The organism is Gordonia namibiensis NBRC 108229, assembly GCF_000298235.1.
In the GTDB taxonomy this organism is placed as follows: Bacteria; Actinomycetota; Actinomycetes; order Mycobacteriales; family Mycobacteriaceae; genus Gordonia; species Gordonia namibiensis.
In genome coordinates this window covers 1-57,671 of the sequence record NZ_BAHE01000052.1, presented here as the reverse complement: position 1 = coordinate 57,671, position 57,671 = coordinate 1, and the positions used below count along the sequence as shown (strand labels likewise).

At 67.4% G+C, this 57,671-nt stretch carries 35 protein-coding genes (1 of these 35 running past the window's edge); 19 read left to right on the top strand and 16 right to left on the bottom strand.

Translation table 11 applies throughout. The annotated features are described in order from the left end of the window. On the top strand, positions 1–1,300 hold the 3' portion of the coding sequence (locus GONAM_RS19285; RefSeq protein WP_006868434.1) for a glycosyltransferase family 2 protein. The gene continues 593 nt to the left of window position 1, outside the view; the window shows 1,300 of its 1,893 coding nt (coding positions 594–1,893); the start codon falls outside the window, past its left edge; it ends in the stop codon at positions 1,298–1,300. A 135-nt stretch (positions 1,301–1,435) separates the two neighbouring features. Here GONAM_RS19285 and GONAM_RS19280 read toward each other — a convergent pair whose 3' ends face one another. Genes GONAM_RS19280 through GONAM_RS19270 form a run of 3 tightly spaced genes read right to left on the bottom strand, consistent with a single transcriptional unit; the run spans position 1,436 to position 4,106 of the window. Continuing rightward, the gene (locus GONAM_RS19280) at positions 1,436–2,290 is read right to left on the bottom strand and encodes an ABC transporter permease (RefSeq protein WP_006868433.1); all 855 of its coding nucleotides are present in this window, start codon (positions 2,288–2,290) and stop codon (positions 1,436–1,438) included. Beyond that, a complete protein-coding gene (locus tag GONAM_RS19275; RefSeq protein WP_006868432.1) occupies positions 2,287–3,141 on the bottom strand; it encodes an ABC transporter permease in 855 nt (284 codons plus the stop codon). Before GONAM_RS19275 ends, GONAM_RS19280 begins: the two co-directional genes overlap by 4 nt. After that, positions 3,138–4,106 carry a daunorubicin resistance protein DrrA family ABC transporter ATP-binding protein gene (locus GONAM_RS19270; protein WP_006868431.1) on the bottom strand — a complete coding sequence of 323 codons (969 nt, stop codon included), beginning with the start codon at positions 4,104–4,106 and terminating at the stop codon, positions 3,138–3,140. Before GONAM_RS19270 ends, GONAM_RS19275 begins: the two co-directional genes overlap by 4 nt. Positions 4,107–4,409: 303 nt before the next feature. On the opposite strand from GONAM_RS19270, the gene GONAM_RS19265 reads away from it, so the two are divergent. The 3 genes from GONAM_RS19265 to GONAM_RS19255 are packed head-to-tail and all read left to right on the top strand — an operon-like array spanning position 4,410 to position 23,516. Continuing rightward, the gene (locus tag GONAM_RS19265) at positions 4,410–21,854 is read left to right on the top strand and encodes a non-ribosomal peptide synthetase (RefSeq protein WP_040536984.1); all 17,445 of its coding nucleotides are present in this window, start codon (positions 4,410–4,412) and stop codon (positions 21,852–21,854) included. Next, complete coding sequence (locus tag GONAM_RS19260) at positions 21,854–22,717, top strand: glycosyltransferase family 2 protein (protein WP_006868428.1); 864 nt, start codon at positions 21,854–21,856, stop codon at positions 22,715–22,717. Before GONAM_RS19265 ends, GONAM_RS19260 begins: the two co-directional genes overlap by 1 nt. 58 nt (positions 22,718–22,775) lie before the next feature. Then, positions 22,776–23,516: a FadR/GntR family transcriptional regulator gene (locus GONAM_RS19255; RefSeq protein ID WP_006868427.1), complete on the top strand. Its 741-nt coding sequence runs from the start codon at positions 22,776–22,778 to the stop codon at positions 23,514–23,516. On the opposite strand, the gene GONAM_RS19250 is transcribed toward GONAM_RS19255, so the two are convergent. The 3 genes from GONAM_RS19250 to GONAM_RS19240 form a co-directional block, all read right to left on the bottom strand. Further along, positions 23,500–24,714: an amidase gene (locus GONAM_RS19250; protein ID WP_006868426.1), complete on the bottom strand. Its 1,215-nt coding sequence runs from the start codon at positions 24,712–24,714 to the stop codon at positions 23,500–23,502. The genes GONAM_RS19255 and GONAM_RS19250 overlap by 17 nt on opposite strands. Before the next feature lie 89 nt (positions 24,715–24,803). After that, a complete protein-coding gene (locus GONAM_RS19245; RefSeq protein ID WP_006868425.1) occupies positions 24,804–26,624 on the bottom strand; it encodes a hydantoinase B/oxoprolinase family protein in 1,821 nt (606 codons plus the stop codon). A 1-nt stretch (position 26,625) separates the two neighbouring features. Beyond that, positions 26,626–28,704 (bottom strand): hydantoinase/oxoprolinase family protein, encoded by a 2,079-nt coding sequence (locus GONAM_RS19240; protein ID WP_006868424.1) that lies wholly within the window; start codon positions 28,702–28,704, stop codon positions 26,626–26,628. Positions 28,705–28,959: 255 nt separating this feature from the next. On the opposite strand from GONAM_RS19240, the gene GONAM_RS19235 reads away from it, so the two are divergent. The 6 genes from GONAM_RS19235 (at position 28,960) to GONAM_RS19210 (ending at position 35,882) form a co-directional block, all read left to right on the top strand. Continuing rightward, positions 28,960–29,523, top strand: coding sequence for a MaoC family dehydratase (locus GONAM_RS19235; RefSeq protein WP_006868423.1), 564 nt, complete (start codon positions 28,960–28,962; stop codon positions 29,521–29,523). Beyond that, positions 29,520–30,731, top strand: a complete 1,212-nt coding sequence (locus tag GONAM_RS19230; protein ID WP_006868422.1) for a CaiB/BaiF CoA transferase family protein — start codon at positions 29,520–29,522, stop codon at positions 30,729–30,731. The genes GONAM_RS19235 and GONAM_RS19230 overlap by 4 nt, the downstream gene beginning before the upstream one ends. Next, entirely contained in the window at positions 30,728–32,107 is a 1,380-nt protein-coding gene (locus GONAM_RS19225) for an MmgE/PrpD family protein (RefSeq protein ID WP_006868421.1), read from the top strand. Before GONAM_RS19230 ends, GONAM_RS19225 begins: the two co-directional genes overlap by 4 nt. Positions 32,108–32,195: 88 nt before the next feature. Beyond that, entirely contained in the window at positions 32,196–33,359 is a 1,164-nt protein-coding gene (locus GONAM_RS19220; RefSeq protein ID WP_006868420.1) for an acyl-CoA dehydrogenase family protein, read from the top strand. Next, the gene (locus tag GONAM_RS19215; protein ID WP_006868419.1) at positions 33,356–34,207 is read left to right on the top strand and encodes an HpcH/HpaI aldolase/citrate lyase family protein; all 852 of its coding nucleotides are present in this window, start codon (positions 33,356–33,358) and stop codon (positions 34,205–34,207) included. The genes GONAM_RS19220 and GONAM_RS19215 overlap by 4 nt, the downstream gene beginning before the upstream one ends. A gap of 106 nt (positions 34,208–34,313) precedes the next feature. Beyond that, positions 34,314–35,882, top strand: a complete 1,569-nt coding sequence (locus GONAM_RS19210) for a hypothetical protein (protein WP_006868418.1) — start codon at positions 34,314–34,316, stop codon at positions 35,880–35,882. A 34-nt stretch (positions 35,883–35,916) separates the two neighbouring features. On the opposite strand, the gene GONAM_RS19205 is transcribed toward GONAM_RS19210, so the two are convergent. Beyond that, complete coding sequence (locus GONAM_RS19205; protein WP_006868417.1) at positions 35,917–37,092, bottom strand: polysaccharide deacetylase family protein; 1,176 nt, start codon at positions 37,090–37,092, stop codon at positions 35,917–35,919. 206 nt (positions 37,093–37,298) lie between these two features. Between GONAM_RS19205 and GONAM_RS19200 the strand changes: the two genes are divergently transcribed. Then, a complete protein-coding gene (locus tag GONAM_RS19200) occupies positions 37,299–38,186 on the top strand; it encodes an alpha/beta hydrolase family protein (protein WP_006868416.1) in 888 nt (295 codons plus the stop codon). A 139-nt stretch (positions 38,187–38,325) separates the two neighbouring features. Further along, positions 38,326–39,126, top strand: coding sequence for an SDR family oxidoreductase (locus GONAM_RS19195; RefSeq protein ID WP_006868415.1), 801 nt, complete (start codon positions 38,326–38,328; stop codon positions 39,124–39,126). A gap of 6 nt (positions 39,127–39,132) precedes the next feature. Here GONAM_RS19195 and GONAM_RS19190 read toward each other — a convergent pair whose 3' ends face one another. After that, complete coding sequence (locus tag GONAM_RS19190) at positions 39,133–40,092, bottom strand: phosphotriesterase family protein (protein WP_006868414.1); 960 nt, start codon at positions 40,090–40,092, stop codon at positions 39,133–39,135. A 175-nt stretch (positions 40,093–40,267) separates the two neighbouring features. Here GONAM_RS19190 and GONAM_RS19185 point away from each other — a divergent pair, with 175 nt between their 5' ends. Continuing rightward, positions 40,268–40,810, top strand: a complete 543-nt coding sequence (locus GONAM_RS19185) for a dihydrofolate reductase family protein (protein ID WP_006868413.1) — start codon at positions 40,268–40,270, stop codon at positions 40,808–40,810. A gap of 3 nt (positions 40,811–40,813) precedes the next feature. Here the strand turns inward: GONAM_RS19185 and GONAM_RS19180 are convergent, their stop codons facing one another. From GONAM_RS19180 to GONAM_RS19160, 5 genes are all read right to left on the bottom strand, one after another. Further along, the gene (locus GONAM_RS19180) at positions 40,814–42,091 is read right to left on the bottom strand and encodes a TY-Chap domain-containing protein (protein ID WP_006868412.1); all 1,278 of its coding nucleotides are present in this window, start codon (positions 42,089–42,091) and stop codon (positions 40,814–40,816) included. Positions 42,092–42,186: 95 nt separating this feature from the next. Continuing rightward, entirely contained in the window at positions 42,187–42,981 is a 795-nt protein-coding gene (locus GONAM_RS19175; RefSeq protein WP_006868411.1) for a hypothetical protein, read from the bottom strand. A gap of 154 nt (positions 42,982–43,135) precedes the next feature. Further along, positions 43,136–44,311, bottom strand: a complete 1,176-nt coding sequence (locus GONAM_RS19170; RefSeq protein WP_006868410.1) for a TY-Chap domain-containing protein — start codon at positions 44,309–44,311, stop codon at positions 43,136–43,138. 302 nt (positions 44,312–44,613) lie between these two features. Continuing rightward, positions 44,614–46,281 carry a DUF6777 domain-containing protein gene (locus tag GONAM_RS19165; RefSeq protein ID WP_006868409.1) on the bottom strand — a complete coding sequence of 556 codons (1,668 nt, stop codon included), beginning with the start codon at positions 46,279–46,281 and terminating at the stop codon, positions 44,614–44,616. 247 nt (positions 46,282–46,528) lie between these two features. Continuing rightward, entirely contained in the window at positions 46,529–48,163 is a 1,635-nt protein-coding gene (locus GONAM_RS19160) for an AMP-binding protein (protein WP_006868408.1), read from the bottom strand. Between the two features lie 330 nt (positions 48,164–48,493). Here GONAM_RS19160 and GONAM_RS19155 point away from each other — a divergent pair, with 330 nt between their 5' ends. The 5 genes from GONAM_RS19155 to GONAM_RS19135 all read left to right on the top strand — a co-directional run bounded on the left by GONAM_RS19155 (position 48,494) and on the right by GONAM_RS19135 (position 53,161). Further along, the gene (locus GONAM_RS19155; RefSeq protein ID WP_040536983.1) at positions 48,494–49,231 is read left to right on the top strand and encodes an SDR family NAD(P)-dependent oxidoreductase; all 738 of its coding nucleotides are present in this window, start codon (positions 48,494–48,496) and stop codon (positions 49,229–49,231) included. Between the two features lie 28 nt (positions 49,232–49,259). After that, on the top strand, positions 49,260–50,441 hold the full coding sequence (locus GONAM_RS19150) for an acyl-CoA dehydrogenase family protein (RefSeq protein ID WP_006868406.1): 1,182 nt from the start codon (positions 49,260–49,262) through the stop codon (positions 50,439–50,441). Between the two features lie 223 nt (positions 50,442–50,664). Further along, positions 50,665–51,246, top strand: a complete 582-nt coding sequence (locus GONAM_RS19145; RefSeq protein ID WP_006868405.1) for a TetR/AcrR family transcriptional regulator — start codon at positions 50,665–50,667, stop codon at positions 51,244–51,246. Positions 51,247–51,878: 632 nt separating this feature from the next. Beyond that, on the top strand, positions 51,879–52,286 hold the full coding sequence (locus tag GONAM_RS19140; RefSeq protein WP_006868404.1) for a hypothetical protein: 408 nt from the start codon (positions 51,879–51,881) through the stop codon (positions 52,284–52,286). Positions 52,287–52,291: 5 nt separating this feature from the next. Then, the gene (locus GONAM_RS19135; protein WP_006868403.1) at positions 52,292–53,161 is read left to right on the top strand and encodes an alpha/beta fold hydrolase; all 870 of its coding nucleotides are present in this window, start codon (positions 52,292–52,294) and stop codon (positions 53,159–53,161) included. Positions 53,162–53,685: 524 nt separating this feature from the next. On the opposite strand, the gene GONAM_RS19125 is transcribed toward GONAM_RS19135, so the two are convergent. The 3 genes from GONAM_RS19125 to GONAM_RS19115 all read right to left on the bottom strand — a co-directional run bounded on the left by GONAM_RS19125 (position 53,686) and on the right by GONAM_RS19115 (position 56,868). After that, positions 53,686–55,215 (bottom strand): flavin-containing monooxygenase, encoded by a 1,530-nt coding sequence (locus GONAM_RS19125; RefSeq protein WP_006868402.1) that lies wholly within the window; start codon positions 55,213–55,215, stop codon positions 53,686–53,688. A 266-nt stretch (positions 55,216–55,481) separates the two neighbouring features. Beyond that, positions 55,482–56,141 (bottom strand): fasciclin domain-containing protein, encoded by a 660-nt coding sequence (locus tag GONAM_RS19120; protein ID WP_006868401.1) that lies wholly within the window; start codon positions 56,139–56,141, stop codon positions 55,482–55,484. Positions 56,142–56,295: 154 nt separating this feature from the next. Then, the gene (locus GONAM_RS19115; protein WP_006868400.1) at positions 56,296–56,868 is read right to left on the bottom strand and encodes a DinB family protein; all 573 of its coding nucleotides are present in this window, start codon (positions 56,866–56,868) and stop codon (positions 56,296–56,298) included. 154 nt (positions 56,869–57,022) lie between these two features. On the opposite strand from GONAM_RS19115, the gene GONAM_RS19110 reads away from it, so the two are divergent. Then, positions 57,023–57,640, top strand: a complete 618-nt coding sequence (locus GONAM_RS19110; protein WP_040536979.1) for a pyridoxamine 5'-phosphate oxidase family protein — start codon at positions 57,023–57,025, stop codon at positions 57,638–57,640. The last annotated feature ends 31 nt before the right edge of the window (positions 57,641–57,671 follow it).

Genomic DNA, 57,671 nt, shown 5'->3' with positions numbered 1-57,671 from the left:
GATTCGTCACCGGCTGGGACGCGCCGCGACGTGGGTCCCGCCCCGTCCGCTGCGCTGGTTGCTGCGCGGGAGGGGAACGGGTGTGTCGATCGAGTTCACCGAGGATGCGCCGTTCCGGCATTACTACATCGCGCGCAACCGGTCTGTCCTCTACCGCCGCTATGCGCGGACCGAACCCCTCTGGTGCGCAGTGTCGGTCGCGAAGGACGTCATCGCCAGGGGGCGCGCGATGCTCATCGGCACCGACCGGCCCGCTCGTGTCTACCTGACCTGTGCGGGTCTCCGCGCAGCGGCGGCCGGCGAGACCGGCCGCATTCCCGACCGGACGTTGGGCCGCGCTCGCGGTCTCACGGGGGACAACCGAAAGAATGAAGTGGCGAAACCGCAGGTGACCGAACGGTGTGAGGATGTCGAACGTCCTCTTCCCGAGTTGGTGTCGATCGTGATCTCGGCATTGAACTGTGTCGATGTCATCGACATCCAGCTCGAGGCCCTGGCAGCGCAGACCTACGAACGCCCCTTCGAGGTCATCATTGCGGACAACGGATCCACCGACGGATTGCGGGAACATGTCGAACAGCACCCACTGCGGGAACGCCTCCGGATGCGCTGGGTCGACGCCTCGGCGGTGGGCGGGATCTCGTACGCACGGAATGTCGGCGTCGCTGCCGCCGACGGAGAGTTCCTCGCCTTCTGCGACGGTGACGATCGCGTCTACCCGGACTGGCTCGCCGAGCTGACCGCGGTCGCGACGCGTCATTCGGCGGTGGGCGGAGGACTGGAGACCCATTCGCTCAACTCACCCGAGGTCCAGTCCTGGCGAACGATGTTGCCCGCCGACGAGCCGTACTACTTGCGGGGATTCCTCCAGGTACACCCGACCTGCAATGTCGGGGTCTGGCGGGAAGCGTACGAGCGCGTCGGCGGCTTCGACGTCGAGTACGTGAACGCTGCGGAGGATTCAGACCTGCTGATCCGTATCCAGTTGTCGGGCGGCACGATCGGTCTGGCTCCCAAGGCCCTCGTCGCCTACCGGCTCCGGGACACGCTGTCGGGGATGTGGCAGCAGTCGGTGACGTGCGGGGTGGGCACCGCGCAGTTGTACTCCGACTATCGGCACTACGGCATGCCGCGTTGGCCCTGGTACGTGACGCTTGACATGTTCCTCTACATACTGATCCGGAATCCGTTGCTGCCGACCGTGATCACCCGTGTGCCGACCGGCAGGTGGCTGTTCACGGCAGGCAACTTCCTCGGCCGGATCAAAGGCAGCATCAAGTACCGCTGCTACTACGGCTGACCGGGACCCGGAAGGGAACTGCGCACCAGCGGCGAAAGCCGAGGGCGAATGAGGTCGCAGGCGATGTCTGTCATTGCGGCGGCACGACTTCGATCGAGTTCGCATGAACCCACTGCTGTCGCGGGCGACCTCGGTCTAGCGCCCTGCTGCCCGCCGATACCCCGCGAGCGTCGGTCGCGTGAAGATCAGCAGCAACGCGGCCGACCAGGCGATGGTGAGGAGCAGTGGCTCGGCGATCGGACCGCCGGCCGCGAAACCGCGGATGGCGTTCACCGCGCAGCTGAGCGGTTGAAACTCGACGATCGGCTGCAACCAGCCCGGATACGACTGGGCGGGAACGAAACCGGTGTTGAAGAACATCGCGAGGTTGGTGCCGATGGCCACCCATTCGACGATGTGCGACTCCCGGCTGAGCAGGGCGAGGGCGGTCACCATGATCGAGAAGGAGAGCCCGAACACGAGGGTGATCCCGATGATCGCGAGATAACCGAGAACTCCTGACTCGATCCGGAAGCCGATGATGGTGCCGACCGCGAGGACGGCGCTGACCGTGACAACGACGCGGACCGCTTCGGCCAGCAAGCGTCCGACCATCGCCGACGCGCGGTGGACGGGCAGGACCCACATCTTGGTCAGCAGCCCGGAGGTGCGTTCCCGGCGGAGCCCGAGACCGCTGATCGACGCACCGGACATCGCACCGACCAGCGCCACCATCGGGACCATGCCGAAGACGCTCGACGACCCGGAGTGGGCGCTGACCGATCGGTCCAGGACCAGCCAGAACATCAGGACCATGATCGCCGGGAACAGCAGCGACTGCAGAAGCGTCACCGGATCGGTCGCCCACTTCACCAGGATTCGTTCGGCCTGGATCAACGAGCCGCGGATCAACGCGCGCGAGGTGGACTCGGCGGTCCACTTCTGGCGCGGCGGGAACCCCAGGACGTCCGGAGAATCGGTGGCGGATCGGCTCACGGGTACTCGGGTCATGGGTACAGCCGGCGGTGTGTCTGGGTGTGATGGGCGAGCGCGACGAAGACCACGGCCAGCGCGCCGAGCCAGAGCAGGGCGGGCAGGGCGGTCGACATCGTCGGGTTGCCGTCGGCGAGTTCTCGCATGGTCGCGGCGAAGTGGGAGATCGGTTGGTTCCGGGCGAAGGGCTGGGCCCACTCGGGGAATCCCGACTCCGGTACGAAACCGGTCGACAGCAGGCCGAGTACCAGTTGCGGAAGCAGGAGCAACTGTGAGGTGGCCTCCGGATTCCGGGCGATCAGACCCAGCGAATCCGCGCCGATCGCCAGCACCACCGCAACCGCGAGCGCGAAACCGACGAAGGCCAGGGTGTCGAGCAACCCGCCGGCGAACGAGAAGCCCAGCAGCGCACCGAAGACCAGTGCTGCCGTGATCGACACCACCGAACGGATCAGTGAGACGGTCATCCTCGCGGAAAGCGGTACCAGGGCCCGTACCGGCATCGACGCGAGTCGACGGTTCATCCCGCGGAGTTTGTCGAGGGTTGCGCGCTGGGCGGCGGCCATCGCGGTGAAGGCGACGGCCTGCAGCACGATGATCGGCATCAGGAACTGTGCGTAGTCGATGCCCCGGTCGGCCATCACCAGGCGGAGCGGTAGGTAGAAACCGAGCGCGAAGACCAGCGGCATCACCACCGCGACCGCGAACTCGCCCTCGGCCCACGCCGATCGGACACCGCGGTCGGTCATCGTCGTCCACTGCCGGAGAAACGGCCATCTCCGCGAGACGACGGTCGGGTTGTGGTCGTCGGGCCAGTCGATCCGGGAGAAGGTGTGTGTCTCCCGGTCCGCGGGGTGCGTGGTCGTCACCGCGTCGAGTCCTCGGTGGTGCCGCTCGGCGAGCCGGTGAGGGTGAGGAACACGTCGTCGAGAGAGGGGTTGCGCAGGCCGACGTCGGTGAGCCGGATCCCGGCGTCCTTGGCGATGGCGATGACCGCACCCATCGTCTCGACCCCGTCGGTGGTGGAGAGGGTGATCGTCGTGTCGTCGCCGACCGTCGGCCTCGGGTCGACGGCGAGTCGGGTACGCAGCAGCCCGCACATCTCGTCGGACCGCGACGGATCGTCGAGGACCACCTCGCAGTAGGCGCCCCCGACCTTCTGCTTGAGCTGCTCGGCGGTGCCCTCGGCGACCACTCGGCCCTTGTCGAGCACGATGATGTTGTCGCTGAGGCGATCGGCTTCCTCGAGATACTGCGTCGTGAGCAGCGTCGTGATGCCGTCGGCCTTGAGCGCTTCGACCAGCGCCCATACCGCCTGGCGGCTGCGCGGGTCGAGTCCAGTGGTGGGTTCGTCGAGAAACACGACCTCGGGTCGGATCACCAGTCCGCAGGCGATATCGAGGCGTCGTCGCATGCCGCCGGAGTACGAGAACACCGGTCGCTTGCCGAACTCGGCGAGATCGAACTGCTCGAGCAGGTGGTCGGCACGCTCGCGCGCGGCACCCCGTCGAAGGCCCTGCATCCGGCCGAAGAAGATGAGGTTGTCCCGACCGCCCAGCGTCTCGTCGAGCGCTGCGTACTGGCCGGTCATCGAGATGGCCTCGCGGACCCCGCCGGGATGCCGGGCGACGTCGTGGCCGGCGACCGTGGCCGAGCCCGAGTCGGGGGTGATCAGGGTGCAGAGGATGTCGACGAGTGTGGTCTTACCTGCACCGTTGGGTCCGAGGATGCCCAGGACGCTTCCGCGCGGCACCTCGAAGGAGATTCCGCGAACCGCGTGGACATCACCGAAGGATTTGGTGATGGCGTCCACCCGCACGGCAGGTTCGGTCATCACAACTCCTGATCGTCGGGCGTCGTCCCTCGGCGGCGCCGGCGAATCTCGTCGGCAGCATGAGGCCGTGTTAAGGTTAGCCTGTGCTAAATCCCGACGGGCAACCCGCCTACTCTCGTGGGCCGCATGCCGTGAACTCGGGAGGTTCACCACCGGCGGTCCTCATGTGACGCCGACGAACCACGGCCGTCGAGCCGTCCCACCCAGGCGATTCTAAACGCCTGACCACCCCAATCCAGCCCGGTCACCTCGCGGTACCGGGTCTTCTTCGGCATGCCCTGACCCACCCGGAAGCGACGAGAAGTGACCACCAACGATGTCCACGAGCGGCACGACGCCGCATCGACGAGCATGTCGGCCGTCGGTGAACGCCTGGTCCCGTTGTCGGCTGCGCAGCGCAGCATGTGGTTCGCCCAGCAGCTCGTCCCGCAGACCCCGTTCTCGATCGCGCAGTACATCGAGGTGCTCGGCGATCTCGACACCGAACTGCTGACCGACGTCGGCCGGCAGGTGGCCCGCGAGTTCGGCACCGCGATGGTCCGGCTCGTCCCCGCCGACGACCCGACCGAGGCCCCGCTGCAGTACCTCGACGAGGAACTGCGCGATGAGATGTTGCACCTGGACTTCCGGGACCACGACGATCCCGAGGCCGCCGCCCGGGTGTGGATGGACGAGGAGTTCCGCCGCCCGCTCGACCTCTTCGCCGACCGCCTCATGGAATCGGCGACGCTGCGCATCGATGACCGCCGGTACTACTGGTACAACCGCGTGCACCACATGCTGCTCGACGGCTACGGCGCCTCGGCCTTCGCCGAACGTGCGGCCGCCGTGTACACCGCACGCGCACAGGGTCTTCCCGTCCCACCCCCGAAGTCCGGCTCTCTCGAGGACTTCCTTGCCGACGACGAGGCCTACCGGTCGTCGACCCGTTTCGGACGCGATCGCGACCACTGGGCGCAGCGCCTGCACGACCTGCCCGATCCGGTCCGCCTAGCCGATCCCGTCATCGGCGGGGGAGCTGACTCCCGCACGGTGGGAGGCGAACTCGACCCCTGCCTGATCGCGAACGTGGAGCGCTACTGCGCCGACAACTCGGTCACCGTGGCAGCACTGGCGAGCGCGGCGCTCGCTGTGTACGTCGCACGGATGGCCGGTACCGACGACGTCGTACTCAGCCTGCCGGTGTCGGCCCGGACCAATGCGATGCTCCGGCGTTCGGGCGGCATGGTGTCCAACGTCGTGCCCATCCGCAGCGGCATCACCCCCGACATGGGGATCGGTGACCTCATCGCCGGCATCACCACCGAACTGAGCGGGGCCCTGCGCCATCAGCGGTATCGCTTCGAGGACATGCGTCGCGACCTGGCCGCGCGGTCGGCCGCCGGTTCCTCGGTGGGTCGCGGCTTCTTCGGTCCGGCCGTCAACGTGATGATGTTCCGCAGCGAGATGATCCTCGGCGATTGCATCGGCTACAGCCACATCCTCAGCACGGGCCCCACCGAGGATCTCGCCGTCACCGTCTACACCGGCACCGGATCCGGCGACCTCCGCATCGACCTCGAGGCCAACGCCGCCGCGTATCCCGAACCCGAACTCGTCGCCCATCGCCGCCGCTATCTTCGCGTCCTCGCGGACATGGTCGCGACCGGACCAGACACCCGGGTAGCCGACCTCGACATCCTCGACGAGGACGAACGGGCACTTCTGGTGCCGGCGCGCGGGCCCGTCGCGTCGGAGCCCATGCTCTTCGCCGACCTCGTGACCCGCACGGCTGCAACATATCCGCACGCCGACGCGGTCGTCGACGGGGCACGTACGTTGCGCTACGACGAGCTCGTCCTCCGGGCGCACCGGCTCGCGCGGATCCTCATCGACCGCGGCGTGGGACCGGGCGTCACGGTAGCGCTGCTGCTGCCGCGTGGAAGATACTCCGTCACAACGCAACTCGCGGTTCTTCTCGCAGGTGGCGCCTACGTGCCGATCGACCCGGCGCTCCCCGACGACCGGTTGAGCTACCTCCTCGACGACAGCGCCGTCGATCTCGGCATCGTGGGCCCCGGTGGTCGCGCCCGGCTCGACGGCCTGAACAGTCGGTGCGAGTGGATCGGCTTCGACGACGACCTGGTCGTCGCCGCCTACCGGGACGCCTCTGCGCAGCCGATCATCGATGCGGACCGTCTCCGCCCGTTGCACGTCGACGACCCGGCCTACGTCATCTACACCTCCGGCTCGACCGGCGTCCCGAAGGGCGTCGTCGTCAGCCATCGCGGATTGGCCTCCCTCGCGGACGAGCAGATTCGCCGCTACGGCGTCGAATCGGGTTCGCGCACCATTCAGTTCGCATCACCGAGCTTCGACGCCGCGGTGCTGGAAACCCTGCTGGCCCTCGCGTCGGGTGCCACCATGGTGATCGTCCCGCGGCACATCTACGGCGGCGGGGAACTGGCCGCGCTACTTCGCGAACAGCGCGTCACCCATGCCTTCCTCACTCCCGCCGCGCTGGCCACCCTGCCCGCCGACGCGCACGGTCCCGGCGGACTCGAGGATCTGCGCACCGTCATCGTCGGTGGCGAGGCCTGCCCGCCCGATCTCGTGGCGCGCTGGGGGACCGGTCGGCGCATGTTCAACGCGTACGGGCCCACCGAGGCCACGGTCATGGCGACCCTCGCCGGCCCTCTCGATCCCACCGAGCCGGTCACGATCGGCGGGCCCATCACCGGGACGACCGCGGTCGTCCTCGACCACCGTTTGCAGCCGGTACCAGCCGGCGCGACGGGCGAGCTCTACATCGGCGGTGCGGGCGTCGCGCTCGGCTACCACCGGCGACAAGCCCTCACCGCGTCCCGGTTCGTGGCCGATCCGTGGGGTCCCGCGGGTGCACGGATGTACCGGACCGGCGACCTGGTCCGCTGGCGCCTGGCCGGCGAAGGCGAAGATGCCGCATACCGGCTCGACTATCTCGGTCGCGCCGACCGACAGGTGAAGATCCGCGGATTCCGCATCGAACTCGGCGAGATCGATGCCGCGATCGGAGCCGTTCCCGGCGTCGACCTCGCGGTCACCGAACCGCAGACGATGCAGGCCCCCGACGGAAGCCACGCCGACGGAAGCCACGCTGTCGGAAGCCACGCTGCCGGAAACACTTACCTCGTCGGTTACTACACGGGAACCGCCGACACCGGGGCCATTCGCGAGCAGTTACGGGCGGTCCTCCCCGGACACATGGTGCCGACCGCGTTCCTGCGTCTCGACCGGATACCCACCACCACTTCGGGAAAGCTCGACCGTGCGGCCCTGCCGGTACCCACGATCCAGGCGGCGCCCTACGCCGAGCCGCGTACCGACACCGAACGTGCCGTCGCCGACGCGTTCGCCGAGTGCACCGGCGCCGCGCAGGTGGGCCGGGCCGACGACTTCTTCGCCCTCGGCGGCGACTCCCTGTCCGCCACCCGGATGGTGTCCACGCTGTCGGGTCAACTCGACGCCGACATACCGGTTCGTTGGGTCTTCGAGTCACCGACGGTCGCCGACCTCGCCGCGCGGCTCGCGGACCCGGCAACCCGTCGAATCCCCGAACTCCGCGCCGGACGCAGTGTCTCGGGCGGCGCGGTGCCACTGTCGCCCGCCCAGCGCCGCATGTGGGCCATCAACCAGCTCGACACGGCCTCACCGGTTTTCAACATCCCGCTGGCTCTCCGCCTGCGCGGGGCCCTCGATCGGCAGGCACTACACGACGCAATCCTCGACGTCGTCGAGCGCCACGAAACCCTGCGCACCGTCTACCCCAACGGTCCACGCGGTCCGGTCCAGCAGGTCGAGCCCGCCGCCGCAGTCGACCTGCGCACCCTGACCGAGCCGGAGGTCACCGACGATCTCGAAGCCAGGCTGGCCGAGCTGGCGACCACCGGTTTCGATGTCGCACAGCAAGTGCCGGTGATGATCCGGCTGCTCGCCGTCGGCACGGACGACCACGTCCTCGTGGCCGTCGTGCACCACATCGCCGCCGACGGCTCGTCGACCGCACCGCTGGCCCGGGACCTCGTCGTCGCCTATCAGGCGCGCCGGGGCGGGACCGCACCCGAGTGGATGCCGCTGCCGGTGACCTATCGGGACTACACGCTGTGGCATCTCGACGTGATGGGCGAGGAGGCCGACCCGTCGTCGGTCGCCGCCGTCCAACTCGACTACTGGCAACGGCATCTGAGCGGTCTACCCGATCTCCTCGCGCTGCCGACGGACCGCCCGCGACCGGCGCACCCCCGGATGCGCGGCGGTGAACTACACGCCGAGATCGACGCCGAGCTGGTCGACCGGATGCGCACGGTCGCACGGAACACCGGGACGACGCCGTTCATGGTCGCCCACAGCGTCCTCGCGATCCTGCTGTCGCGGCTCAGCGGAACCGACGACATCGCCGTCGGCACCCCGGTCGCCGGCCGCCACCACCGGGATCTGGCCGACCTGGTCGGCATGTTCGTCGGCACCGTCGTGCTGCGGACCCACTTGGACGCGAATTCGACCTTCGCCGAACTGCTCTCGCAGGTGCGGACGGTCGACCTCGACGCCTTCGAGCACGCCGACGTGCCGTTCGACCGCCTCGTCGACGCGGTCCGGCCACGACGTTCCGCGGCCCATCACCCGCTCTTCCAGGTCGGATTCTCCTATCAGAACATCGCGCCGGCACAGCTCACTCTCGACGGGGTCGACGCCGAGATCCTCGAAATGTCGCTGGGAGTGGCGAAGTCCGATCTGCACCTGACCGTCGTGGAGCAGGGCGGATCGGGTCACGGCGGCGAAGCGCAACGCCGGGCGACGATGCGCGTGCAGTGGGACTACGACCGGGACCTGTTCGACCACAACACCGTCGAACGTTGGCACCGGCTGTGGGTCGAGCTCCTGTCCGCTGCCCTCGATGCCGCGGACACCCCGGTCGGCGACCTCGCCGCAGACTCGGTCTCCGACATGCTGACCGGGCCGGTGAGCGGGCGCGACGACGCCACCCTGACCGGGCTCCTGGCCGGCGGTGCCGCGCGAAACCCGCAGGCCGTCGCCCTCCACGACGACGCCACCGGGTCGTCGCAGACCTATGCGGAACTGTCGGCGCGCGTGAACTCACTGGCCCGCACCCTGATCGACGCCGGGGTCGGTCCCGAGGTACGGGTGGCGGTCGCGATCTCACGGTCGGCGACCCTCGTCGAATCCGTCCTGGCAGTCCTGGCCGCGGGCGGCGCCTACGTCCCCGTCGACCCGGACGCGCCGGCTCGTCGGACCCGCTTGGTTGTCGACTCCTGCAGGCCGGCGGTGGTGCTGACCGCAGGGCCGCCGACAGTCCCGATCCCGGAGTACGCCGACGTCATCGACGTGACGGCTGTTCCGCCGGCCGCCCCTTCGCCGGTCACCGGCGGTGAACGGGTCGCGCCGCTGCGACCGGTGAACACGGCCTACGTCATCTACACCTCCGGCTCGACGGGCACGCCCAAGGGCGTCGCGGTCTCGCACCGGGCGATCGCGGCCCAATTGCGATGGAAATCCGCGGAATTCCCCCTCGGCCCCGACGACATCACCGTCCTCAAGACGGCCCTGACCTTCGACCTGTCGGTGTGGGAACTGTTCTGGCCTCTCGTCAACGGTGCCCGTCTGGTCATCGCGACCGCGCACGGTCACCGCGATCCCCGCTACATCGCCGACCTCTTCGCCCGCACCGAGGTCACCGCGGCGCACTTCGTGCCATCCCTGCTCGACGCGCACCTCGACGCGGTCGCCGACATGGCCGGAACCCCGCATCCCGTGGGCCGGCTGCTGTGCATCGGCGAGGCATTGGCACCGTCGACGGCCGAGCGTGCCGCCGATGTGCTCGGCGCGCGTGTTTTCAATCTCTACGGACCCACCGAGGCAGCGGTCGGCATCACCCACCACGAGTGGACGCCCACGCCCGTGTCTTCCTCGACCACACCGTCGCCGACGGTGGCCATCGGTGTGCCAGTAGATGATTCAGGCGCGGTCGTCCTCGACACCCGCCTGCATCAGGTGCCCCTGGGCGTCGTCGGCGAGCTGTACCTGCGCGGTGTCCAGTTGGCGACTGCCTACGAGCGACGTCCCGACCTGACCGCGGACCGCTTCGTCGCCGACCCGGCAGGTACCGGCGAGCGGATGTACCGGACCGGTGACCTCGCGCGCATCCGTCCCGACGGCGTGCTCGAGTTCCACGGCCGCAACGACTTCCAGGTCAAGATCCGCGGCCTGCGCATCGAACTGGGCGAGATCGAGTCGGCGCTCGCCGCCGATCCACGGATCGCCGCCGCCGCGGTGGCCGCCCATCACGGCGACACCCTCACCGCCTACCTCGTTCCCGCACCGGGCAACCCGGACGTGCTCGATCCGGCCGCGGTTCTCGCCGACCTGCGCAACCGGCTCCCCGCCTACATGGCCCCGGTCTCCGCGATCGTCCTCGACAAACTGCCGCGCGGAATCCACGGCAAGGTCGACCGCAATGCGCTGCCCGAACCGCCGCGCGCCGAGCGCGAGCACGTCGCGCCGCGGACCGCCACCGAGCGAATCCTCGTCGGCATCCTCGACGACCTGCTCCCCGCCGACGCGAACCGGGTGATCGGTGTGACCGACGATTACTTCGACCTCGGTGGCAATTCGCTGATGGCGGCGAGACTCTCGGGTCGAATCGCCGCCGTCCTCGGCGTCGACCTCCCAGTTCGTGCCGTCTTCGAGTCACCCGTGATCGCCGACCTTGCGCAGGCCGTCGACGCGACCGCAACTTCCGACCGACCCCGGCTCATCGCTCGGCCGCGTCCCACGATCCTGCCGGTGTCGCGGGCCCAGCGTCGGATGTGGCTGCTCGACCAGATCACGCCCGGGACCGCGCTCTACAACCTGCCGTTCGCCGTTCAGGTCGACGGACCACTCGACGCCCACGCGCTCCGGACCGCCGTGACCGGAGTGCTCGACCGGCATGAGGTCCTCCGCACGATCTACCCCGCCGACGCCGGGATACCCCGTCAGCACGTGCTGCCCACCGAGGAGGCCCTCCAGACCGCGGAGATCGACCTCAGCGGGGTGAACGCCGAGGTGATCAGTCGCGTCGAGGATCACATCGCCGAGGTCGCCAACCGCGGCTTCGACCTGGCCGGCCGAATCCCGTTCCGGGTCGCGGTGTTCCACACCGCACCCGCGTCGTACGTCATCGTGATCGTCGTCCACCACATCGCCGCCGACGGATGGTCGATGGGTCCGCTCGTCGCCGACCTGCTCGACAACTATCTCGCCGCGGCCGCCGGGACCACGCCGACCCGCGAACCGTTGCAGGCTCAGTACGCGGACTACACGATGTGGCAGTCGACGCTTCTCGGCGACACCGGGGAGCGGGGCGCCCATCCGAGCATCACCCGCCAGCGTGACCACTGGCGGCGGGCGCTCACGGATCTGCCCGGACCTCTTCCGCTGCCTGGCGACCGCAATCGGCCCGCGCAACCGACTCATCACGGCAGCACCGTCGAGTTCGGCATCGACCCTGCTCTGGTCGGGGAACTCGCGGCGATCGCACAGACCCGGCGCGCCACGGTGTTCCATCTCGTCCACGCTGCGCTCGCGGTCCTCCTCGCGCGGTTGTCCGGTACGTCCGACATCGTTGTGGGTACGCCCGTGTCGGGACGCGGTAGCGAAGTGCTCGACGACCTGGTCGGCATGTTCGTCGAGACCGTGGTGCTCCGCACCCGGATCGACGAGGACCGCCCCGTCGAGGACCTGATCGACGCGGTTCGGGCGGGTGACGTTGCTGCACTGACCAACTCGGAGATACCGTTCGACGAGCTCGCGGACGAGTACGAGCCCGACCGCGGCGGTGCGCACCACCCGGTCTTCCAGGTGATGCTCGCCTTCGGCGACCCGGTCCCGGGGCCGATCGTCGGCGGCGAACTCACCGCGACCCCGCTGTCGATCGACGTGCCGGTGGCCCGCTTCGACCTCCACCTGACCGTTGACATGCCGCAGGTCATCGACGGTCTGGACGAGCCGGTGCGAGCCCGCTGGACCTATGCCACCGACCTGTTCGACCGCGACACCGTCGCCGGGTTCGCCGACAACCTGCTACGCATCCTGGAACAGCTCGTCGGGCAACCACACTCGCGCGTGCACGAGCTGACGCTCCTCGACGCTCCGCAGCTGGACCGGACGGTCCGGCAGTGGGGAAGTGGCGGGCCGTCGCCCGTCGTACCCGCTGTACGCACGCTTCCCGATGCACTGGCCGGTGACGCCGCCGGACAGGTCGTCGACGCCGAGCAGAGGATCTCGGCCGCCGACTTCGCGCGACGCGTGGCTCGCTCCGCTCGCGCGCTGATCGACGCCGGGGTGGGGCCGGAGCGGACGGTCGCGGTCGCCGTACCGCGGTCGGTCGACATGCTGGTCGCGATCCATGCCGTTGTTGCCGCCGGCGGAGCCTACGTACCGATCGATCTCGCGGCTCCCGCCCCGCGTATCGCCGCGATGCTCGAGACCGCCGATCCTGTCCGGATCTTCTCCGCTCCGGACGACGCGCTCCGAATCCCGGCTGCCTTCGCCGATCGTCTCCTCGATCCGACCGACCTGCAGCTCGACCGCTGTGACACCCCGATCACCGACGCGGACCGGGTCAGCCCGCTCCGACCCGGACATCCCGCCTACGTCCTGTTCACCTCTGGCTCGACGGGCGTGCCGAAAGCGGTCAGCGTCACCCACGAGGCCATCGTCAACCGACTCGCGTGGATGCAGCGGCAGTACCCGATCGACGGCCGTGACGTCGTCCTGCAGAAGACGCCGATCACCTTCGACGTCTCGGTGTGGGAACTGTTCTGGCCCTTGGTCACCGGCGCCGACCTCGTCCTCGCCGAACCCGACGCCCACCGTGACCCCGCAGCACTGGCCGAGGTGATCGGCGAGCACCGGGTGACGGTGATCCACTTCGTGCCGACGATGCTCGACGCCTTCCTGGCCACCATTCCTGCTGATGCCGATCTCACCTCGCTCCGTATGATCTTCACCAGCGGTGAGGCGCTGACGGTTCCGACGGCGCAAGCAGGCCGCGCGCGGACGGCCGCCGCGTTGCACAATCTGTACGGGCCGACCGAGGCTGCCGTTGACGTGACGGCCGTAGAGGTCTCCGCCACCATCGACGGCACCCCGATCTCGATCGGCCGCCCGATGGCCGGGAACACCGTTCACGTGCTCGATCACCGGCTGCGCCCCGTTCCCGGCGGCGTGACCGGCGAGCTGTACCTGGGTGGTGTGCAACTGGCCCGGGGTTACCACGCCCGACCGGACCTCACCGCAACCCGATTCGTCGCCTCGCCGTGGGGGAACGGTGAACGCCTGTACCGCACCGGCGATCTGGTGCGCTGGCGTCGTACGGCCGACGACTCCGCACCCGTCCTGGATTACCTCGGACGGAGCGACTTCCAGGTCAAGGTCCGTGGCCAGCGCGTCGAACTCGGTGAGATCGAGGCCGTCGCGTCGTCGCATCCGGAGGTGCGGTCCGCCGTCGTCGTGATCCACGACGACCCGCGCGTCGGCACTCAGCTCGTCGCGCACGTCGTGCTGGGTAGCAGTGCTTCGATCACCGCTGCCGAGCTTCGCGCCCACCTCACCGCGCACCTGCCCGACCACATGGTGCCGACCCACATCCTGCTCTCCGACGCCCTGCCGACGACGACGAGCGGCAAGGTCGACCGCCGCGCCCTGCCGGCACCCGAGACACCGGTCGCCACCGTCGGTGGTGACACCGAAGCCCGGACACCGACCGAAGGTGTTGTGCTGACGCTCATCCGGGACGTCCTCGGCGATCACGTCGGCGTCGACGACGACTTCTTCGCCGCCGGTGGCAACTCCCTGGTCGCGACTCGGCTGGTCGCCGGTATCGCCGAGAAGCTCGGCGTCCGGGTTCCGGTACGTGCGGTGTTCGACGGCCGAACCGCGGCCGCCCTCGCCGCCACCGCCGACGCCACCCGGAGCAGCGAGGCGCCGGTCACCGAGATCGCGCGTCCCGAGGTGCTTCCGCTGGCACCTGCACAGCTGCAGATGTGGCTGCACAATCGGATCGATCCGGCGTCGTCGGAGTACCTCATCGTCGCGCCGATCCGGCTCCCGCTGAGACTTGATCGTGAGGCGTTGCGGGCTGCGGTCGGCGACGTGATCGAACGCCACGAGATCCTGCGGACCGTCTACCCCGAGGGCGCCACCGGCCCGCGCCAGGTCATCCTCGCGCCCGGCGAGTACGACCTCGATCCGGTGGTCGTCGTTCTCGAATCGCTCGTGGTCGAAGGACCCTCGTCGGAAGAGGACGCGGTCCGTGCGGCCCTGTCGGCGACCATCGACCTCTCCGAGGATCTGCCCCTGAAGATCGTCGTCCGGGAACTGGAACACGAGACGGTCGTCGTGCTCGCCGTCCACCACGTCGCGGCCGACGGCTGGTCGCTACGCGTCCTCGCCCGTGACCTCGAACAGGCCTTCACCGCGCGCCTGGCCGGTGGCGCCCCCGCGTGGAGCCCGCTGCCCATCCAATACGCCGACCATGTCGTCCGCCGGGCCGCGCGGCTCGGCATCGTTGAGGACCCGTCCTCGGAGCTGGCCGCCCATCTCTCCTACTGGAAATCGGCGCTCGAGGGGGCCCCGTCGCTGTCGGCGCCCGAGGCCGACGCCGACGGCGGCGCACCCGAGGTCCACCACGTGACGCTCGGACCCGGCGCGGCCGATCGAATCCGCACCCTCGCGGATCGCACCGGCAGCACCGTCTTCGGCGTCCTGCACGCAGCACTCGCCCTCACTTTGAGCCGATCCGGGCAGGGGCGGGACATCGTCATCGGAACCCCGACCTCCGGACGGTCCGAGGCGGCCGTCGCAGATCTGGTCGGCATGTTCGTCACGATGGTGCCGCTACGACTGGACGTCGATCCGCACGCCGGCTTCGACGCGCTGGTCACACGTTCGCGTGACGTCGTGGTCGACGCAATCGATCACGGCGAACTCGATGTCGAGGAGATCATCGACCATCTGGGTCTGTCGCGCAGCGGATCCCGCCATCCGCTGATCCAGGCGACCCTGACCGTCGACGGCGACCATCCTGCTGCCGCGCGCGACGGCGGCGCCACCGGGGCCCGGGCGGTACGCCTCGACATCCCGGTTGCCCGCTTCGACCTGGAGTTCACCGCGACACCGACCGCCGACGGGGGCCTCGACCTCGCGCTGATCCATCGGCCCGACGTCTACCGGAACTCGACCGCCGCAGGCATCCTCGCCCGACTCGGCCGAGCGATCGGTGCCGCCACAGCGACCCCGGCGACACCCCTGCGTGCCCTGGACCTGCTCGACGATCACGAGCGGGCCACGCTGGCCGCCGGGTCGGGGTCCGACGCCCCCACGCCGGCATTCTTCGCCGACGCGATCAGCCACCCGGATCACCGCCTGGTCGGATACGACGACTGCCGTGAGTGGCGGGCATTCGACGCCGACGAGGTCGGAAGACGTGTCCACCGATTGGCGCGTGCCCTCATCGCTCGTGGCGCCGGTCCGGAAACAGTTGTGGCCCTCGCCCTCCCGCGATCCGTCTGGTCGGTCGTCGCGACACGCGCCGTCGCCGCCGCTGGAGCCGCCTTCGTTCCCGTCGACCCGTCCTATCCCGCCGATCGGATCGCATTCATGCTCCGCGATTCCGGCGCGTCGATCATCGTCACCACCACCGGATTCGGCGAACAGGTGGTCGGGCAGGACGTCGACCTCCTGGTTATCGACGACGCGGACACCGACGCCGAACTCACAGCTCTCCCGTCCGGTCCGATCGCCGACGACGAACTGCGTGCACCGCGCCACCTCGACCAGCTGGCCTACCTGATCTTCACGTCGGGCTCCACTGGACGACCCAAGGCCGTCGCGATCACGCACCGCGGCGTCGCGTCGTTCGTCACCGAACAGCGCCGCTACGGCGTGGACCGCGACAGCCGCGTCCTGCACTTCGCGTCACCGAGCTTCGACGCCGCCGTGCTCGAACTGCTGATGGCGACCGACGTGGGCGCCACGACCATCGTCGCGCCCACCGACATCTACGGATCCGACGACCTCGCCGACCTGCTCCGCCGCGAACGCATCACCCACGCCTTCCTCACCCCAGGCGTACTCGACACCATCGAACCCGAGGATCTCCCGCACCTGCGGACGGTCATCGTCGGCGGTGACGCCTGCTCGCCGACGATCGCGCAGCGCTGGATCGCCTCCGGTGTGCGGTTCTTCAACGCCTACGGTCCCACCGAGTCGACCATCATGGGAACGCTCGCCGGGCCGATGACCGAGTCCGACACCGAACCGATGTCCATCGGGCGCGGCATCATCGGCACACGCGTCGCGGTCCTCGACACCGCGCTGGCGCCCTGCACACCCGGTGTGAGCGGCGAACTCTACCTGGCCGGAACGGGATTGGCTCGCGGGTATCACGGTCGTGCGGCCCTGACCGCGGCGACTTTCGTCGCCGACCCCGACGGCCCGCCCGGATCGCGTCGTTACCGCACCGGCGACCTGGTGCAGGTCCGCGCCGACGCCGAATCCGGCGGTCCCGCACTGGTTCACCGTGGACGTATCGACCACCAGCTCAAGATCCGCGGTCATCGCATCGAGACCGGCGAGATCGAGGCGCTGCTGCGCACACATCCACAGGTCCGGGCGGCGGTCGTCACCGCACAGGCCGGCCCGGACGGAAATGCCGCCCTCGTCGCCCACGTCGTCCCGGCAATCGACGCCGTCGATCCGCACGTCCTGCTCGACCACCTACGAGAAACTCTGCCCGGCCACGCGATCCCGGCCGCGATCGTCGAGATCGACGCCATCCCGCTGACACCGGCGGGCAAGGTAGACCTGCGCGCGCTGCCGGCGGCGACATTCGCCGTCCTCACCGCCCACGTCGCCCCCGCCACCGCCCACGAGGTGCTGGTGACCGAGGTGTTCGCCGAGCTCCTCGGACGCGAGCGGGTGGGCGCCACCGACAACTTCTTCGATGCCGGTGGCAACTCGCTCATCGGCGCGCAGGTCGTTGCGCGCATCCGTGCTCGTTCGGGGCGGGAAGTGTCGGTCCGCGATCTGTTCGACGCACCGACCGCCCAGGCGCTCGCCACTCGACTCGATTCGTCGACGCTGCGCGTCGGTCCGGTCCTCGGGGAAATAGCACGGCCCGGACAGATCCCGCTGTCGCCCGCGCAGCAGCGCATGTGGTTTCTCAACCGGTTCGATCCCGGCGCACTCACCGAGAACATCCCGATCGTGTTGCGCCTGACCGGGCACCTCGACCTCGCCGCCTTCAGAGCGGCGTTACACGGACTACTGGTCCGGCATGAGGTCTTCCGGACGATCTACCCCGACAGCGCAGACGGCCCGCATCAGGTCGTCTTGGCCGCCGACTCGACGCCGACCGTTCTCGAGACGATCACGGCCCGTCGTGACGGCCTGGACAACGCCATCCGTGGCATCACCCGGACGACCTTCGACGTCACGGCACAACCGCCCATCCGGGCCGTACTGTTGCGAGTCGACGACGTGGGACCCGACGAGCACGTCTTCGTGCTGGTCGCCCACCACATCTGCGCCGACGGCCTGACGATGGTGACGCTGGCCGGTGAGCTGGCGAGCGACTACGCCGGGGCGAGTCCGGCGATCAGCGCGCCGTCGGTGCAGTACGCCGACTACGCACTCTGGCAACGGGCAGTCCTCGACGAGGGGATCGCGGATGCCCAGCTGCGCGGGTGGCAGGAGCGACTGCGCGGGGCGCCGCCGGTCGTCGACCTGCCGCTCGACCGGCCCCGGCCGGCACACCCGAGCGGTCGTGGGGCGCGGATCGATTTCGCGGTCGACGCAGACCTGCACCTGCGGATCGTCGAGGCGGCCAACCGGCTCGGCGCCACGCCGTTCATGGTTGCGCACGCCGCGCTGGCCGTGCTCCTCGGCCGACTCGGCGACAACCGCGACGTCGTCATCGGCACCCCGATCGCGGGCCGCGGCGAACAACACCTCGATCGGGTCGCCGGCATGTTCGTGAACATGCTCGCACTGCGGACGGTCATCGACAGTTCCGCGACCGTGGAAGACGCGATCGATGCGTCGAAAGAAGCCTCGCTCCACGCATTCTCGAACGCGCTGGTGCCGTTCGACCGAATCGTGGAAGAACTCGACCTGCCGCGGTCGCCGTCCCATCACCCGGTCTTCCAGACGGCGCTGTCGTTCCAGAACATCGGATCGATGGATCTGTCCCTGCCCGGCCTCGCGGTCGAGATCATCGACGACGACGTCGAGGTCGCCGAGTTCGACCTGCACCTCACGCTGGCCGACATGTTCGACAACGACGGACAACCCGACGGATTGACCGGCCAGTTGGTCTACGCCACCGACCTTTTCGACGCCCTGACCGCGGGCGAGTTCGTCGAGCGCTACCAGCGCATCCTCACCGCGTTCGTCGACACCCCGGACCGGGCGGTGGGGGACCTGGCAGTGCTGTCGGAAGAGGAGCAACGCTCCCTCACGATGACCGCACTTCGACCCGATGCGGACGCGGCGGTGGAGCAGAACGAAGGCCTCGCGGCGGCGTTCCACGCCCAGGCGGCCCGCACCCCCGACGCCGATGCGGTGGTCGTCGGAGACCGCGTGGTGTCGTATCGCGAGTTCGCCCAGCAGGTCACGACGCTCGCACGCATCGTCGCCGATCACGGCGCCGGACCCGACGACCGTGTGGCGATCACCGCGCCCCGCGGCCTGCTGCAGCTACTCGCGATGTACGCGGTGGCCACCGTCGGCGCCGCCTACGTGCCGGTGGATCTCTCAGCGTCGGAACGCGCCTCGATGATCCTCGACGTCGCCGACCCGGTCCTCGTACTCGGTGCCGGTCCGGATGCTCCCGACGCGCGCCCCTACTGTGATCTCGAACTGCTGGACGTCGGCTCGCTGAACCTCACCGCCGGGCCAGGTGCGTGCGAGTTCCCGGCGCCCCATCCCGAGACCACGGCCTACGTGCTGTTCACCTCCGGATCCACCGGAATCCCCAAGGGCGTGAGCATGTCCCACGCGGCCGTCGGCGAACAGCTGCGCTGGATGCAACACCGGTATCCGATGGGTCCGGGGGACTCGGTACTGATCAAGACCTCCGCGGGCTTCGACCTGTCGGTGTGGGAGTACTGGTGGGCCCTCGGTACCGGGGCACGCGTCGTCCTCGCCGAACCGGGTGCCGAACGCGACGGCGCCGAACTGCTCCACATCCTCGACCGCCACCGCATCACCGTCCTGCCGACCGTGCCGTCGGCCCTGGGCATGGTCCTCGACGCCGGCGACCCACCGGCCACGCTGACCACCGCACTGTGCATCGGTGAGGAACTCCCCGCCGAGCTCGTGAACAGAATGCGGTCCGCGGCACCGAAGACCCTGGTGCACAACCTGTACGGCCCCACCGAGGCGGCGGTCAGCGTCACCGGACACGAGGTGACGGCGCTGCCGACCGGCCGCGTCCCGATCGGCTCCCCACAGCCGACCGTGTCCATCCGCATCCTGGATTCACGGCTCCAACCGGTCCCCGTCGGAGTCGCCGGTGAGCTCTACCTGGGCGGAATCCAACTGGCTCGCGGCTATCACGCAGACCCGGCGCGGACCTCGGCGGCGTTCGTCGCCGACCCGTACGGCATCGACGGATCCGGCGCACGGATGTATCGCACCGGAGACCTGGTGCGGCGCAACCGGGATGGCTCGCTCGACTACCTGGGCCGCACGGATCACCAGCTCAAGGTGCGCGGCTTCCGAATCGAGCCCGGCGAGATCGAGGCGGCGCTCCGGCGATGCACCGGCGTGGTGGATGCGGTGGTCGTTGCTCGTGCCGGTGCCGATGGGCAGGATCGGGTCGTCGGATTCGTGACGGGCGACGACGCGCAGGCCGAGGTCGTCCGGCGCGAGGCCGCTCAGCTGCTGCCGTCCTATCTGCGTCCCGAAGTGCATGTCCTCGACACGCTTCCCACCAACGGCAACGGCAAGATCGACCGGGCACGTCTACCTCGACCGCGGATCGCCGAGCGTGCCTACGAGGCGCCGCAGACCGAGCTGCAACAGCGCGTGGCCACGGTGATCGCCGAGGTCACCGGCGCGGCACGGATCGGCCTGAGCGACAACTTCTTCGACGCCGGCGGCAACTCGCTGTCGGCGACGCGGGTGGCGGCGCTCCTCGAGGCCGAGCTCGGCCGTCGGATCCCGGTGCGGATGCTGTTCGACGCGGTCGACGTCGCTGACCTCGCCGCGCAGATCGACGCACTGCCCGCACTCGACCCGTCCGGAGTCGATGTGCCGGAACTGGTCCGAGGCCACGACGACGACCCGGCGCCGCTCGCGCCGGCGCAGCGTCGGATCTGGGAGGCCGTGAACAGCGGTGCCGGAGCCGACTGGAATGTGCCGGTCGCCGTGCGTTTCTCCGGAGACCTCGACACCGAGTCTCTGGTCGCGGTCTTGCACGCGGCCCTGGTCGACGTCGTCGACCGCCACGAGTCGCTCCGCACCCGACATGTCCAGGCGGAGAACGGCCCCGAACTCGTCGTGTTGCCGACCGGTGGCGTCGCTGACCTCATCGGTCGCGGACTCGAACCGCGGGACGTCGCAGCCGGCGATCTCGAACGCGTGCTCACCGACCTGGCCTGGGCGGAGATCGATGTGGTGAACGGTCCCCCGCTGCGGCTGCAGTTGCTGCGTCTCGACCCGCGAACCCACGTGTTGGTGCTCGTCACGCACCACCTCAGCGTCGACGGCCAGTCGATGGGCCCGCTGACCCGCGATCTCGTCACCGCATTCGTCGCCCGGAGTTCCGACACGGAGACCGCATCGGTACTGCCCGAACCGGGCGTCCGGTTCCGCGACTATGCGCGCTGGCGGACCGAGATCCTCGACGCCGATCGGGAGCGTCAGTTCGCCTACTGGACGAAGCGGCTGACTGCCGGCACGCGGGGACCCGGTACCGGCCCCGCTCTCCGCACCGACCGTCCGCGTCCGGAGCGCTGGGAATCAGCCGGTGCGACGGTCGTATTCGGGCTCGATGCCGAGGTGCACACGGCGCTAGACCGATACGCGCGGGACCAATCGTCGAGCATGTTCGCCGTGCTCCAGGCTGCGTTCGCGGTGATCCTGGCCGACCTGGCCGGCGACCCCGATGTGCGCGTCGGCACGGCCGACGCCAACCGGTCGCATGTCTCGCTCGACGGAGTCATCGGCAACTTCGCCGAGGACCTGCCGATGCGACTCGACGCCACGGACTCTCGTGCCTTCGCCGACCTGACCCGCGACGTCCACCAGCAGCTTCTCGACGGCCTCGCCCACCCGGACATCTCGACTCCCGAACTGGCGACAGCCCTCGGTCTCGAGCGGGACCCGGCCGGATCGTCGGGACACCCGCTTTTCCCCGCGACTCTGATCCTGCAGCAGGCCGGGGCGGATGACGCCGGGATGAACGAGATCGACCTCGGCGGCGTGCGGATCAGTAGGGAGCCGATTGCGAACACCGTGGCCAAGCACGAGTTGGAGTTCACCGTGCTCGAAGTCCGCGACGCCGATGGTCCCGCCGGACTCACCGGAACGCTGCTGCACCCGGTGGCACTGTTCGACACGGCGACTGCGGAATGCGTCGTCGACCGGATGCGAGCGATCCTCGAGACCGTGGCGGCCGACCCGGACCGAGCACTCACCGTTGCCGAGCTGCGGGAGGTGCCGTGATGACGGCATCGGTGGTCATCGCCTACCACCGCGGTCTGCCGGATCTCGACGTTCAGCTCGAAGCCTTGGCGGCACAAGACTTCACCGGCGACTTCGAGGTCATCGTCAGCGACAACGAGGGTAGCGCAGAGGTGCGTGAGCACTTGGACACTCACCCGCTGCGGGAGCATCTGGACCTTCGCTGTGTGGATTCCTCGGACGTAGCCGGTACCTCGCATGCGCGTAACGTCGGAACCCGCAGCGCGCGAGGGGACTTCATCGCCTACTGCGACCAGGACGATGCCGTGCATCCGACGTGGTTGCGCGCGATGGTGACCGCGGGCCGGGACGCCGACCTGATCGGCGGGCCCCTCGAACGGGACACCCTCAACGACCCGATCGTCGCCGCCTGGCGAGCCCTCCCGGACCCGGAGGAACCGGTGGTCCTGGGCCGCCACCTGCCGATGAGCTTCGGCTGCAATCTCGGTGTACGGCGAGAGGTGTTCGATGCCGTCGGCGGGTGGGATGAGGACTACCCGACGGCCGGCAGCGATGTCGAGTTCTGCTGGCGTGTGCAGACCGCCGGGTACTCCTTCGGTTATGCGCGCGAGGCGATGGTTGCGTACCGCTACCGCACCGGCCTGCGCGAGTCCTGGAACCAGGTCATCGACTACGGCAGCGAAGAGGCGCGGGTCGCGAAGCAGTACGGTGCCCCCGGCCGTGAGTGGTGGTGGTTCCCGATCCACGCAGGCGTCGTCCTCGCCACCTGCCCGGTGTGGCCCTGGGGATGGTCCCGTCGTCGACGTGGCGCGTGGATCTGGGTGACCGGAAACCTCGTCGGTCGGATCAAGGGGAGTCTCAAGTATCGGGTGGTCTATCTGTAGGTGCCGTCCCGCCGTGATCTGGTAGTTTGGGGGCAACCCATGAAGATCGGATCATGTTGTGACAGAAGCGAATCAGCCCGGATCGAACAAGTCCGGACGACGCCCGGCGTACGAGATCGTGGCCGACGCGCTTCGGGTACGCATCCTCGCCGGTGAGCTGACCCCTGGTACTCGTCTGCCCCCCGACGTCGAACTCCGCGCCGAGTTCGGCGTCGGACAGAGCACGGTCCGCGAGGCCATACGGACCCTCGCCAGCGAGAACCTCGTCCACACCACCCGCGGGGTGACCGGGGGTACGTTCGTCGCCAAACCCGACATCGGTCAGCTCAGTGCGCACCTCGAGGCGGGAGTGACGCTCCTCGCCGCGGCCGAAGGGGTGACCGTCGACCAGCTCATGGAGGTCCGGCAGCTCACCGAGGTGCCCGCTGCCGGCGTCGCGGCCTACCGTCACACCGAGGCGCACCTGGAAGAGTTGCGCGCCACCATCTTCGATCCCGACGCCGGGATCGGTCCCGAGGTCTACGCGAGCAACCAGGAATTCCACCGCATCTTGCTGCGGGCGGCGGACAACCCGCTACTCGACCTCATCACTGTCCCGGTTTTCCGCGTCATCGGCAGCCGATTCAGCCGCGACGTTGCGCCAGAGGGGTTCTGGCGATGCGTCGACGAAGACCACCGAGCACTCCTCGACGCGGTCGAGCGCCGGGACTCGATGACGGCGATGACCCTCATGCGCCGGCACCTCGACCATCTCGGCGACGTCTACAAGCAGATGGACCTGCTCAGACGTCAGAGCTGACGCGGACGGGCGGGACCCGCAGGTGCCACTCACTGTGCGCCTGGATCTGCTCGGCCAACGCGAGGAGAGTTCCCTCGTGTAGGCGTGCGGCGGTCAGTTGTGCACCGATCGGCATACCGGACGGATGCACGCCGACCGGAAGAGCAAGGGTCGGACCGTCGTGCAGCGACCACGGATATGTCAGCTGTCCCATCCGGCGGGCCTGTGCCACCACGGTTTCTCCGCCGCCGAGTCGCGGCACATCCACCGGCATCGCCGGGGTCAGTACGACGTCGATCTCACCGAACATGTCGGTCATCGCGGCCCGGAACAGGTCTCGTTCCCGCAGGGCGGCTGCTCGCTGCTCGTCGGAGATGGTCAATCCCAGGGCAATTCGTTCCCGGGTTGCCTGTTGGAACCGTGTTGGCTCGTCGCGCAACCGTTCGGCGTGCGTACGTGCGAGGTCCGAATAGACCAGGGTGTAGACCACATCCTGCGCTGACTCGCTGTGCGGCACGGGACATTCCACGACCCGGTGCCCCAACCGTCGGAGTAGTTCGACGGTCTCGCCGACGGCGTCCGCGATGGCCGGGTCTACGTCGTCGGTCACGAACGGCCGGGGGACCGCAACCCTCAGGTTGTCGGCATCCACACCTGCCACGTCCGAGCCGGCGAGGACCGCGAACGTCTCGCGTACCTGTCGGGCCGTACGTGCGAGCGGCCCGACGGTGTCGAAATACGCACTCACCGGGAAGATCCCGGACATGTCCAGAACCCCGGTTGACGGCCGGAGACCGGTGACCCCGCAGCAGGCCGCGGGGAGTCTGATGGAACCACCGGTGTCGGTGCCGAGTGCCACGTCGACGACACCGGCTGCCACCGCGACGCCGGAACCGCCGCTGGAGCCGCCGGGCACCCGGCCGGCGTCCCAGGGATTCACCGGACCGCCCGACGCCGAGTTCTGGCTCGTGACGCCCACGGCGAATTCGGCGAGGTTCAGCGTGGAGGTGATGGTGGCTCCGGCGCGCTTGAGTGCCGCGACGCAGGCGGCGTCCCGGTCGGCCATCCGGTCGGCGAAGTACGCCGATCCGCAGGTCGACCGCACGCCCGCGACCTCGATGTTGTCCTTGACCCCGATCCGGACACCGTTCAGTGGGCCCTGCGCGCCACTCGGATCGGCACCGAGCTCTTCGGGGACCCATGAGATGACCGTGTTCAAGCGGCCGGCGACGGCAACGACGTCGTCAGGGGATGTCGCGGACGTGCCGAGGGGGCCGGCGGTCTGGCCGGCCCCCTCGAACGGACTGGTCAGGATGCCACCCGGGATCCGCGCAGCTGCTCGGTTGCCTCTGCATCGACGGTCCAGTTGTCGGTGTTCACGACGACACCGTAGTCCTGGCGTGCTTCTTCGGCGGTGAGGTACTCGTCCCACACGTCGGACAGCACCGCGAACGGATCGCGCAGGAACGGATCTCCGAAACCGCCACCCGAGGGCATGCGGATCTCCAGTCGGTCACCGGCGTGGATGACCTCCTGGGTGACCTTGGAGAACAGCACCTCCTCGTCCGGGGTGCCGGGGTTCCGGATGAACGATCCCGACGCGCCGTCGCCGCCGCCGAGCGCGCCGGCCGGCGGATCCGTGCGGTTGTCGGCCTCCGAGCCCAGGAAGGTGTCGGTCTCCATGTACCAGGTCCGCACGCTTCCGATGCCGCCTCGCCACTGCCCGGGGGCCGGGGACTCGTCGCGGAGCTCGTAGCGTTCCGCGCGCATGGCGTGGTTGAGCTCGAGCTCCTCGATCGGGTTGTTGCGGGTGTTGGCCATCAGGGCGTCGACGGCATCCATGCCGTCCTTGCCGTTGCGTGCGCCGTACGAACCCTCGTTGATCTCGATGTACACCCAGTACGATTCGCCGTCCTCGGCGAGACCGGAGTAGGCGATCGCGCACAGCGCGGCCGACGACCCGGCGATCGCCCGTTCGGGCAGGACCGGTGCAAGGGCCAGGTTGATCGAGTCGAAGATGCGGTTGACCTGCGAGAACCGAGCGAAGCACGACGCCGGGAAATCCGGATTGAAGATCGTGCCCTCGGGCGCGTAGGCCCGCACCGGGCGGAAACACCCGTCGTTCTGCGGTACGAACTCCTCGGTGAGGTGCTCGTCGAGCAGGATGGTGCGGATGGCGCTGACGGCCACCGGGAGGACGGAACCCTCGAAGGGCACGTTGAACGCCGTGGGCACCTGGTCGTTGGAACCGGTGAGGTCGATCAGCACGTCCTCGTCCTCGACCTGCACGCGCACCGCGACCTTCAACGGCACACCGCGGTTCTTGCCGTCATCGTCGAGGTAGCCGATGGGTGCCTCGTAGCTCCCGTTCGGGATCGCCCGGATGCGGCTGCGCAGCATCTCCTCCGAGTAGTCCATCCACCGGTCCGCGGCGCTCATCACGACGTCGAGGCCGTACTTCTCGAGCAGTTCGATGAAGCGCTTCTCGCCGATACGCGAGCAGGCGATGAGGGCTTCGAGATCGCCGCGGTTCTGTTCCGGGGTGCGCACGTTGTCCAGGATGTGCTGGATCAGCATGTCGTTGCGGACGCCGCCGTCGTAGATCTTCATCGAATCCATCAGCTTGCCCTCGGCCCAGACGTCGACGACGTCCATGCACAAGCCGGGGAAGTTGCCGCCGATGTCGGAGACGTGACCGGTGCAGCCGGCGAACCCGATGTGCTCGCCCTCCCAGAAGATCGGGATGATCACGCCGTAGTCGGGGGAGTGGGCCGCACCGTGGTACGGGTGGTTGTGCAGGATCACGTCACCCGGCTTGTAGGTGCCCGCAAGACGCCGGTTCACGCCGCGGATGTACGCGGGAATCGAACCGCAGTGCATCGGCGTCGAATCCGATTCGCACAGTTCGCGACCGTTGACGTCGAAGATGCCGGCGCCGAGGTCCTCGGATTCGCGGATCAGGCTCGAGTAGGCCATACGGTAGAGGACCTGCGCCATCTCCTTGGCCATCGAGTTGAGGGCGCCGCCGATGACGCGCAGGGTGATCGGGTCCACCTCGACGGTGTCCCAGGTCCGATTCGCCTCGGCCGCAAGGGAGACGCCGTCCGTGGGCATCAGGGTCTTCGCCATGTCAGGCGCTCCTCTCGATGATGATGTGACCGACGGCGTCGACCGTGGCCTTCTGCCCGATGCCGACGATCGTCGTCGAATCGAACTGCTGAACGATCGCCGGACCTTCGAACGTGTTGCCCGCCTTGAACAATGCGCGGTCGTAGATCGGGGTGTCGACCCACTCGGGATCGGCGGAGTCGTTCTTCCAGAACAGCGCCTGGGTGGTGGTCTTGATCGCTCCCGACGCGTCGGCGTCGCCCTTCTCGATCTCCGAGATGCGGATGTGCTCGACCGCGCCGACACCGGTCACCCGGATGTTGACCAGTTGCACCGGCTTGTCGTCGAAGCGCTGGGAGTAGGTGCGACCGTGCACCTCGTGGAAGGTGGCCGCGGTCTGCTCGACCCATTCGGCAGTGATCTCGCCGGCGGGTGCAGGCACGCGCAGCTCGTAACCCTGTCCGACGTAACGGCAGTCGACGCTGCGCTCGAGGGTGATGTCCTCGTCGGCGATGCCGTCGGCGCGTAGCTGGGCGACGGCCTGGTCGGCGAGTCGGTCCATCTCGCGTCGAAGCAGTTCGAGATCGGGCTCGGCCGAGGAGGTCCAGACCGTGGTGGGGACCTCGTACCGCACGTCGGTGGTCAGCAGGCCGACCGCCGAGGTGATCCCGGGATGGCCGGGGACGATGACGCGGGGGATGCCCAGATGCTCGGCGATCTGCCATGCATACAGCGGCCCGGCGCCACCCTCGGCGACCAGCGAGAACTCACGCGGGTCGTAGCCCTTGCGCACCGAGTGCAGGGAGATGGCCTCGGTCATCGAGTGGGCGAGGATCTGGAAGATGCCCATCGCGGCATGTTCGAGATCGGCACCGAGTTTGTCGGCGATGTGGGTCTTGACCGCCTCGGTCGCCAGCTCGGGCTTCACCTCCATGGTTCCGGACAGGAAGCTGTCGGCTCCGAGCCATCCCATGACCACCATGGCGTCGGTGGAGGTGGGTTCGGTGCCGCCGCGGTTGTAGCAGGCGGGCCCCGGCATGGCACCGGCGCTGCGCGGTCCGACGCGGAACATGCCGCCCTCGTCGATGCTGGCGATCGACCCGCCGCCGGCGCCGATCGTGTCGACCTCGGCCATCGGGACCATCGCGTGATAGTCACCGATGCGGGTGTCGAGCAGGTGCTTCATCCGGAGCTTGCCGTCCGGTGCGACGCCGATGTCGGCCGACGTGCCGCCCACGTCGAGGGTGATGACGCTCGGGTAGCCCGAGGCCTTGCCGATGAAGCAGCCGCCGAGAAGTCCGGCGACGACACCGCTGGTCAGCAGCGATACCGGGACCTCGCTCGCGCTCCGCGACGTGACGAGACCTCCGGCCGAGGTCATCAGGTGGACGTCCTCGCCGACCTGTGCGGCCTTGGCCTTCCCGGCCAGGTTCTCGATGTAGCGGGAGGTCTTGGGGCCGACGAAGGCGTTGAGGGCGGTGGTGGAGAAGCGTTCGTACTCGCGGTACTGCGAGGCGACGTCGCTCGAGAGGGAGACGAACACGCCGGGGTACTCCTCGGCGATGATCTCCCGGACCCGCTGCTCATGGGTGGGATTCCGGTAGGCGTGCAGGAACGCGACGGCGATCGCCTCGACCCCGCGTTCGCGGAGCAGCGCGACCTCACGCCGGACCGCGTCCTCGTCGAGCGGGGTCAGCACGTTGCCTGCGGCGTCCATGCGTTCCGGCACCGTGCGCCGGTTGCGGCGCGGCACCAGCTGCCACTTCTGCCAGGGCAGATCCTGGTAGTTGGAGTAGTTCAGCGGACGCTTCTTGCGCGCGATGTGCAGGAGATCGCGGAACCCGTCGGTGGTGATCATGCCGACGTCGCTGCCGTTGTGCTCGAGGACGATGTTGGTCGCCACGGTGGTCCCGTGGAAGAACATCTCGATGTCGGCGACGTCGATGCCTGCGCGCTGGGCGAGCACCTCGATCCCGTCCATCGTGCCGATCGAGGGATCGTGGTTGGTCGACGGCGTCTTGTGCACCGTCACCGTCCCGTCGTCGTCCCACAGGACCAGGTCGGTGAACGTGCCGCCCACATCCACGCCGATTCGTTTCATCGAAACTCGCTTCCTATTCCAAAGCCGTCACGCCGCCGCCGGATCGATGCGATCAGCCGGTGACAGAAGTGATCTGAGCCATAAGTCCGCTCGAGTGCATCTTGCAATACCTCCGATTGTTTCGGCAACCCCAGAGACGAAATTCGGCAAACATCCAGGATCGGCGCGGCCTTGACGGTCAAAAGATCAGATGTTTATGGTGGTCCGCGTCACGGCGCTACATCTTCGGGACGCCGCACCCCCTCAGGAGGACCATTGACCACCCATCCCGCCACGCTCGGACGTTTCTTCGAGGACTACGTCGTGGGCGACGTCTACCAGCACCCGATGGGTCGCACGATCACCGACACCGACAACGCGTGGATCACGTGCCTGACGATGAACACCAACCAGAACCACTTCAACGAACACCTCGCCCGGACGAATCCGATCACCGACGGCAAGGTGATCGTGAACTCGGGTCTGACCATTGCGTTGGTGCTCGGACTCTCGGTCATCGACATGAGCCAGAACGCGGTCGCGAACCTGCAGTTCACCGACGTCAGGCTCCAGCATCCCGTCTATGTCGGCGACACCATCTACGCCGAGAGCATCTGTACCGGTCTGCGGCAGTCGAAGTCGCGGCCGTACGCCGGCATCGTGTCGATGACCACCCGTGGGGTGAACCAGGACGGCGATGTCGTCGTGTCCTGGAAGCGTTCGGTCATGGTCGCCACCCGCGAGAGCGGAATCGGGCAGAACTACTTCCCGGAGGTCAAGGGGCCTTCCCTCGCCGAACTCGAAGCGGCCGAGTCCGATTCGATCGAGGCCACGCGGTGAGGCCGCTCGAAGACGTCCGCATCATCGCGGTCGAGCAATACGGTGCGGGGCCGTTCGGCAGCGTGCACCTCGCCGATCTGGGCGCCGACGTGATCAAGATCGAGGAGCCGAAGTCCGGCGGCGACGTCGGACGGTATGTCCCGCCGTACAACAAGGGTGAGGACTCGCTGTTCTTCGAGACCTTCAACCGCAACAAGCGCAGCCTGTCGCTCGATCTCGGTACACCGGGCGGCCGCAGGGTTTTCGAAGATCTCGTGCGAACCAGCGACGCGGTGTACTCGAACCTGCGTGGCGACGTGCCGGCGAAGATCAAGATCACCTACGACGACCTCAAACACCTCAATCCCGCCATCGTGTGCTGCAGCCTCACCGGATTCGGCATGACCGGTCCGCGTGCGAAACAACCCGGGTACGACTACATCCTGCAGGGCCTGGCCGGATGGATGGACCTGACCGGTGACCCTGACGGGCCACCCACCAAATCCGGTCTGTCCCTTGTCGATTTCTGCGGCGGGTACGTCGCGGCACTCAGTCTGATGTCCGGCCTGCACGCCGCGCGACGTGACGGTATCGGCGGCGACTGCGACGTGTCGCTCTACGACACCGCGATCTCGATGCTCACCTACCCGGCTGCCTGGCACCTCAACGCCGGATACCGGCCGGCACGCACCAAGAACTCGGCGCACCCGTCTCTGGTGCCCTTCCAGGCCTTCGAAGCCTCCGACGGTTGGTTCGTCGTCGGCTGCGCCAAGGAGAAGTTCTGGGTGCGATTGGCCGAGACCATCGGGTTGCCCGAGCTGCTCGAGGACCCGCGGTTCACCGACTTCACCGCCCGTGGAGAGAACAAGGACGAACTGCTGCCCGTGCTGGAGAAGCGGTTCGCCGAGGCGACGGTCGAGCACTGGGTCTCGCTCCTGACCGAGGCCGGGGTTCCCACCGGCCCGATCAACGACGTCGAGCAGGCGCTGACCGAGGAGCACACCCTGGCGCGCGGCCTGATCGCCAGCACCGAGCACGAGGTGTGGGGCGAGGTACGCCAGGTCACCTCGCCGGTCCGATTCGGTGACGAACCGGCCGAGTATCGTCGGGCACCGCGCCGCAACGAGAATTTCGACGAGGTGATGGGATTGCTCGGTTACAGCACTGAGGACATCAAGGGCCTGGTCGACGACGGTGCGTTCGGGGCGATCGGGCAGGCGACGCCATGACCGCCCGCCGATTCGCGGAGTGGGCCGCCGGCCTGACAATCGAAGCGATCCCCGAGGAGACGCGTCGCGCGGCGCTCCGTCATCTGCTCGACGGCGTCGGGAATGCGATCGGTGCCCGGCGCCGCGGTCAGGGCGGCCCCGGGCTGGCCGTGGCCCGCGGACTCGGCGGTCCGGCACAGGCACACCCGCTCGGTGACTCCGAGGCCATCTCGGCTCCTGCCGCGGCCTTTGCCAACGGCGTCCTGATGCATGCGCTCGACTTCGACGACACCCACGCCGGTGCTCTCGTGCACCCCACGACCGTCGTCGCCCCGGCTGTTCTCGCGGTCGCCGAGGAGGTCGGAGCCACGGGTGCCGAGGCCGTCACCGCTCTGGTCGCCGGGCTCGAGGTCGCCTGTCGTCTCGGTGCCGCCGCACCCCACGGATTCCATGCCCGCGGCCTCCACGCGACCGCGGTCGTCGGCCCGCTCGCGGGGGCGGTCGCCGCGGGATTGCTCTACGGCGAAGGGGCGGACCGCCTCACCGATGCGATCGGCATCGCCGCATCGTCGTCGGGCGGGCTGCTGGAGTTCCTCGACACCGGCGCGAACACCAAGATCCTGCACCCGGGCAACGCGGGGTTCAGCGGGGTTCTCGCCGCGCGTCTCGCGCGCGAAGGTGCGAGCGGACCCGAATCGGTGCTGGAGGGTCGGCGCGGGCTGTATCGCGCGCTGGCCGACCGCGACGTCGATCCCGAATCGATCGTCGCGGACCTCGGAACCCGCTGGGAGAGCTCGAACATCGGGATCAAGCCGTACCCGAGCTGCCAACTCATGCATGCCTCGCTCGACGCGGTGGCCCGTGCGCTGGCCGATGCTGAGCGACATGGTGTCGAGGTGTCGTCGTCGCAGATCACCTCCATCGCCGTCGACGTCCACCCCGACAGCGTGGACATCGTGTGCGGGCCGGGAACCGGCACCCGCAGTCCCCGAAGCATCTACGACGCGAAGTTCGACCTGCCGTGGAGCGTCGCCGCTCTCGTCCACGACGGTGCGGTCACCGTCGACACCTACGGGCCAGAGTCGATTGCCCGTCCCGAGGTGGCGACCACCGCCGCACTCGTCGAGATCGTCCCCGTGCCCGATGACCGTCCGGCCGCCGACGCTGCCGGTCGGGCGGTCATCACCCTCGCCGACTCCACCCGACTCGTCGGCGAGGTTCCCTGCAGCCAAGGGACTTCGGGCCAACCGATGGACGATGCGGCGGTGGCGGAGAAGTTCCGGGGCAACACCGGTGCAGGCGACGCGGTGGACGCACTGGTCGAAGCCGTCCTCGGACTGTGCGACGCCACGTCCGTCAAGGCGATCACCTCGCTCGCGGCCGCCGTCGTCGGCTGACCGTCGACGTAGAAACTCGTCATCACCGATCGCCGGTCCGCAGATGCGCCGGAGGGTCGACACACACACCCAGAACAAGGATCATCCAATGGATTTCAGCTTCACCGAAGAACAGCGCGACTTCCGCTCGGCGCTCCGGCAGTTGGTCGACAAGGAGATCATTCCGGTCGCCAACGAATGGGAACGCACGGGTCGCTATCCCACCGAGATCGTCGCTCGTTTGCGCGACATGGGCTTGTTCGGGATCACCACCCCCGAGGAGTACGGCGGGCTCGCGCTCGACATGGTCTCGTTCACCCTCGTATACGAAGAACTCGCGCGCGGTTGGATGGGGATCGCCGGCATCCTCGGCAGTCACAACCTGGCGTGCTGGATGATCGCCCGGCACGGCACCGAAGAACAGAAGCAGCAGTGGCTGCCCCGCTTGGCGAGTGGCGAATGCCGTACCGGCATCGGCCTGACCGAGCCAGGTGCGGGCACCGACCTGCAGGGCATCAAGACGACCGCCACGCGCGATGGAGACGACTACGTCATCCGCGGCACCAAGACCTGGATCACCAACGCGCGTCACGCAAATGTGCTGCCGGTACTGGTCAAGACCGACCCGTCGACGTCGCCCGCGCACAAGGGGATGAGCATCCTGCTCGTCGACACCACCACTCCCGGCTTCGAGGTCCAGCGCGATCTGGGCAAGCTCGGTTACAAGGGCACCGAGTCCTGCGAGATCTTCCTCGACGAGGTGCGGGTGCCCGCATCGACGTTGCTCGGCGGGGTGGAGGGACGCGGCATGCAGCAGGCATTGTCCGGGTTGGAGATCGGCCGGCTCAACATCGCCGGGCGCAGCGTCGGCATCGCGCAGGCGTCGTACGATGCGGCGCTCGACTACTCGCGGCAGCGCACCGCCTTCGGCAAACCGATCTCGGACTTCCAGGCGATCCAGCTCAAGCTGGCCGACATCGCCACCCAGCTGCAGGCGGCCCGCCTGATGACGTATTGGGCTGCCGCGAAAGCAGACTCGGGAGCCCGCGTCGACGGTGAAGCCGGCATGGCCAAGTACTTCGCATCGGAGACGGCGATCACCGCGAGTCTCGAGGCGATGCGGATCCACGGTGGATACGGCTACTCGACCGAGTTCAACGTCGAGCGCTACTACCGGGATGCCCCGCTGATGTCGATCGGCGAGGGGACGAACGACATCATGAGGACGGTCATCGCCAAGGCCCTCGTCAACGGCAGCGTCACCGTCGGATGACCGCGGGTTCGATCACCGGCGAGCTGATCTACCTCTATGTCCCCGGCGACCGGCCGGAGCGATTCGACAAGGCCGCCGCCTCGGGAGCCGATGCCGTCGTGCTGGACCTCGAGGACGCGGTTCCCGTTGCGGACAAGGACGCCGCACGCATCGCGGCGGGTTCATGGCTCGCAGACCGTGACTCCGCAGTGCCGGTGTGGGTTCGGGTGAATCCCGGGTCCGAGTTGATCGATGACCTCGCCATGGCGGTCCAGGCCGGTGCCGACGGCGTCTGGTTGCCGAAATGTGAGGATGTTGCGACTCTCGAGCGCGTCGATCGACTGTTGACCGACCTCGAACGACAGTCGGGCCGTCCGCGGACCCCCGTCTCGCCGCTCATCGAGACCGGTGCCGGACTGTGCAACGCGGCGGCGATCGCTGCCGGACCACGGGTGGAGTTCCTCCAGATCGGCGAGGTCGACCTCGCCGCAGATCTCGGAGTGACAGCGGTTGTCGGAAACGAACTTCTCTGGGCGCGTTCGCAAGTGGTCGCCGCCTCGGCCGCGGCTCGCATCCGGCCTCCGCTCGGGGCCGCGTCGCCGGTGATCGACGAACCCGAATCGTTTCGAATGGAGACCAGACAGCTGACCGGACTCGGGTTCCTCGGTCGCGCATGTATCCACCCGCGTCAGATCGAACCTGCTCGCGCGGGGATGGCACCGACCGACGCCGAGATCGCCTCGGCGCAGGATGTACTCGCAGCGTTCGACGTTGCGGGTGGTGCCGCAGCCACCGACAGCGCCGGGCGGCTCATCGACGAGGCGGTCGCGCGGATCGCTCGTCGAACGCTCGCCCGTCGAGCCTGCTGACCGAACTCTCGTACGGCTGGGCAAATCCGTGACATCTTGATCGTCTGGTCAGCCGATATCGGGCGGAAGAGGTCGTTGAGCCCGATTTGTCCGCTACTGTTTTGCAATGCTCAACACCGGGTCTCGTTCTCGCTGGTCAGTCCGTTTTTCGGCGGCGGGGCTCGCAGCCGCCGCTGCGGCGGCATTCCTCACTGCGGGAGCCGACACCGCCGGTGCCGCCCCCGTCGTGAATCCGAAGGCAGGCAAGGTCGTCGCGCACTCCGGCTTCGACGTCAAACGTGACGGCTTCTCGTTCGAGAACTGGGGACCGAACGACGCACTGCATCGGCGCGGCCTCACCATCGACGGCATGCGCGCGGTCTTCGGTGACGAGGTGTGCGCCCGCATCGTGCTCGGGATCTGCTCGCCGACCACCGTCGCCGAACTCGTGATGGCGGAATTCAACGCGTCGATGAGGGGCGGTCATTGCTACGGCATGGCGGCGCTGGCAGGCCTGTACAACACGAAGCGCCTGAGCCAGTTCCCGCTGGCGCTGCCGGGGCAGAGCGTCTACAGCATGCCCGCGTCGGGACCGCTCGACGAGTTGATCGCCCGGTTGTTCATCACCCAGGGCTTCCCTCCCACGGACCTCGCGGCCTCCGCGGTCACAGTGCCGCAGGCGTTGTCGAAGCTGCGCACCGCGTGGGCGCGGAACGACAACTACATCCTCGCCATCTTCGACAGCGAGGAGCCGACGGCCGGGCATGCGATCACCCCTGTCGCGCTCCGTGATCTCGGCGGCGGCAAGCGCGGAATCGTGGTCTACGACAACAATTTCCCGGGCGTCGAGAAGATGGTGGTGGTCGACCCCGCCGCGGACACCTGGTACTACTCGACGGCGACCAACCCGTCGGAGCCGACCATGTTGTACCAGGGCTCGCCGAAGAACAAGATGGTGCTCGTCCCGCTGGCCGAGGCGCTGGCGCGTCACCAGGATCCGGACCTTCGCTCCGATGACACCGTCGTCGTGGTCAGCGACACCAACGGCACCGCCCGAGGCGTGGGTGACGTCGACTGGGACGTCCGGGTCACCGATCTGTCCGGGAAGCCGATTCCCGGTGTCGAGCAGCAGCTCCTGCTCAACAACGACAACACCGCACGATTCACCGTGCCGGCCGGCAAGCGGTTCCGCATCGTCGTCGACGGTGTCGAGGCGGGACGAACCGCCGACATCAACACGACCATCCTGAGCGCCGGCGGCGCGGTCGCGGTCGGTGATCTCGAGGTGCCGTCCGGTGCTGTCGCTGCCCTGGACATCGACCCGGCGCGTCATGCGGTGCGGGTGACCTCGTCTGCTCCGACGTCCGCGGAGTTCGAGGTGGCGACCGAGGATTCACTGCGCTCGGTGTCCACCGACACCTCCCAGCTCGTGATCGGGCCGGGGTCGTCGGTCTCCGTTGGTGCGACGCCGACCGGGGTGAGCGTGCACAGCGCGGGGCGTGCGCAGAAGTTCCAGGTCGCCGTCGAACGCAGCGACACCTTCATCGACCGCAACGCGCTCACCAGCACGCCGATCACCCTCCGTCCGGGTGCGAAGGCCGACATCCCGGTCAACATCTGGACCGGCTGGAACCCGTTGTCCGCCACGGTGCGCGCCGGCGGGTCGACGACGTCGGTGCCGCTGTCGATCAGGTGATCCCACCGTCGGGTGAACCGGCGGGGGAAGCGTTCTAGCGATGTGCGTCGACGGCGACGGGGGCCATCGACCGCCACTTCTCCAAGACGGCGGGGTCCTGCAACTCCATCCAGGCGATGACGTCCTGGTGGGTGGCGCAGATGACGTCCGGCCTGGTGCACGCGCGACGCATGAAGGCGGCGGTCGCCGGGTTGAAGGCGTTGGCGTTCCAGGTGTTTAGGTGATTGGCGATCACCAGGGGCGCACGGTTGCCCTCGTAGGCACGGCGCAGCATGTAGTCATAGGTGCTCGTGACGACCTTGGCGATGCGCTTGCGGTCCGCGGGGCGGTCGGTCGCCTTGTTGACGCTGTACCAGAAGTTGTAGTCGAGCGCGGTCTGCCGTTGCCGGAGCGCCGGCGACCACACGTAGGGGACCGGGAACTCCCAGATGCCGTTGATCTTCGTCGGCCAGTAGAGACCCGGCCGCGACGCCGGCATCGAGGAGTCCCACATCATGTCGAAGGCGCGCAACGCGGGGAAGAGTGCCTTCATCGACCCCTCGAGACACTGTGTCCGAGTGCCTTTCACGGCTTCGGGTCCGAAGGCGAGGTCGGGGCCGGTGCGGATGCCGTTGAGTTGACGCCACTGGGTCATGAGCCGAAAGAACTGCGCCAGTTCATGACGCCATTCGGCACTGGTCCACGATTTGCCCGGATTCTTTGTGCCTGCGCAGAAATGGCCGACGAAATGGGTGGCCATCTCGTGGCCGTTGTACCAGGTTCGGTTGAGGTAGGTGATCTCCTCGATCACGTCCTTCTTGGATCCACCGAACGCGATCGCTGCTTCACCGGGTTGGTAGCCGGGGCCGCGGTAGTGGCGCTTCTTGGCGTCGGTGAGGAAGTAGAGCCCGGTCATCATCGTGGTGAATCTCGCATCGGACTCGGCTGCGGTGCGCAAGAACAGATCCCAGTTCTTCGACACGCCGACCCCGTCGAACGAGAACAGGATGAACTGCGGTGGCTTCTCGCCCGGTGCCAGCCGCTTCATCGGGACATTCGACGCTAGGCGCGTCGGCGGTGGGGGTGGGGCCGGCGACAATGTGGTGCTGATGTTCGGTATCGGTTCGGGAACAGCCGAATTCGCCGACGTTGCACAACCGGCGACCAACATGGAAAGAGCGGCTACGACGATCGGCAGAGTGGTCGTTCGCTTTCCGCGCCTGATCGCCAATTGGACACCCCCGCCTTTACTTCCGCTTTACTCTATTCGGCAGAATGCATGGTGGCCTCGTGGCCGGAAAGGCAGGCACAGAATTGTTGCCTTCGTTGACCTCGACAGAACCGCGGCGATACCGCTGGTCGCCTGTCCCACTTCGCATTCTGGGTATCGCGCTCGCCGCAGGTCTGGGCCTGTCGGCGTGCACCGCTGACGACCCCTTGGCCTCGGGCCCCGTGGACACCCGGACGTCGACCACCACCGAGGAGCCCGAGTACCTCGACGAGGTCACCATCCACCGTTTCGAGTACCCGACGCCCGGCGACGCCGACAGCGAACAGAACTGGGCCGAGCTGTACCTCCCGGCGGGGGAACAGCGGGTCGACTCGATCCCGCTGGTCGTCCTGATCCACGGCGGCGCCTGGCAGAGTGCGCTGGGCGCGGACATCTTCGAACCGCTCGCGCGTGATCTCGCCGAACGCGGCATGGCCGTCTACAACGTCGAGTACCGCCGCGTCGGCTCGGGCGGCGGCTGGCCGACGACGTTCCGCGACGTCGCGAGCGCACTCGACCATGTCTCGGTGGTGGACAAGCAGTTCCCGCAGATCACCACCGACGACGAACTCGTCGTCGGGCACAGCGCCGGTGCCCAGCTCGCCGTGTGGGGCGGGACCCGGCACAAGCTCGACGACAACGAGGTCGGTGCGCGGCCCGTGTTCCGGCCCACGCGTGTGGTGTCGCTCGCCGGGCCTCTCGACATGGTCTATGCCGCAACGCATGGCGACGATCGGATCGTCACCGCCCTCGGTGGAACTCCGCGCCAGGTCCCGGAGCGGTACACGATGGTCGACCCCATCCAGAACATCGATCCCACGACGCCGGTGGTCGCCGTGCACAACACCGGCGACCGCATGGTCTCGTCGGTCAACTCGACCCGATACGTCGACGCCGTCGTGAAGCAGGGCGGCGAGGCCACAGCGGTGCTGCTCCCGGGCGGCAACCACGGCTCGGTGGTGACCTCGACCGCGCCCGAGTACCCCAGGGTCCTCGACATCATCACCGGCGCATCGTCGGCAGATCTGGACGACGTCGATGAGGTGACCGGCTAGGCCCGCACGTTTCGCTCACTCGTTCCTTTCCCGCTCACCGACAACTGGTGAGCGGTAGCGGAAATGGTGAGCGCGGAGTCCGGTCTTCCGCGCGGGTCTGGTAGGTCTTTAACCAGACTCACCGATCGAAGGAGATCCCATGGACGTCGCAGGCAAGGTTGCAGTCGTCACCGGCGGCGGCGGCGGGATCGGTGGTGCGCTCGCGCATGCTCTGGTCGAAGCAGGTGCGAAGGTCGTGGTCACCGACCTCGACGCGGCGTCGGCGAACGGCGTCGCCGATGCCCTCGGCGAGTCCGCGGTCGCGCTCGCCGGCGACGCCTCGAGCGACGACCACATCGATGCGGCGGTCCGCCTGGCCGAGTCCACCTTCGGGCCCGTGGACATGTACTTCGCGAACGCCGGCATCGGACGCGGTGGTGGCCTGGACACCGACGAGGCGATGTGGGATCTGGCGCTCGACGTCAACCTGCGCAGCCACATCCGGGCGGCGCGTCGGCTCGTGCCCGAGTGGATCGAGCGGGGTAGCGGTTACTTCGTCAGCACGGCGTCCGCCGCGGGCCTGCTCACCCAGATCGGCAACGCACCGTACTCGGTTACCAAGCACGCAGCGGTCGGCTTCTCCGAGTGGTTGAACATCACCCACGGCGACGACGGTGTGCGCGTCAGCTGCCTGTGCCCGATGGGTGTCGACACCAAGCTGCTGCGGCCCGAGGACGATTCGGCGACCACGGACCAGAAGCTCATGCAGAAGGCAGTCGAGACCGCCGGTGAGGTCCTGACCCCGGGTGCGGTGGCCGCGATCGTACTGGAAGCCGTTGCCGACGAACGGTTCCTGATCCTCCCGCACGCCGAGGTGTTGGACATGTACCGGCAGAAGGGCGCCGACTACGACCGCTGGCTGCGCGGCATGCGCCGATACCAGCGCTCGCTGCGGGGCTAGCAGCGACTACTCGAAGTACCGACGCGGGACGTCGACGAGCATTGTCGTGATGTCGGCGTCGCTGACCCCGCGTTCACGCAGCGCGGGCAGGACGTCCTCGCTGATGTGGCGATAGTTCCACTTGGGCACCGCCTGCTTCTTCGCCTCCTGGTCGAACCAGTCGATGAAGCACGACGCGTCGTGGGCCAGTGCCATGCGGTCGGCGTAGCCGCGCTTGCACAGTTCGGCGACCGTGTTCACCCGCTCCTCGAACGGCAACAGCAGATCGAGACCAAAGCGGTCCATGCCCAGGATCGAGCCGGCGTCGGCGATCTGCATCAGATAGTCGAGGTCGACGCTGTCGCCGGAGTGGCCGATGACCACCTTGGTGAGGTCGGCGCCCTCCTCGGCCAGCACCTTCTGCGCCACCAGACCCGACTGGGTGTGCGGATTGGTGTGCACGGTGATGGGTGCACCGGTCTGCGCACTGGTCTGCCCGACGGCCCGCATCACCCGCTCGACGCCCGGTGTCAGTCCCTCGGCCTCGATGGCGCACTTGAGGAATGCGGCGCGGACGCCGGTGTCGGCGATGCCCTCCGTGAGGTCCTTGGTGAACATCTCCACCAGCGGTTCGGGGACGTCGAACAGCAGGCCGGGTCCGGCGTAGTGGAACTGGAACGGGATGTCGTTGTAGGTGTAGAGGCCCGTCGCGACGACGATGTTGAGGTCGATCTGCTCGGCGATCCGCTGGATGCGGGGGATGTATCGGCCGAGCCCCAGGACCGTGGGATCGAGAATGGTGTCGATCCCGAGGTCCTTCAGCTCGGACAGATCGCGGACGGCTTCGGCGACCTTCGCGTCCTCGTCCCAGTCGTCCTGGTAGTTCTGCCGGAACTCTTCGCCGACGATGAAGACGTGTTCGTGCACAAGCACTTTGCCGAGATCGGCGGAATCGATCGGACCTGCTGCAGTGTGGACGGTGGCCACGCGAACCTCCTCCGGGGCCCGCCTCGTCGCGGACCCGCTGCGCCGAACCCTAATCGACCCTCCTCTGGCGCGGAGGCGGTTTCGACGGCCCGCTACCGGCGGCCGATGAGTTCCGGTGGGACCTCGGGTCTGACATCGTGACAACAACGCAGACCGCGAGCACAGGAGCATCCCGATGGGAAAGATCCACGTCCACGAATTCATCACCCTCGACGGCAGTTTCGAGAACCCCGCCTTCACGATGCCGTACGGGTTCACCGACCGGATGGGCGAGGTGCTGGGCGGTATCACCGGCTCATGTGACGGCATCCTGCTGGGCCGCAACACGTTCGAGATGTTCGGTCCGGCGTGGTCGGAACGGAGCGTCGACGACGACCCGGGCGCTCCGTTCTTCAACGACACCACCAAATACGTCGTCTCCTCGACGCTCGACGAAGCGACCGGCTGGCAGAACTCCGAGGTCGTCGGTGGCTACGACCCCGATAAGATCCGCGAACTCAAGAGCTCCCACGACCTCTACATCAGCGGCAGTGGCACGCTGGTCCGAGCCCTGTTGCGCGACAGGCTGGTGGACGAGTTGCACCTACTCGTCTATCCGGTGGTTCTCGGTAGCGGCGCGCGCCTCTTCGACGGTCTCGCCGACCTGCCGCTCACCCTGGTGGGGACGGAGTCCTTCGACAACGGCGTGGTGCACCTGTCGTACGCGTCGACCGCCTGAGCGTCAGGCCAGCTCCATCGCGCTGAGGAGCAACTGCGCCACCTCGGCATAGGCGCGGTGCTCCGCTTCGCAGAAGGCGATCTCCTCCTCGCCCAGTTCGGCCTTGCGAGCCGAGGCGAGATTGTCCATCCACTCGCGCATCTCGGCGGCGCAGATGTCGAAGAACTCGTGCACGCGTTCGGGATCGCGGCGGCAGGCGATCAGAACGGTGGTCGGCGACAGCGTGCTGTCCGGCTTCTGGCTGAGGCGCAGCAGTGCCAGCAGAACCCCGGGGAGTCGTTCGCCACGGCACCGGTGCGTGGACTTCTTGCCACCGTCGAGCCGGGCGATCATCTCGGCGCGGGCGGTGGCGGCGAACTGGTCCCAGCGACGCAGCGCGGCGTCGAGGTTGGCGGGACTGAACACCGCCACGTCGAGTCGGCGCTGGGCATAGACGAGACCGTTGCGGACCACCACCGCGATCTCCGGCCAGCGCGGGGAGAACTCGGAGATCAGCATCCCCAGGACCGATGGTGGCGGCACCGCGGAACTGAGGATCGTCACGATCTCGAGCGCGCGTGCATCGCGGGTCGGCCGTAGCAACGACGTGCCCGACGATCGCAGGAAGATCGCCTTGCGCGGACTGATCACCACCGGCCGGCCGGCCGCGGCCATCGCGGCGCGGACCAGTTCGACGAGATGATCCTTGGACTGCGGCACGACGCCGCTCTCGACCGGGGCGTCGAGCGGATGGGCCAGCGAAGCGAAGCGGATGGTGTCGGCGTTGGTCGTCTCGGGGTCGAGCGCGTGGGTCCCGAACTCGCGGCCGTGTCGGTCGGTCCCCGGGGCGTCGTCGCTGGTCTCGGTGTCGGCCGACCCCGCGGCCAGATGGTGCCGCGCGTACGACGGGTCGCCGATGCTGACGAACGACGGGTGGATGACTCCCCACACCTCGCGCAGAGCTCGCACGGCGGCGCGGGCGAGGTCACCGAAACGGTCGTCGGCCACCTCGTAACAGAAGGCGCTGCGACCCTCGAGGCGGCACCAGCCGCGGTCGACGATGTAGGTGGCCTGCCGCATCCAGCGGTCCTTGTCGGTCCACGTCAGGTCTCCCGCGGAGATGGTGCAGCGCAACCGGTCCTCGTCGGCGACGGCGAACGTCATGCGCCTGCGCCAGCCACCGGCCGCGGCCTCCACGACCGTCAACGACTGCCCGGGAACGAGCTGCGGCACCCGGCCCGCGAGGGTGTCGGTGAAGTCCCGCCATGCCGCCTCGACGACGGCATCGAAATCGGGGGACATTCGCACTCCTTAGGGCTGGGTCCTCGTGCTGGGTGGCCGCCGGCGAACCTGCGGAACCCGAATATTACGACGCCTTCCTGACACCCGGGTGAGATCTACAGCGGAGTCGAATGCCGGGTCGTCTCGCCGAAGCTCGTGTGCCAGGGGAGTCGGTGGTCGACGTAGTCGGCACACGTCAGCCGAGAGTGGGACGGTGAGCCGCCGGTCAGCGACTCCCACATCACCGAGTTGACGATCCGGACGGCCGCCGACCCCATCCGGGTCGGATGCCAGGTGTCGGCGGACTCCAGCGGGCCGATGACCCGAGGCGCCGCGGTCCGCGGTTGTGCGCGTGCCTGCTCGGCCCGGGAGATGTCGCAGAGGACGCAGGCATTCGCGGAGGTGTGGCGGCGGCGTCGTGCCCAGGCCTCGGCCCGCATCGGTATCACCGTCAGCTGTACCAGAATCCCGCCCGCGTCCGGTCTCGCCGCGGTGTGGATCGATGGAGCGACGAACTGCCGGTGATCACCCGTGACCGTTCGGTACGACGCCAGGGTCTGCTGGGTCGGCACCTCGATGTAATCGTCGGTGGCGAAGTCGGGTGTCCCGGTGAACGGCTCACCGCTGATCGCGTTGATCCCGTCCACGCCGACCATCACCAGGAACGGATGCTGGTGCGGAGAGGAGAAGTCGATCCAGGTCGCCTCGGACTGCCACATCGGGATGACGGCGTCGGCGTCACCGGTCGGTGAGCCGTGCGCGAGCCGCAAGGTGGTGTCGGCGGTCAGTCCGGTGCGGTCGTGGGGATCGATCGCGCGCAGGGTCCTCGGGAAGACGACATGCAGGCGGGCGTCGGGTCCCAGTTCGGGGAAGGCGAACGTCAGCGTGCTGCGGTCGGTGGTGAGGGTCATGCAGTGCTCCGATGGGAGGCCGGGCGGGGCCGCCCGCAGGAGACCCACTACCGATATAGCGCAGGCATCACCGTGACGCTCGTGTACGGGGCCGTAATCCTCCGGGTGGACTACCGGAAGATCAGCAGGTGGGTGAGTCGTGTCCGGTTCGCGGCTACTTGGCCGTCGGACGACGGTCGGGGACGTCGTCGTCGGACAGCACGACGACCCGGAGCGCGGCGCGCAGATTGTGGGTCGTGGCCCGCCAGGCGTCGGCCTCGTGCCGGCATGCGTCGGCCTCGGTCGAGTCCGCGGACGCAACCGCGTCGGCCGCCGAACGCCGCCAGGTGAGGTACTGCTCCTCGCAGGTGTGGATGAACGAGAGGATGTCGGCCTGGTTGTAGCGGCAGATCTTGGCGACCTCATGAGCGGACAGCGACCGACCGTCGGGATCGAGTTCGAGCAAGGTCTGCAGCGCATCCGGCAGGCGTTCGTCGGTCTCGGGCCGGGTCGGCGCCGCAGTCTGCGTGATCTGCTCGATGACGTTCGGCGCGCAGTCGGCGAGGAAGCTGAACCACTCGGCGAGCGCGGAGCTCAGATTGTGGGGGTGGAAGACCGCGCACTCGAGGGTCAGGGTCGCGAAGACCTCGTCCTGCAGGAGATGGACACGGACCGCCGAACCCATCGTCGGCTGGGCCGCCACGATGTCGGCGGCGCGCCTGCGATCGGGGATGTCGCCGGCCAGGCGGGCGAAGAACTCGAGCCGGGGGGCGTCCGACCGCGGGCTCAGCCACGACGACACGGGCTTGGTCGGCAAGGCGATGTCGCCGTCGGCGTCGGTCTGGATCCGGCAACCGGTCAGGTCCTCGAGCGAACCGACGAGCAGCGCCCGGAGGTGGTCGTCGTCGAAAGGCTGGACCGCGACCTCGATCTGTGGTTCGGCGCGCGCTGCCGGGGTGTGGTCGAGGAAGGCCGGGTGCACGACTTCCCAGACGCGACGCAGCGTGGCCACCGTGGTGTGGGCGAGCTCGTCGACGCGCCGGCGGCCCACCTCGTAGATGTGGGTGCCGTTGCGTAGCCGACGCCAGCCGATGTCGGCGAGCATGTCGAGATGCTCGAGGAAGTACTCCTCGGTGGGGTGCAGGTCGGTGTCGTCGATGGTGCACCGCAGACGGTTTGACCCGGTGAGGGTGAATCGCAGTCTGCCGTGCGGGCCTTCGGGGATCAGGGGGTCCTGCTGGATGGTGAGCGTCGAGCCGGGGGTGAGGTTGGCCAGACGGTCGCCGACGTGCAACTGGAATGTGCGCCAGGCGTCATCGATGTTCGAGTCCACGGTGAAGTCGGGCGTCATGTCGACTTCCTTTCTCGTGCGCTGAGATCGAGAGCGCCCAGTGCAGGGGTGTAAAGCGTGCTTCGGGTGGCTGCGGTGTCGGTTCGTCAACGGGCAGCCCGGATGAGCCGGCTCAGACATGAAAGACCGCGAACCCGTCTCGGCGTTCAGGTTAGGTGACCGGGGCGACATTGTTGGTCGGTTGATCAGACCTATTGCTGAACGATTGCTCGAACCGTACCCCGCTCCGGGACACCCGGCTGACCACGCAGACGGTCCTCCCAGGACCGGGAGCATAGTACCAGGTCAGAGGCGGAACCTTGTCATCCGGCCGGTGAGGAGTAAGGCACCTCCGCCGGCGACTCGGGCGCCTGGGAGGGCTCCTCGGGTGGCGGGACGTACTCGGTGGTCGGCTCGGTGGTGGTCGGTGTCTCGGTGTGGGTTTCCTCCGGCGGCGGCGCCTCGTACGTCTCAGTGGACGTGTCTGCCGGTGGTGCCGACCGGGGAATCTCCGGCTGCGCGACGGTCCAGGAGGCGGAGCGGACCACGACGGCCCGGGGCGACAGCGCCAGCGTCCAGACTCCCGTCGCGTCGGTCGCACCGAGGACAGCGGCCCGCTGCAGCGCTGCGGCACTCACCGCGCGCGGCACGCCGTCGCTGCACGTCAGCGTGATGGTGCCCGACGCCGCGCCGGGCGGGACCGAGCAGCTGACCGACAGGCCCGCGTCGTCGAAGACGAAGCTGCCGATGAGGTCACCGGCACCGCTGAAGGAGGTCGGGACGGATGCGGCCTCCGGTGGACTCTGGGCGGCGGGGTTCTCGGACGACGGGTTTCCTGCTGATCCGGGGGCCGGCACCTCCGCCGAACCCGGGACGCCCGAACCCGGCTCTGCCCAAGGAGAGCCGGCAGGTGAGTCGGAGGCGGGGGCGCCGACCGGCAGCCCGTTGTCCTCGGCGGCACGCTCTTCGACGGCCGGGGCGGCGGCCGGGTTACCGGCCTCGAGCAGACCGTTGCGTTCGGCGTCGTCGTCGGTGGCGGCCGTGAAGGGGGTGTTCAGCGACGCCGGTGTGGGCAGCGGTTCGGAGAGTGGTGGCAGACCCGAGAGGTCGAGGAGACCGCCCAGCGTCTGCGGGATGATCTCGCCGGTGAGGAAGTTCAGCAGTTGCAGGACCGACCCGCCGTTGGCGTTCGCAACGGGCGTGGGTGTGCCCGGGACGATCGTCGTCGTGCGGTTGACGGCGGTGACGTTCTGGTTGTTGTAGGCGATGCGGGTCACCTCTCGGGTCTGGTAGCCGGGCCACGGCTGACCTTCGAGCCGATAGCCGCCGAGGGGTGCCGAGGCAGGCGGCGCCAGCGGATTGCCACAGGAGCACATGGCCCGCGGGACTCCGGCGGCGTCGACGTACACCGAGGTTCCACGCTGCAAGACCGACTGGAACGGCTCCGCCCGACCCGTCGTGAAGGTGTGGTTCGTGACCCAGGTGTCTGCGGTGAGGACCACCGGGGTGAGAGTGTTGAGGTAGTGCGGGATGGCGGCCGTGCTGATCCCGAAGACGCTCGCCCAGGCCGCGGCCTTCGCCGGATCGGCCATCAGGCGGTTGCTGAGGGCCGCGGTGTCGCAGGCCATGGTGTCGCCCGTCGCGTACAGGCCGGCCTCGGTGCCGTTGACCGCGCGGCCACCCATGTCCGGAGCCCCGGCGCTCGCAGTGAGCGCGACGTTCGCCGGCAGGTTCCCAGCTCCGGCGACGAGAACCGGATCGGTGAACGGGTCGATGCCGGGATCGTTGACCGAGGCGAGCGTGAGACCGGGTACGTAGATGTCCCCCTTTCGGGCCTTCACCACGAAGACGATCCCTGCCGCGAGCACGAGCGCCAGGACGACGACGATCGCGCCGAGGACGAGGGTGAGGGCCTGCCGGTTCTTCGGCTGAGGAGGAACCGCACCGAAGGGCGTCGAGGGATGGGTCGGGGGACCGGGCGGGTAGGTCATCGCGGCGAACTCCTCGTGCCGACGCGCCGGCGACACCGGCGCGGTCGTGGCGGGCAGAGGCGCTCGCCGAGTTCGAGTATCAGCGCCCCATCAGACGCCGGGCAAGGTCTGACCAGCACAGATCGGACATCTGCCGCCAAATCTCGACCGTTCGGACCACACGGCGTAACACCGCGATCGACGGGGCCGACGTGCCGGTTCGGGCCGGGAGACCCGGACATCATGCGCTCGCTTCGCCGAAATGAGATCACCGAAGATCTCGGACGGCGGCGCGGCGTAGTTTGCCGACCTCGGTCCGCGGGAGGTCGGCGCGAAAGTCGATCACGCGGGGAGCTGCGTAGGGACCGACGCGCAGTGCGACGAGACGTTTCAGATCCGCGGCGAGGTCGTTGTCGGAGTAGAGGCTCTCGTTGCGGACGATCACAGCCCGCACCACGCCGCCTCGCACCGGGTCCTCGTACGCCACGGCCGCGGCTTCGGCGACGGCTGGGTGTTGCAGTAGCGCGTTCTCGACCTCAACCGGGCTTATGTTGTGGCCGGACGCGATGATCATGTCGTCGTCCCGCCCGAGGACCTGCCAACGGCCGTCGGCATCGACAACCGCCCGGTCTTCGGTGACGAACACGTCACCTCGCCATCGGTCCGCCCAGAGGCTCGGGGTGTTCTCGTATCCGCTGCACATCTGGTGTCGAGGGCGTCGCACCGCGATCAGCCCCGGTTCGCCGGCCTCGACGGGGGTTCCGTCCCTGTCGGCGAGAAAGGTGGCAAAACCCGGGATGACCGACGACAGGCACCCAGGTTCCGTCCGGGATTCGGTCCCGAGAGTGTCACCCAGCAGCATGCCGATCTCGGTCAAGCCGTATCCATTGCGGACGACGGGCGCACCCGCCTGTGCCCAGTCGGCGGCCACCGACGCCGTCAAGGGTTCTCCGGCGGCGGCGACGGTTCGTAACGACGGAGGAACTCCGCGGTCGGCGAAGGTCGTGGTCAAGCGCCGCAAGGCCGCGGGTGCTGTGGTGAGGATCGTGGCTTTCTCTTCCTCGATGACGCGATGCCACGCTTCCGGCACGAACTTGCCGGAATACATCACCCGCGGCACGCCGAGGGCCATGACGGCCGCGCCCGTGGTGTAGAGCCCGTAGGCCCACGCCGGGTCCGACGTGGAGAACAGCACGCTGTCCCCGGTGGCTCCGAGCACGCTCGTCGCATAGGGCATGACGGAAACGAAGGCGCCATGGGTGATCTTGCACGCTTTCGGAGTCCCCGAGGTTCCGCTGGTGAACATCAGGGTCGCGATGTCCTCTCGCGTGGTGGTAGCGAGGGGGCCGTCGGCGTCGGCATTCGATGTCTCGGTCCAGAAAGACTTGTCGCCGGCCTCGGCGATGTCGGGGCCAACGACGAAGACGGCGGGATCGAGTCCATATGTGGACTGGGCATCGGCGAGGGCGGGTCGGTAATCCTGGTCCACGACCACTGCTCGGACTTCGGCTGCGCGCAACCGCGTACCAATTGCGTCCGAGGCGAATCCGCCGAACAGCGGCACGTAGATCAGCCCCGACCGCCACGCCGCGAGGGCGGTGATCCAACTCTCCACCTGCCGAGAGAGCAAGCCTCCCACTCGGTCGCCTCGGGTCAGTCCGGCGTCTGCGAACACACGGGCTGCTTTGGAGGCGATCCGGTCGAGTTCGTGGTAGGTCCAGAGATCGGCGCTTCCGTCCTCGTGCCGGACGGTCAGTGCGATCCGCTCCGGTTCTGATGCATACCGACTGCAGACCTCGTGAGCGGTGTTGAAGTCGTCACCGAATGGGTTGCGATCCAGCAGGGATTCGATGCCCTGCCAAGCACTGACCATTGCGGATGCAGGCACGTCGCCTGAGGACATATTGGCCACCTTTGTAGTTTCGTCGAGTCGGCACGATTCCCGTTGGGAGCGCGTGCACTCAGCCCCCACACGCTCCGACTGGTGAACGGCCACAACGAGCGCGCCTCCAGACGTCGGGTTGCAGGTTCAAACCAGTCGTCTGTTGCGAGCGTGTGCCGGCGGTTCGTGAGCCGACCACCACAGATCTAGCACGCCGGGTAGCCTCGCGCAAGGATGTTTGGACCAATCAATACAATTCCCAGGTCGCCGATAGGCGCAGGTAGAAGACGTTTCGAATCGATTGACGCGAGGATATAGACTATTCTTGTACCGATCGGTACAGTGCGTCGCATGGATGGCAGTGAGGTAAACAGGGTCGCTCTGGTGTCCGGCGGATCCCGCGGAATCGGAGCGGCGGTCACGTCGGGTCTCGCGGAGCGCGGATGCCGGGTGGGATGCACCTACCGCACCGGATTCGCGGAGGCCGAGAAGCTGGCGGTCCGGCACCCGGAGCAGGTAGTCCCGGTGCGTTTCGACCTGAGTGATCCGGAGACAGCGACGACAGCTGTGAACGACGTTGTCTCCCGATGGGGGCGGTTGGACTCGCTGATTCTGAACGCGGGTCAGTGGGCCGGTGGGCGTCTTACCGGGACATCACCTGACAGCTGGTGGCGCGTGATCGACAGCAATCTGCGTGGCACTGTCGATCTCGCCCGGGCGGCCTTGCCATACCTTGCCACGAGCCCGGCGCCGAGCATCGTCTTGGTTTCGTCGGTGGTCGGCCTGATCGGTCACGCCGGCGACACCGCCTACGCGGCGGCGAAGTCGGCGATGGTGGGGTTTGGGCGATCCCTGGCAAAAGAGGTCGCACGCGACGGCATCCGGGTGAACATTCTGGCTCCCGGCTTCGTCACCACCGACATGACCGACGCGGTGCCGCTGTCCTCGCGCAAGCGCATCGAAGACGCGACGATCCTCGGAAGATTCGGAACCGTCGACGAAATGGCAAAAGCTGCAATCTTTCTCAGTGAGGACGCCACCTTCTGTACTGGCTCCGTGCTCACCGCCGACGGCGGCTGGGCGCTCTGACAACCCAACGACAAAGGGAGTGAACACCATGACTGCAACCCTCGCGACCGGCCTACCCGAGTCCGAGTACCAGGCGCTGCGCGACCGCATTTCTGATGCGATCTGGTCCGAACTGGATCCTCTCGAAACACGGATCGAAGACGAGGAACGAGTCCCTTACGACATCGTTCTGCCCATTCTCGAGCGAATCGGCGCGTTCGGACTGCTTGTGCCTCGCGAGTACGGCGGCATCGGACTGTCCATTACTCAGTATCTGCCGATCATCGCCGAGTTCGCGAAAGTGCAGGGTGGGTTACGCACAATTGTGCACGTCCACAACTCTTTTGCCCACGCCCTGTCCGAGATCGGCAATGACCGGCAACGTATGGACATCCTGCCCGGGGCAGCCACCGGCAAGAACTCGCTCGCATTCGCGCTCACCGAGCCGGGCCACGGGACCGGCGCAGATCTCGGCTCCACGGCCGTGCGCGAGGGAGACCATTACGTCCTGGACGGCGAGAAGTGGCTGATCACGAATTCGGACATCGCTTCTCACTTCATCGTCTTCGCGAAGACAACCGAAACCGAGGTATCGGCCTTTCTTGTACCCCGTGATGCTGCGGGCCTGTCCATCGCTCCCCTTCCGGAAACCATGGGATGCAAGGGAACCGAGCATGGTCGCGTGACCTTCGACGCCGTACGGGTACCTACCGAGGCCCTCGTCGGCGAGGAGGGACAAGGTAACGAGCACCTGGAGCGTGCCCTCGAGATCAGCCGCGTCTTCATTGCGGCGAGTTCGCTCGGCACATCCGAGCGCGCGCTCGAACTCTCGATTGCCCACGCCAAGGATCGGGTGACGTTCGGTAAACCGATCGGAGCTCGTCAGGGAATTCAGCGGTACCTCGCAGAGATGGCCACAGACATCTATGCCCTCCGTGGGATCCTCGCCGACGCTGCACAGAAGTGGGACTCAGGTCAGCGAATCCCCGCTGAGGCCAGCATGTGCAAGTTGTTCGGTCTGGAGGCAGTCGGACGGGTCACCGACCGGGCGCTGCTCATTCACGGCGGTATCGGCTACACACGGACTCATCCGATCGAACGCCTGTACCGCGACGCCCGGCTCAACTGGCTCGAGGAGGGTACGCCGACCATCCAGTACCACGTCACGGCCGGCCAGTTGCTGAACGATTACGCATTCTCCGACGCTTTCGAACCGGTTGTTCGTAACTGATCACACCCCTAGGCTCTGCCGACATGCTGTCGGACGTCGGCAGAGCCCGGCGGCCGTCTTGAGACGGACGACACCATGACGAACGACCCAACTGTTCTTGTCGCGGGTGCGCGAGCGCCTTTCACCGAGGCCCCAGCCCATCGGCTCGCTGCAGTGTGGACCGCGAACCATCTCGCTGTCCGTCTAAACTCGCATCACTGACAGCGGGAGATAGAGGCATTCGATGAGCGACAAGTACGACGCCAACCGGGACCGCGTTCTCCGGGTGGCCGCGGAGTTGTTCGCGAAGTCTGGATACCACGGTACCGGCATAACCGACTTGGGCAGGGCCGTCGGACTCGGCCGCGGTGCGTTGTACCACTACATTGGCAGCAAAGAGACGATCCTCTACGAGATCAGTAGTCGGCAAGTTGCTCAGATGAACACTGTCGCAGATGAACTCGCTTTGGCTGAAGCCGACCCGGAGAAACGCCTACGAGGATTGGCTCGTGCGCTGATGCGGAACATCGCTGAGCATCGGGCCGAATGGACCGTGTTCTTCCGGGAGTACCACGCCCTCACCGACGAGCGTCGTGATCGGATCATCGCTCAACGCGAACGCTACGAATCGCACTGGCGGAATGCTCTCGAGCAAGGGGTTCGTGACGGCCAGTTCCGAGCACTGCCGCGGCTGATGGTCAAGGGAGTGCTCGGCATGTTCAACTACAGCTACCTCTGGATAACCCTCGAGGGCGCCGAAACCCCCGAAGAGATCGCAGACGACTTCTTGGACACGATCATCGAAGGAATGCGCCCGCGCGACTGATGTTCGTCGCGCCGGTCGCGCATCCCCCATCGAATTCCGTTGCGGGACTCCATATCCCTGATCGACGGCTCAGTCACGGGGTGGTGTCCACGGGTTCTGCGGTGGCGGCGATGACGCTGCGGGTCTAGGCCGCATGCCGTAGCGGCTGTGTGACAGCCCCCGTCGGGGAGACTCGCGTACCAAGAGAGGCCGAGGCGAGAGTCTGCGTGCCGTGGCGGTGCTGCGCGGAGTGGCCGGGTGCGAATCACGTTGAGAATCAGTGCGATCCGTCCCAAGCGATCGGCGATCGGCCCCCGGCCCGTCTAGTGGCCGGCGGGGCGCGGGCGGCGCGGATAGCGGTTTCCCAACTGGATCTCCCGCGGTGTCGAGGGTCGCGAGGCGCGTGTACCGGTGAGTACAACAATCGACGGAATTTCCTGTAAAAAGCCTTGTACTAATCAGTCCAATTCTTGTACGCTGAAGTGGCACGCCTCACAGTAGCGGTGACAAGTTGCCCCGCAACGCATCTCATCGCCAAGGCGTGATCGGCGACCTTCGAGAATCGCCTGATTCACATATCAGCCTGTGTTTCGCGGTGGTCGCGACCTGACCGTGGAAGTCCCTCGGTCTATCGAACGAAAGGGCAACGACGTATGTCGCTCTCGGACCCGGGTTGGGTCGAAAAAACCTCCCGGACAATTCAGACAGATCCAGAGTTTTCTCTCGAAGCTCGACAGGCGGTGTTCGACTTTCTCCTCGAATCCGGAGATCACCGCTATGTCGTCTCCTTCGACAAGGGCCGGATCACTGTCCGGCCGAACCCTACCGCGGCGGACGCGTGGGATTTCGCCGTTCGCGGCACCGACGAGTCCTGGAAGCGTTACCTCGACAAGGCGGACCCGGATGCGGAGTACCGCGACGTGTTCGGGATGTGGTTGCAGGGCCCGATGAGTGTCACCGGTGACATCAAGTCGCGAATTGTCCTGGAGGGTGACTACCGCAAGTTGTTCGCCAATCTTCAGCCTCTGTACGTGTACCTCTCGAAGCTTCAAACGGTTTAGGAGAAATGATGGCCCGCATCGAACCCCTGACGGGGCAATATGTTCATGTCGAGGTTGACGGAACAACCTACCGGACCTATTTCGAATCCAATGGAACCGGAATTCCACTCGTTTGTCTTCACACCGCAGGCGCAGACTCCATCGAGTATCGACATCTACTCAACGACGAAGACATCACCCGTGACTTCCGGGTCATTGCCTTCGACATGCCGTACCACGGTCGCTCGCTGCCGCCGGAAGGTTGGTGGGAACAGGAGTACCGGCTGACACAGAAGTTCTACATGGATTTCATCATCGCGTTCAGTCAGGCGCTCGACCTCGACAAGCCGATTCTCATGGGCTGTTCGATGGGTGGGTACGTGATGCTCGACATCGCGCACGTTCACCCCAACAAGTTCGGCGGTCTGATCGCCCTCCAACCCCGCGCGTACGAGCCCAACTGGGCGACGATGTCAGACTGGCTGGTGCACCCCGAGGTGAACACGAACAACGCTGTGCGGCCGCTCATCCGGAGCCTGTCCTCGTCCGAGGCGCCGGAGGAGTGCCGGCGGGAAGTGGAGTGGATCTACTCGAAGTGTGCTCCCGGGGTCCTCGGTGGTGACTTCTATTACGCGTCGACCGATCATGACGCGCGACCCTTCCTGGGTGAGATCGACGCAGAGGAGCAGGGCCTGTACGTGGTTGGCGGCGACCATGACTGGAGTTGCTACCCGGAGCATACGGCGGAACTACGGGATGCGGTCGTCGGCTTGAAGAAGCAAGAGGTGCGAATCCCAGGTGTCGGGCACTTCCCGCCCTCCGAACATCCGGGCGCGTTCAAGGATGCGATCGTTCCGGTGCTGAATGAGCTGAAGGCGCGATACGAACGAGCCTGACCCACGCGCATTCTCGACTGCGAAGAGCCGGGCCGGGGAACGTTGGAGCCTCAACGTCCCCGGCCGGGTTGTGGGGGCTTCGTTCCATCCGGGGTCCCTCCGAACCGGAGGATCCCTGCGATCGCGGCACGGAGCCACGTCTCGAGGTGTAGAACCCATGAACACGAGTGACCATCGCCGATGCTCACCACCGCACGCACGGTGTACCGACGATGACAACAAGCGCAATCATCACGACATCGACGCCGACCATCTCATCGGCTTCGCGCGCATGTGGGCACCGTATGGAGGCGGCACGGATGCAGAGCTCTTCGTGCTGTTCGGCATGACCCGGCGCCGGTTCATACAGCGTTTATGGCACCTCATCTCCGAATCGAACTGTGAGCGTGACGTGCTGCGCGTCTTGGCAGCTGCGTACCCACCGCCGGAGGGTGGACGGAATCGTGTGTGACCGCTCCGTACCGAGACATGGTGCTCGTAGAACAGGTGCCAACGACGGTGATACCGGCGCGCACACGGCGGACTCAGATCCGACCGAACACCATCGAGTCGTCGATCTTGCTGATGCGGTGATCAAGCGCGTCCCGGTAGTAGTTGTGGCGCACCTTCCAGTGCCCGTGGGTGCCCGATTTCGGCAGCGCATCGGGCGACCGTTCGACGTACCCGGCCTTGAGATCCCACAGCGGTTGCGCCGTCATCGGTTCGGACCCGAGATGCGGGTAGGCATGCGTGTAACCGTTCTCGCGCATGTACTTCACCAGGGTTGCGACGGACCGCGCGGTCATGTCAGCGCGCAGCGTCCACGACGCGTTCGTGTAACCCACCGACCAGGCGAGGTTGGGGACGTCCTCGAGCAGGTGGCTCTTGAAGACGAAACGGTCGTGCGGCTTCACCTCGTCACCGTCGATGCGCAGCCGGGTCCCGCCGAATCCGAGCAGCTGCAGGCCGGTCGCGGTGACGATGATGTCGGCGTCCAGATGCCTACCCGACGTCAGGCGCACACCGGTCTCGTCGAAGCGGTCGATGTGGTCGGTGACCATCTCGATCGATCCCTCGGTGATGCCGTGGAACAGGTCGGCGTCGGGGACCATGCACATACGCTGATCCCACGGGTTGTACGTCGGGTTGAAGTGGACGTCGACGGGATAGTCGTCGGGCAGGTTCGCGGCGACGTTCGCGCGGATCAACTTGCGCCCGAGCTTCGGGAAGCGGTGGGTGAGGTGCACGATCGCCGCGGTCTGCGTCGCATAGCGGAGGCGGATCGCCCGATGGGCGGCGGCCGGCGGCAGCAACTTCTTGAGGGCTGGTGCCAGGTAGGCCTTCTGCTTCGACGAGAAGATGTACGACGGCGAGCGCTGCAGCATCGTCACGTGTGCGGCGTCGTCAGCGATGTTGGGGATGAGGCTCACCGCCGTCGCCCCGCTGCCGATGACGACGACGCGCTTGCCGCGGTAGTCGAGGTCCTCCGGCCAGTGCTGGGGGTGGATGATCTGTCCGGTGAAGTCGTCGGCGCCGGCGAAACGCGGCGTGTACGGCTGGTCGTAGTCGTAATAACCGGTCGCGAAGAGCAGGAACCGGCAGCGGTAGGTCTCGGTGCGCTTGTCCGCACCTTCGCCGACCTCGACGCCGAGCGTCCAGGTGTCCGTCGAGGAGTCCCAGTCCGCGGTCAGTACGTGCCGTTCGAAGCGGATCTGCTCAGCGATGCCGTACTTGTGCGCGGTGTGCTCGATGTACTTCCGGATGTCTTCGCCCTCGGCCAGTGCACCCGGCTTGCGCCACGGCTCGAACGGGTAACTCAGCGAGAAGATGTCACTGTCCGAGCGGACACCGGGATAACGAAACAGGTCCCAGGTGCCGCCCATCCGGGGGCGGCGTTCGAGGATCAGGTAGTCGGCATCCGGGTTCTGCTCGCGCAGGCGATAGGCGCAGTCGATACCGGACAGGCCGGCGCCGATGATGATGACGTCCCGCATCGGGGACTCGGTTGTCGACGGCGAGCTGGGCTCGGGATCGCCGGCTGATCGGACGGCGTCGGTGGCGTCGATCTCGGTCACATGGACCTCCTCCGTGGGATGCCTGGGTGGTGTCATCATGCAACACTTGCGACCACCTGTGAACGGAATCACACGACTGGTGTCGACCGCCGGGCATGGGCCACCACCGACCGGAACGCAGATGTCGCGTAACGTATTGCGGCACAATACGTTACGCGACATCTATCGATATTCTCTGGCTGGTGATCCGGTCATCCCGCCAACGGAGCCCGACTCATCCGCGTTCGGGGCGTGTCAGCCCGCCGGAGTTGTTGCTGGAGTGCGTCTTACGAGGTCGGCGGGGTCAGCACGGCGTCGATCAGGTACACCTGCGCGTTCGAGGTGGTGACGCCGCCGCAGACGATTCCCGCGTCGTTGACCTTGAGGTTGTCGCCCTCGCCGCTGACGGTCAGCTTCTTGCCCTCGAGGGTGGTGTGCTCACCCAGGGCCTTGTCGGGGGTCGCCTGACCCTCGACCACGTGGTAGGTCAGGATGCTGGTCAGCAGGTCCTTGTCGGTCTTCAGCTGCTCGACGGTCTCCGGCGGCAGCTTCGCGAAGGCGTCGTCGGTCGGCGCGAAGACGGTGTACTCACCGTCGTTCAGCGTCTCGACGAGGTTGACGTCGGGGTTCAGCTGGCCTGACAGTGCGGCGGTCAGGGTGGTGAGTTCAGGGTTGTTCGACGCCGCGGTGGCGACCGGGACGGTTGCCATGCCGGCGATCGACGCGGGGCCCGAGGGGTTGGCCTCGGCGTAGGCGGCACAGCCGGGGCCGACGAGGTTCGCTGCCGGGTCGGCGGCTGCGCTCGCGCTCATCGAGCTCATTCCGGTTGCTGCGCTGGTGGTTTCGCTCGACGAGTCGGAATCGTCACTCGAACAGCCGGCGATCACGCCGACGGCGAGGACCAGTCCGGTCACCGCTCCTGCGATACGGGGAACACGCTTGATCATCGTTGATCCAATCTCTCCGAGAAGGTTTCGGCTGCGCTGAACGGCAGCCTCACAAGCGCATTCGGCACCGTGTGAAAACCGGATGGGTCGGTCTCCGGCCCACCCGGTTCTCACACCAACTCAGTTCTCCCACCAACTCAGTTCTCCCACCAACTCAGTTCTGCATCCACTCGGCGTCGGCCCAGTCCTGGCCCTCGGAGATGGCTCCCATGGTGGTCTGGCCGTCGAGCGCCTCGCGGATGATGTCGGCGTGCCCGCAGTGGTGGGAGGTCTCCCGGAGCAGGTGCAGGAGCATGGTGCGGATCGTGGACCACTCGCGCTCCGGTGCCCACGGCGCGGTGGGCTGGGGGATGAGCTCGTCGAGGCTGTCGGCGTCGGCGATCACGCGGTCGAGTGCGGCGGCGTTGCGGCCGTAGGCCTCGAGCCAGCCGGCCAGTGTCTCGTCCTCGGCCAGCTCGTATTCGGTTTCTGCCCGGCTCATGTCGAACTCGGCGGTCTCGTCGCGCTCGATGATGACCTTGGCGGCGTTTGCCTCCCCGTTGGCGAGGTGCTTGATGAGGGCACCAATGGTCAGCGTGCTCACCGTGGTCTGCTTGCGGGCCTGCTCGTCGGAGAGGTTGCGGGCGGTGACCTTGAGCATGTTGCGCTGGTCCTGCAGGAGGGTGAGGAGTTCGAGCTTCTCGCCGGTGACGTCGACGCTGAGTTCGGGGGTGGTGTAGGTGCTCACGGTGCTCTCCGGTTCGTCGTGGGTTGTTCGTGCTGGTGAGAACCACGCTATGACCGATTGGGGACAACTGCGGTCCTCGTTTGTTCTTTTCTTCTTCGACCTTCGGGAGCTATATCGGTTGAGCGGCATGCGGCTGGTACCCGACGATGGGCGCATGACATCTCCGCTCGACGCGCTCACCCGGAAACCGGATCGCGCCACCGATCGCGACGCCCTCGACGACGTACTCGATGAGGCGAAGGTCGGGACGCTCAGCACCGTCGTCGATGGTCTGCCATGGTCGGTGCCGATGCTGTTCGCGCGCGACGGCGACCATATCCTGCTGCACGGATCGACCGGCGCGGGCGCGTTGCGGTATGTCGCCGCCGGCGCGCCGGTGACGTTCACCGTCTTCGTGATGGACGGACTGGTCATCGCCGACACCCTGTTCGACCACTCCGCCAACTACCGGTCAGCGGTGGTGCGAGGGGTCCTCGAGCAGGTCGACGACGCGAGGTCGGTGCTGGAGGTGTTGTCGGACAAGCTGATTCCGGGTCGCGTCGCCGAAGTGCGGGAGACCACACGCAAAGAACTCGCCGCGACCGTGGCCCTTCGGTTGCCGATCGTCGATGGTCAGTGGATCGCGAAGGCGCGCACCGGTGGTCCGGGTATCGAGTCAGAGGAGTGGACCGGCGTCGTACCGATGAGAACGGTCTACGACGAGCCGGTCACGTATTCCGGTGAGACGCCGCCGGATTCGGTGCGGGCGCTGGCCAGACCGCCGGCCGAGTAGTACCGACTGCGGGCGCGCGAGTGGTTTCGAT

Coding starts and splice junctions, on each gene's coding strand:
- GONAM_RS19280 (WP_006868433.1), bottom strand. CDS start 2,290: ATGACCCGAGTACCCGTGAGCCGATCCGCCACCGATTCTCCGGACGTC.
- GONAM_RS19270 (WP_006868431.1), bottom strand. CDS start 4,106: ATGACCGAACCTGCCGTGCGGGTGGACGCCATCACCAAATCCTTCGGT.
- GONAM_RS19260 (WP_006868428.1), top strand. CDS start 21,854: ATGACGGCATCGGTGGTCATCGCCTACCACCGCGGTCTGCCGGATCTC.
- GONAM_RS19245 (WP_006868425.1), bottom strand. CDS start 26,624: ATGGCGAAGACCCTGATGCCCACGGACGGCGTCTCCCTTGCGGCCGAG.
- GONAM_RS19240 (WP_006868424.1), bottom strand. CDS start 28,704: ATGAAACGAATCGGCGTGGATGTGGGCGGCACGTTCACCGACCTGGTC.
- GONAM_RS19225 (WP_006868421.1), top strand. CDS start 30,728: ATGACCGCCCGCCGATTCGCGGAGTGGGCCGCCGGCCTGACAATCGAA.
- GONAM_RS19220 (WP_006868420.1), top strand. CDS start 32,196: ATGGATTTCAGCTTCACCGAAGAACAGCGCGACTTCCGCTCGGCGCTC.
- GONAM_RS19215 (WP_006868419.1), top strand. CDS start 33,356: ATGACCGCGGGTTCGATCACCGGCGAGCTGATCTACCTCTATGTCCCC.
- GONAM_RS19210 (WP_006868418.1), top strand. CDS start 34,314: ATGCTCAACACCGGGTCTCGTTCTCGCTGGTCAGTCCGTTTTTCGGCG.
- GONAM_RS19195 (WP_006868415.1), top strand. CDS start 38,326: ATGGACGTCGCAGGCAAGGTTGCAGTCGTCACCGGCGGCGGCGGCGGG.
- GONAM_RS19185 (WP_006868413.1), top strand. CDS start 40,268: ATGGGAAAGATCCACGTCCACGAATTCATCACCCTCGACGGCAGTTTC.
- GONAM_RS19180 (WP_006868412.1), bottom strand. CDS start 42,091: ATGTCCCCCGATTTCGATGCCGTCGTCGAGGCGGCATGGCGGGACTTC.
- GONAM_RS19175 (WP_006868411.1), bottom strand. CDS start 42,981: ATGACCCTCACCACCGACCGCAGCACGCTGACGTTCGCCTTCCCCGAA.
- GONAM_RS19170 (WP_006868410.1), bottom strand. CDS start 44,311: ATGACGCCCGACTTCACCGTGGACTCGAACATCGATGACGCCTGGCGC.
- GONAM_RS19165 (WP_006868409.1), bottom strand. CDS start 46,281: ATGACCTACCCGCCCGGTCCCCCGACCCATCCCTCGACGCCCTTCGGT.
- GONAM_RS19160 (WP_006868408.1), bottom strand. CDS start 48,163: ATGTCCTCAGGCGACGTGCCTGCATCCGCAATGGTCAGTGCTTGGCAG.
- GONAM_RS19155 (WP_040536983.1), top strand. CDS start 48,494: ATGGATGGCAGTGAGGTAAACAGGGTCGCTCTGGTGTCCGGCGGATCC.
- GONAM_RS19150 (WP_006868406.1), top strand. CDS start 49,260: ATGACTGCAACCCTCGCGACCGGCCTACCCGAGTCCGAGTACCAGGCG.
- GONAM_RS19145 (WP_006868405.1), top strand. CDS start 50,665: ATGAGCGACAAGTACGACGCCAACCGGGACCGCGTTCTCCGGGTGGCC.
- GONAM_RS19140 (WP_006868404.1), top strand. CDS start 51,879: ATGTCGCTCTCGGACCCGGGTTGGGTCGAAAAAACCTCCCGGACAATT.
- GONAM_RS19135 (WP_006868403.1), top strand. CDS start 52,292: ATGATGGCCCGCATCGAACCCCTGACGGGGCAATATGTTCATGTCGAG.
- GONAM_RS19120 (WP_006868401.1), bottom strand. CDS start 56,141: ATGATCAAGCGTGTTCCCCGTATCGCAGGAGCGGTGACCGGACTGGTC.
- GONAM_RS19110 (WP_040536979.1), top strand. CDS start 57,023: ATGACATCTCCGCTCGACGCGCTCACCCGGAAACCGGATCGCGCCACC.